The sequence below is a fragment of the Leucobacter sp. L43 genome, from assembly GCF_016597785.1.
Lineage (GTDB): Bacteria > Actinomycetota > Actinomycetes > Actinomycetales > Microbacteriaceae > Leucobacter > Leucobacter alluvii.
In genome coordinates, this window is the sequence record NZ_JAENJG010000002.1 from 111,891 (window position 1) to 168,713 (window position 56,823).

Below are 56,823 nucleotides of genomic sequence, written 5' to 3' on the forward strand. Positions count from 1 at the left end.
GCATCATCGGGGTCGACGGACAGACCGAGCAGACCTGGCGCGCCTACCTGCGCGGCGTGCTCGTCATCTCCGCCGTCGGCGTGCTCATCGTGTACGCGCTGCAGCGGCTGCAGCCGTGGCTGCCCTACGCCCTCGGTCTCCCCGCGCCGTCGGAGCACCTCTCGTTCAACACGGCGGCGTCGTTCGTCACCAACACGAACTGGCAGTCGTACTCGCCCGAGCAGACGCTGGGATACGCCGTGCAGATCGCGGGCCTCGCCGTGCAGAACTTCGTCTCGGCCGCCGTCGGCATGGCGGTCGCGATCGCGCTCGTGCGCGGTTTCGCCGCGCGCCGCTCCGGCACGATCGGGAACTTCTGGGTCGACCTCACCCGCGGCACGGTCCGCGTGCTGCTGCCCCTGGCGACGCTCGCCGCCGTCGTGCTCGCGCTGGGCGGCGTCGTGCAGAACTTCGCCGGATTCACCGATGTGACGACGCTCACCGGGGCGACGCAGAGCATTCCCGGCGGCCCCGTCGCCTCCCAGGAGGCGATCAAGCTCCTCGGAACGAACGGCGGCGGATTCTTCAACGCCAACTCGGCCCATCCGTTCGAGAACCCGACGCCGTGGACCAGTCTGGTGCAGATCGTGCTCATGCTGCTGATCCCGTTCAGCATGCCGCGAGCATTCGGGCGCATGGTCGGCGATACTCGCCAGGGCGTCGCGATCGTGAGCGTGATGGGTGTGCTGTACCTCGCATCCTTCACCATCCTCACACTGCTCGAGAGCGCGGGTCGCGGAACGGCGCCCGAGCTCGCCGGGGGCGCCCTCGAGGGCAAGGAGTGGCGCTTCGGCATCGTGGGGTCGACGCTGTTCGCGACGACCAGCACGGGAACGTCGACGGGGGCCGTGAACTCGATGCACGACTCGTACACCTCGCTCGGCGGGATGCTGCCGATGCTGAACATGATGCTCGGCGAGGTGTCGCCAGGCGGCGTCGGATCGGGGCTCTACGCCATTCTCGTGCTCGCCATCATCACCGTCTTCATCGCCGGCCTGCTCATCGGCCGCACGCCGGAGTACCTCGGCAAGAAGATCGGCACTCGCGAGATCAAGCTCGGGGCCATGTACATCCTCGTCACGCCGACACTGGTGCTCGCAGGCACAGCACTGAGCTTCGCGCTGCCGGGGGTGCGCGACGACGTCGTCTCGACGTCGATCTGGAATCCCGGGACGCACGGCCTCTCCGAAGTGCTCTACGCATTCACCTCCGCGGCGAACAACAACGGCTCGGCCTTCGCCGGACTCACCGCGAACACGCCCTGGATGAACAGCGCCCTCGGCGTCGCGATGCTGCTCGGCCGCTTCGTGCCGATCGTGCTCGTGCTCGCGCTCGCCGGTTCGCTGGCGGCGCAGGATCGTGTGCCGACCACTGCCGGCACACTGCCCACCCACCGGCCGCTGTTCATCGGCATGCTCACCGCGGTGACCGTGCTCGTCACCGCGCTCACCTTCTTTCCCGTTCTCGCGCTGGGTCCCCTGGCTGAAGGGCTGATGTCATGATCGCCATGCTCCGCGCCGCACTTCCCGGCGCTCTCCGAAAACTCGACCCCCGCCAGCAGTGGCGCAACCCGGTGATGTTCATCGTGTGGGTCGGGGCGGTGCTCACCACGGTGCTCGCCGTGGCGGAGCCGCTCCTCGGCGGACCGCAGGACTCGGGCGGTTCCCCGGTGCCAGGCGTCTTCACCTGGGCGATCGCCCTCTGGCTGTGGGTGACGGTGCTTTTCGCCAATCTCGCCGAATCCGTCGCCGAGGGGCGCGGGAAGGCGCAGGCAGATTCGCTGCGTCAGACCCGGTCGACCACCACTGCCCAGCGCATCGCGCACTACGACGCCACCGGCGACGCGGCGGCGCAGCGCGCCGAGCTGGAGCCGGTCGCCTCTTCGGATCTTCGTCTCGGCGACCACGTCGTCGTGCAGGCCGGCGAGCTGATCCCGGGTGACGGCGACATCGTCTGGGGGATCGCCTCGGTCGACGAATCGGCGATCACCGGCGAATCGGCCCCCGTGGTGCGCGAGTCCGGCGGCGACCGATCGGCGGTCACCGGCGGCACGCGAGTGCTCTCCGATCGCGTCGTCGTGCGCATCACGTCGATGCCGGGCGAGACCTTCGTCGACCGCATGATCGCGCTGGTCGAGGGCGCAGCCCGTCAGAAGACGCCGAACGAGGTCGCCCTGAACATCCTCCTCGCGAGTCTCTCGATCATCTTCGTGGTCGTGGCGCTCACCCTGAACCCGATCGCGAGCTACGCCGCGGCGCCGGTCAGCGTGACCGTGCTCGTCGCACTGCTGGTGTGCCTGATTCCGACGACGATCGGCGCCCTGCTGAGCGCCATCGGGATCGCGGGGATGGATCGCCTCGTGCAGCGCAACGTGCTCGCCATGTCGGGGCGCGCGGTCGAGGCGGCGGGCGACGTGACGACGCTGCTGCTCGACAAGACGGGGACGATCACCTACGGCAACCGCCGAGCCAGCGCGTTCCTGCGACTCGACGGAGTGCGAGAGCACGAGCTCATCGACGCGGCCGCACTGTCGTCGCTCGCTGATCCCACACCCGAGGGGGTCTCGATCGTGGAACTCGCCGACGCGGAAGGCGGACGCTTCGACCGGTCGCCGTCGGGCGAGATCGTGCCCTTCACCGCACAGACCCGCATGTCGGGGCTGGACCTCCCCGACGGCACGCGGATCCGCAAGGGTGCCGGGTCGGCGATCCTCGCCTGGGTCGAGGCGGCCGGGGAATCGGGGGAGTCGAACGGTGCGGGGGCCCCGAACGGCGTTCCCGAGCCGGTGCGGGTAGAACTCGAGCAGCGCGTCGCCGAGGTCTCTCAGAGCGGCGGCACGCCGCTGGTCGTCGCCGAGCAGCGCCCCGGCGGCCCGGCGCGGATCCTGGGCGTCGTCCACCTGAAGGACGTCGTCAAGGAGGGCCTCCCCGCGAAGTTCGAGGAACTCAGGGCGATGGGGATCCGGACCGTCATGATCACCGGTGACAATCCGCTCACCGCAGCCGCCATCGCCCGCGAGGCCGGCGTCGACGACTTCCTCGCGGAGGCTACCCCAGAAGACAAGCTCGCCTACATCCGCAAGGAGCAGGAGGGCGGCAACCTGGTCGCGATGACCGGCGACGGCACGAACGACGCGCCGGCGCTCGCTCAAGCCGATGTCGGGGTCGCGATGAACACGGGCACCTCAGCGGCGAAAGAGGCCGGCAACATGGTCGACCTCGACTCCGACCCGTCGAAACTCATCGACATCGTGCGCATCGGCAAGCAACTCCTCATCACTCGCGGCGCGCTCACGACATTCTCGATCGCGAACGACGTCGCCAAGTACTTCGCCATCATCCCGGCGATGTTCATGGGCGTCTTCCCGCAACTCGCAGTGCTCAACATCATGGGGCTGCACTCGCCGGCCTCGGCGGTGCTCTCGGCGATCATCTTCAACGCCATCGTGATCGTGTTCCTCATCCCGCTCGCACTGCGCGGAGTCCGCTTCCGCGCCGGAAACGCCTCGCAGATCCTCGGACGAAATCTCGCGATCTACGGCCTCGGCGGGCTCATCACCCCGTTCGCGGGCATCTGGCTCATCGATCAGGTCGTCCGCCTGATCCCCGGGTTCTGACATGCGACGACTCCGCTCCCATCCCACCGCTCCGCACCTCACAGAAAGGCGACTCGCATGCACGCACGCACTCGTCTCCCCGGTCGTCCGCTGATCCGCACGCTCGGCGTCGCGCTCCGCGCAATGGCCCTCTGCACACTCGCCCTCGGCATCGCGTACCCGCTGCTCATGACGGGCGTCGCGCACCTGGTCGCACCCGCGCAAGCCGCAGGGTCGCTCGTCACCGGACCGAGCGGCGTCGTCGTCGGATCATCGCTCCTCGGACAGCCGTTCGCCGACGACGACGGCGCGCCGTCGGCCGAGTACTTCCAGCCCCGACCTTCGGCAGCGGGCGACGGATACGACGGCGCCGCGTCCTCCGGGTCGAACCTCGGCCCGGAACACGCCGACCTCATCGCCGCGATCGAAGAGCGACGCACCGAGATCGCCGACTTCAACGGCGTCTCCGAAGCTGCGGTTCCCGCCGACGCCGTCACCGCGTCGGCCTCCGGCCTCGACCCGCACATCAGCCCCGCGTACGCGCAGATCCAGGTGGACCGGGTCGCCGCAGCACGAGGCCTCGATGCGGCCGACGTGCGATCGATCGTCGCGGAGCACACGAGTTCGGCGGATCTCGGATTCCTCGGACAGCCACGAGTCAATATCCTGGAGCTCAACGTGGCGCTCGACGCCGCGCACCCCGCACCGGTAACCGAATCGCAGCTCGATGAGCAGCAGGACGCGAAGCCCAGCGGGTCGTCCGGCGAATCCGAGGAGTGACGATGACGAAACGGGGGCGTCTCCGCGTGCTGCTCGGCGCCGCCCCCGGTGTCGGCAAGACGTTCGCCATGCTCGAGGAGGCCAGGCGAATCCGGGCCGACGGCGTCGACGTGGCGATCGCTTTCGTCGAGACGCACGGGCGCGCGGCGACCGCAGCCATGGCCGACGGACTTCCAGAGGTGGCGCGCACGACCGTGACGCACCGCGGGGTCGCCCTGGAGGAGATGGATCTCGATGCCGTGCTCGAACGGCATCCGACCGTCGCCCTGGTCGATGAGCTCGCGCACACGAACGCGCCCGGCGGCGCGCACGAGAAGCGCTGGCAGGACGTCGACGTGCTGCTCGCAGCCGGAATCGACGTCATCTCGACACTCAACATCCAACACATCGAATCGTTGAACGACGTGGTGGAGCAGATCACCGGTGCCCCGCAGCGCGAGACCGTGCCCGACCGCTTTCTCCGCGGCGCGGACCAGATCGAGGTCGTCGATCTCGCCCCGCAGGCCCTGCGCGACCGGCTCGCGAGCGGCACCGTCTACCCGGCCGAACGCATCGACGCGGCGCTCTCCAACTACTTCCGCATCGGCAACCTCACCGCACTGCGCGAGCTCGCGCTGCTGTGGCTGGCCGATGAAGTCGACCAGGCGCTCAAGGGATACCGTGCCGAGCACGGCATCAGCAGCACCTGGGAGGCGCGCGAGCGGGTCGTCGTCGCGCTCACGGGAGGGCCCGAGGGGGAGACCCTGCTCCGACGCGGGGCCAGGATCGCCGCGCGCTCGGCCGGCGGCGAGCTGCTCGCGGTGCATGTCTCGAGCCAGGACGGGCTGCGCACGGAGCACCCCGCCGCGCTCACCCAGCAGCGGGCCCTCGTCGAGAAACTCGGCGGCACCTACCACCAGGTGATCGGCGAGGATGTGCCGACAGCGCTCGTCGAGTTCGCGCGCTCCGTGAACGCGACCCAGCTCGTGCTCGGCGCGAGCCGGCGTGGTCGTGCCGCTGCGGCGCTGACGGGGCCGGGGATCGGTGCCACCGTGGTGCGAGAATCGGGCGACATCGACGTGCACATGGTGAACCACGCCGAAGGCGTGCGCCGCCTCGCCCTGCCGCGCCGCACCGGAGCGCTCACCGCGCGGCGCAGACTGCTCGGCTTCGCACTCGCGATCGTCGGCGGCCCGCTGCTCACGTGGCTGCTCGCCTCGGTGCGCAGCGACGACTCGATCACGAGCGACGTGCTCAGCTATCAGCTGCTCGTCGTGCTCGTGGCGCTCGTCGGAGGCATCTGGCCGGCGCTCTTCGCGGCGGTGCTCTCCGGCCTCACGCTCGACTTCTTCTTCATCGAGCCCCTGTACGCCGTGCACATCCACGAGCCGCTCCACCTGCTCGCGGTCGCGCTGTACGTGGTCATCGCGGTGCTCGTGAGCGTGATCGTCGACCGCGCGGCGAGGTACACGCGTGCGGCGCGCAGGTCGGCCGCCGAAGCGGAGCTCATCCAGACCATCGCCGGCAGCGTGCTGCGCGGCGACGACGCGCTGCAGGCCCTGGTCGATCGCACGCGGGAGGCGTTCGGGCTCCGCGCCGCACGTCTCGTCGATGCGACGGGCGCCGAGCTCGCCGCATCCGGACAGCCGACGACGCCCTCCCGCGACGGCATCGAGATCCCCGTCGGAGCCGACGCGACGCTCGAGCTCAGCGGCGCCGAGTTGGCCGCCTCCGAGCGCCGTCTGCTCACCGTCGTCGCATCGCAGCTCTCGGCGGCGCTCGAACATCGCCGGCTCGAGCGCACGGCGCGCGAGATCGAGCCGATCGCGGCGTCCGACCGCGTGCGCGGCGCCCTGCTCTCAGCGCTCAGCCATGACCTGCGCCGCCCGCTCGCCGCCGCGACCGCCGCCATCGGAGGGCTCCGAGCGGCCGGCATCTCCCTGAGCGCCGACGACCGCCGGGAACTCCTCGACACCGCGGCCGAGAGTCTCGACGGGCTCGGCGCCCTCGTCACCGACCTGCTCGACGTCACGCGCATCCAAGCCGGGGCGCTGTCGATCCGCGTCGCCTCGACCGACCCGGAATCCGTGATCGCCCCCGCGCTCGACGAACTCGGGATGGGGCCGAACGAGGTGTCGCTCGCGCTGCAGCACGGGGACGCCTCGGTGCAGGCCGATCCCGTGCTGCTGCAGCGCGTTCTGGTGAATCTGCTCGCGAACGCGTCGCGCTACAGCCCCGCGGGAGAGCGCGTGCTCGTCAACACGAGCACCTTCGCCGATCGCCTCGAGATCCGCATCATCGACCACGGGCCGGGCATCGCAGCGGAGAAGTACGACGACATCTTCGTACCGTTCCAACGCCTCGGCGATACCGACAACTCGACTGGGCTGGGACTCGGGCTCGCCCTGTCGCGCGGGTTCGTCGACTCGATGCACGGCACGCTGCTGCCCGAAGACACGCCGGGCGGGGGCCTCACCATGGTGGTCTCGCTCCCAGTGACGCCCGCCGTGCCAGTGTCCGATTCCGCACCGACTGGAGACCTCAGCTGATGAAGATCCTCATCGCCGACGACGATCCGCAGATCTTGCGCGCGCTGCGCATCACGCTCACCGCGAAGGGATACGACGTGTTCGTCGCCGCAGACGGCGCCCAGGCGATCGCGGCGGCGATCGACCATCGCCCAGACCTCTTCCTGCTCGACCTCGGCATGCCCATGCTCAACGGCATCGAAGTGATCGAGGCGATCCGGGGATGGTCGCAGGCGCCGATTCTCGTGGTGTCAGGTCGGGCGGGCGCCGCCGACAAGGTCGACGCGCTCGACGCCGGCGCCGACGACTACGTGACGAAGCCGTTCGCCATCGAGGAACTGCTGGCTCGCATCCGAGCGCTCTCGCGACGCGTGGTGCGCGATGCAGCGGTGCCCGTGGTGCGGCTCGGCGACGTCACGGTCGACCTCGCGGCGAGAAGCGTCACCCGCTCTTCGCCGGAGGGGGAGCAGCAGATCAGACTCACCCCGACCGAGTGGCAGGTTCTGGAGCTGCTGATCCGCAACCCGGGCCGTCTCGTGACGCGGCAGACGCTGCTCACCTCCATCTGGGGTTCCGAGCACATCGAAGACACGGGGTATCTCAGGCTCTACCTGTCGCAGCTGCGGAAGAAGATCGAGGCTGATCCAGCCAACCCCGTCCACCTCATCACGGAGGCCGGCATGGGCTACCGCTTGGAGCACGTCACCTCCTGAGCCTTAATCGCCCACTCGCGCCTGTCGCGCGCACGTGTCGCGCCCGTGACGCGCCTGCGCCGCGCCGCGCCATGAGCTCGGGCGAGATCTGCAACGTCCCCGTCCCCGTCCCCGTCCCCGCGGTCGGGGTCACTTGCGGAGTGTGTCGAGCGCCCTTCGCGGTGCGACACGCTCCGCAAGTGACCCCGACCGAAAAGAAGCGGTAGTGAGTGTTGCCGAGTAGCGGTACCTAGTGTTACTCTCTAGCTGTAGTCAGTAACACAGAGTAGCTAGGGGCGGCGCATGGCCACGCAGATGACCGAGATGCTGAAGGGCACCCTCGAGGGGATCGTGCTCGCGATACTCGCGGAGCGCTCGGCGTACGGATACGAGATCACCGCATCGCTGCGAGAACGCGGCTTCGATGACATCGCCGAGGGCACGATCTACGCCCTGCTCGTGCGCATCGAGCAGAAGGGGCTCGTCTCGGTCGAGAAGGTGCCCTCGGAGAAAGGCCCACCGCGCAAGGTGTACTCGCTCGGCGAGGCGGGGCGGGCACGGCTCGCGGAGTTCTGGGAGTCCTGGGACTTTCTCGCCGCGCACATCGACGGACTGCGCGCTCCGGCGAACCCCGGAACGCAACCCACCCCTGCGCCTGGCGCGAATTCGGCGCCCGGCACGAACCCTGATTTCCGCACGAATGGAGTACACGCATGACCGCGAAATGGATCGAGACGCTCACGGGCTCTCTCGAAGAGAAGAAGCAGTACAAGGCCGCGACAGCACGCATCGAGGCGCTGCCCGCGCCGTACTCGGATGTCGCCCGAGCGTTGCAGCGCTACTTCCTGTACTACGGCATGATCAGCGACGGATCGGTGCTCACCGCAATGGTCGCGGACCACGCGGACCTGTGGGAACGCGCAGCGCTCGACGGCGCCTCGGTGCGCGACATCATCGGCGACGATCCGGTGGAGTTCGCCGAGACGTTCGCCGCCGCGTACTCCGACAAGCAGTGGATCGACAAGGAGCGGGCGCGCCTGCGCACTGCGGTCGCCGCAGCCGAGTCCACGGGCGATCGTCGGGAGCGATCATGAACCCGACTCTGCAGCGATCCGCGGCGTTGAGCGTGCGCGGGATCGCGAAGTCCTTCGGCACCACTCCCGTGCTGCGCGGCGTCGACTTCGATGTCGAAGCCGGCACGGTCTTCGCCCTGCTCGGATTGAACGGGGCGGGGAAGACCACGCTGATCCGCATTCTCGCCACCCTGCTGCAGCCGGACTCCGGCACCGCGACCGTGCTCGAGCGCGATGTGGCGGGTGAGCCGGAGTCCGTGCGGCGGGCGATCAGCCTCACGGGTCAGTTCGCCGCGGTCGATGAGGTGCTGACCGGCCGCGAGAATCTGCATCTCGTCGCTCGGCTCCGCCACGTGGACCGGCCGGCGCAGGTCGCCGACGAGATGTTGCGCAGGTTCTCGCTCGACGAGGCCGGGGACCGGCGGGCGGGGGAGTACTCGGGCGGGATGCGACGGCGACTCGACATCGCCATGAGCCTGGTCGGCGATCCTCCGATCCTCTTCCTCGACGAGCCGACCACGGGCCTCGACCCGCAGTCGCGCATCGAGGTGTGGAACCTCGTCCGTGAGCTTGTGGCGGCGGGCACCACGGTGCTGCTGACGACGCAGCACCTCGACGAGGCGGAGCATCTCGCCGATCGCATCGCGATCCTGCACGAGGGGCGTATTGCGCGTCAGGGCACCCTGGCCGAGCTCAGAGCGCTCCTGCCGAGACGGCAGCCCGTGCTCATCGAGCCGGAGCCGACGCTCGAAGACATCTTCCTCGCGCTCGTCTCGAACGCGTCCGAGCCGGTTGCCGGAGCGGGGGCGGACTCATGACCGCGCACGCGCTCGCCGATGCCGGCGCGCTCACCGGGCGTTCGCTGCGGCATGTTCTGCGCAGCCCGGACACGATCATCACGACGGTCGTGACGCCCGTCGCCCTCATGCTGCTGTTCGTCTACGTGCTCGGCGGAGCGATCCGCATCGACGGCGCAGGGGCGTACATCGACTACATGCTGCCGGGGATCCTGCTCATCACGGTCGCCTCCGGGGTCGCATACACCGCATACCGGCTCTTCCTCGATCGGCAGAGCGGCATCTTCGAGCGTTTCAGGTCGATGCCGATCGCCCGTTCGAGCGCGCTCTGGGCGCACGTGCTGACCTCGATGCTCGCGAATCTCGTATCGGTGGCCGTGGTGGTGGGCGTCGCACTGCTCATGGGGTTTCGCACGAGCGCCTCATTCGGTGCGTGGCTCGGCGCCGTCGGCATCATCGCGCTCTTCACGCTCGCACTCACCTGGATCGCTGTCGTCGCAGGGCTCACCGCGCGATCGGTCGACGGCGCGAGCGCGTTCAGCTACCCGCTGATCTTTCTGCCGTTCGTCAGTTCGGCGTTCGTGCCGACCGATTCGATGCCGGGGCCGGTGGCCTGGTTCGCGCAGCATCAGCCCGTGACGGCGATCGTGGATACGCTGCGGGCGCTGTTCGCGGGGGAGCCGATCGGAGCCGAGATCTGGGTGGCGCTCGCGTGGCTGCTCGCGATCCTCGTGCTCGCAGCCGGAGCGGCGACGCTCCTCAGTCGTCGCCGCTCGTAGGCGCGGGCGGTGCGCCCCGCCGCCGCGCCCGCCGCCCCGCCGCCCCGCCCGCCGCTCTCCGCAAGCGGGGTCAGTTCGGGAGGGTGTCGGGCGCTGCAAGAGCTGCGACACCCTCCCGAAGTGACCCCGTTCGTGCGCGGGTCACGGCTTCGGCGCGCTCGCCGGCTCCCAGATGTAGATGCCCTCGCGCTGCTCCTCCTCGTCGCCTGGCCTCAGCGAGATGCCCTTGCGGTCGCGCAGCAGCAGCGTGGCGATGAGGCCGATCACGGTCATGCCGACCAGGTAGAGCGTGACCGAGGTCGACGTTCCCGTGGTCTGCTGCAGCCAGGCGGCGATGGTCGGAGCGAACGCGCCGCCGAGAATCGCGCCGATCGCGTACGAGATCGAGACGCCCGAGAACCGCACGGAGGCGGGGAACATCTCGGAGTACCAGGCCGACTGGGGGCCGTAGGTGAAGCCGAGTCCGACCGTCAGCAGCATGAGCCCCGACGCGAGCAGTACCGGGTTCGCGGTGTTCACGAGCGGGAACAGCGCGAAGAGCGCGGCGCCCTGCAGGATCCAGCCGAAGATGTACGTGGTGCGACGGCCGATGCGGTCGCAGATCCACCCCGCGATGAATGTCGAGATGAGCCACGTGACCGATGAGGCGGTCACGGCCCAGAGCACGTCGCCGCGGTCGAGGCCGACGGGGCCCTCGGGGTTCGTCGCGTAGTTCTGCACGTATCCGCCGGTCGTCATGTACCCCACCGCGTTGTTGCCGGCGAAGACGAGTGCGGCGAGGATCACGAGCGGCGTGAAGCGCGCGAACAGTTTGACGATGGGGGCGCCGGTCTGCTCCTTGCGTTCGGCGATCTCGGTGAACACGGGGCTCTCCTCGACCCGGCGTCGCACCCAGTAGCCGACGAGGATCAGGACGATGGAGAACAGGAAGGGGATGCGCCAGCCCCAGTCGAGGAAGGCGTCCCCGGGGAAGATGATGTTCATGATCGCGAGCATCGCGCTCGCGAGAAGCAGGCCGATCGGCACGCCGATCTGCGGCATGGCGCCGTAGAGCCCGCGACGGTCGCGCGGAGCGTGCTCGACGGCCATGAGCACGGCACCGCCCCACTCGCCGCCGGCGGAGACGCCCTGCAGGATCCGGAGCAGGATGAGGAGGATCGGCGCCGCGATGCCGATCTGACTGTAGGTCGGGAGGAGGCCGATGAGCACGGTGGCGGCGCCCATGAGGATCAGTGTGACGACGAGCACGATGCGGCGGCCGAAGCGGTCGCCGAAGTGGCCGGCGAGGAACGCGCCGAGGGGGCGGAACAGGAAGCTGATGCCGACGGTGAGGAAGGCGAGGATCGTGCCGACGCCCGGGCCGGCCGGTTCGAAGAAGAGCTGGCTGAAGACGAGACCTGCCGCTGAGGCGTAGATGAAGTAGTCGTACCACTCCACGGTGGTGCCGACGACGGTGGCGAAGGCGACCCGACGCCGATCGCTGGATGTGGCGATCGTACCGGTCGGGGTCAGCGATCCTGATGCGGATGCTGGTGACATGCGGACACTCCTTTGTGACGGGATTCGGCGAGGTGACACACCTGAACAGCAATAATATACGATTTCAAATACGCTTCCGCAAACCGGCCGGTCACCGGAGCGCGTCGACCGATTTCCCATTGCGCCGACTTTGTCTTAGCATTCTCAGGTTGTTTCCAGTCCGGTCCGCGGGCGGAACCCGAATCAGTGAGGCACTCCACCACGCAATGAACTCCGAATCACATCACGCAGCGTCCGGGCCCTCACGGCCGATCTCACCTGAGACAGCTGCCGGCTCGGTGCCGCTCGCGCACAAGAAGCTCCGACCGCGCCACGTCACCATGATCACGCTGGGCGGCATCATCGGCGCGAGCCTCTTCGTCGGTTCGGGAAACGTGATCCGCACCGTCGGCCCGGCCGCCGTGCTCTCGTACCTCATCGGCGGCCTCCTCGTGTTCCTCGCGATGCGCATGCTCGGTGAGATGGCGGCGGCCCGGCCGGCGATCGGCTCGTTCATGGAGTACGCGCGCGTCGGTCTGGGCGACTGGGCCGCCTACCTCGTCGGCTGGCTGTACTGGTACTTCTGGGTGGGCGTGCTCGCCTACGAGGCCGTGCTCGGCGGCGAGACCCTGCACGGGTGGTTCCCGGCACTGCCGTCGTGGGTCGGGTCGCTGCTCCTGCTCGCGATCTTCGTCGGCACCAACCTGATCTCCGTGCGCACCTTCGGCGAGGTCGAGTTCTGGCTCGCGAGCGTCAAGGTGCTCGCGATCGTCGTCTTCCTCGGCGCCGGTGCGCTCTTCGCCTTCGGACTCTGGCCGAACGCGACCTACTCGATTCCGAACCTCTGGGAGCACGGCGGCTTCGCCCCCAATGGCTTCGGCGTCGCCTTCACCGGCGTCGCGCTCGTCATCTTCTCGTACTTCGGCACCGAGATCGCGGTCATGGCCTCTGCGGAGTCGGAGGATCCGGCCAAGGGCATCCGTCAGGCGACCAGCACCGTGATCTGGCGCATCCTGCTCTTCTTCGTGGGCGCGGTGCTCGTCATCACCACGATCGTTCCCTGGGACGAGCTGCCGGAGCCGGTCGACGTGGCCTCGGCGCCCTTCACGTATGTCTTCGAGCTCTTCGGGCTTCCGGGGGCGGCGATCGTGATGCAGCTCGTCATCTTCACCGCGGTGATCTCCGTGCTGAACTCGGGGCTCTACTCGGCCTCGCGCATGTTCTCCTCCCTTGCGGAGCAGGGCTTCGCGCCCCGATTCGTCGCGAAGAAGGCGAAGAACGGCGTGCCGGTCGCCGCGCTGCTCGCCTCGACCATCGGCGGAGTCGTCGCGACGATCGTGAACTTCGCGGCTCCCGATTCCGGCGTCTTCGCGTTCATCATGAACTCGGCCGGACTCGTCGCCCTCTTCGTCTACGTCTTCATCGCACTCACGCAGATGCGCATGCGACAGAAGATGACCCCGGAGGAAGTCGCGGGGCTCAAGCTCAAGATGTGGCTGCACCCGTGGCTGAATCTGCTGCTCATCGCGGCCATCGTCGCCGTGCTGATCATCATGCTCACGACGGAGGAGGGGCGCACGCAGGTGTGGACGAGTCTCATCGCGACCGGCGTGCTGGTCGTGTGCTGGCCCTTCGTGCGGCGGGTGCGGGCGAAGCGCGCGCGTGCGCAGGCATCGGCGGCGCTCGAGGCCTAACCGTCTCTCGCCGTTGGCGTGTTCAGCGAACAGTGCCACACTGGGGGGCGTGGCGGATACTCAGAATGGCCGGGTCGCGGTCTACCTCGACTTCGATAACATCGTGCTCTCGTGGTACGACCGAGTGCACGGGCGCAATTCGTTCGCGAGGGATCGCCAGCGCATCGCAGAGAACCCGTCCGAGCCCGAGATCGCCGAGCGCCTGCGCGCCGCTGTGGTCGATGTGGGCGCGATCATCGACTACGCGTCGTCGTTCGGCACGCTCGTGCTCACGCGGGCGTACGCCGACTGGTCGGCGCCGATGAACGCGGAGTACCGCACGCAGCTCGTCTCGCGCGCGGTCGATCTGGTGCAGCTCTTCCCGGCCGCCGCCTATGCGAAGAACGGCGCCGATATCCGACTGGCGGTCGACACCGTGGAAGACATGTTCCGGCTCGACGACCTGACCCACGTGGTCATCGTCGCGGGCGACTCCGATTACGTGCCGCTCGCCCAGCGCTGCAAGCGGCTCGGCCGGTACGTCGTCGGCATCGGCGTCGCAGGGTCCACCGCGAAGGCGCTGACAGCCGCGTGCGACGAGTTCGCCTCGTACGACGCCCTCCCCGGCATCGAGACCGTGCCGCACGCGCCCGCAGCTCAGCGCGCGCAGCGCGATGACCAGCCCAAGCGGTCGCGCGGCCGCGGCGGCCGGGGTGCCGCGGCGAGCGAGCCAGCAGCCGAGGCCGAGACCGGGGGCACCGTGGAGCAGGACCTCGCGGCTGCGCTCGAGGCCGCTGCGGAGGCGGCCACCGAAGTCGAACCGGGAGACACGATCGACACGATCGAGTCGGGGGAGGACGCGGAGATCGCGGTCACCGGCCTGCTGATCCGCGCGCTCTGGCTGAGCCAGGATAAGGACGACTCCGGCTGGCTGTACAGTTCGGCGGTCAAGCAGCAGATGCGCCGCATGGATCCGTCGTTCAACGAGAAGGCGCTCGGGTTCCGATCCTTCTCCGACTTCTTGAAGTCGCGCTCCGATGTCGCGGAGCTCGAGGAGACCGGGCACGAGCGACTCGTGCGCCTGCGAGACCAGAGCGCGTAGCGCGACGGGATCCAGCGGGCTCCGCGCCTCGGATCAGGCCGCTCGGGCGCTGCCCAGCAGATATCGCCGCACACCGGCGGCCGCCGACCGGCCAGCCCGATTCGCTCCGATCGTGCTCGCGGACGGGCCGTATCCGACGAGCTGCACGCGGGCGTCGGCGACCGCAGTCGTGCCGCGCCCGCCGCGATCGAGCTGGATGCCGCCGGCCGCGCTCCGCAGATGCAGCGGCGCGAGGTGCGCGATGGCCGGGCGGAACCCGGTCGCCCACAGAATGATGTCAACGCGTTCGAACGTGCCGTCGGCCCACCGCACCCCGTCGCGCTCGACGCTCGCGAACATCGGCCGCCGCCCGCGATACGCCCCGAGGCGCTCGGCCTCGCGTTCCTGCTCGCGCAGCATGAGGCCGGTGACACTCACGACGCTCTGCGGAGGCAGGCCGGCTGCGACGCGCTGCTCGACGAGCGCCACGGAGGCGGCTCCGGCCTCCGGGGTGAAATCGTCGGTGCGCCACACGGGCTCGCTCCTGGTCGCCCAGATCGTGTCGGTGAGCGGAGCGATCGCTCCCAGGAACTGCACCGCCGAAGCGCCGCCGCCGACCACGAGCGTCCGCTTGCCGATGAAGTGCTGGGGTCCTGGATATCCGACCGTGTGGAACTGCTCGCCGGCGAACGCCTCCATGCCAGGGTAGCGCGGCACGAACGGCTGCGACCACGTGCCCGTGGCGTTGACGAGGGTGCGCGAGCGCAGGCTCCGGTCGCCGGTGGTGACGACGAGCGTCTCGGGATCCTGCGCGTCGTTCTGCACGCGGTCGACGTGCGCGGGCCGGATCACCGGCAGTGCGTGCTCCCGCTCGTACTCGGTGAAGTAAGCGGGAATGGCGGCGTTCGCCCGGTCCTCGGTGCGCGGGGGCGGTAGCGAACCGGGAAGCTCGGCGACGCCGTGCACGTCTCGCATCGTGAGCGCATCCCAGCGATGCTGCCACGCACCACCCGGCTCGCGGTCGGCGTCGAGCACCAGGTGCCGGATGCCGAGCCGCTGCAGGTGGAACGAGGCCGACAGTCCGGCCTGCCCGGCACCGATGACGATGCTGTCGAGGAGGCCGGTGTCGTTCACAGCAGGTGCAACCGGCGGTGAGCGGAACCCATTCCCGGCGGGGTCAGGCGGAGCGCTGCGTCCGCAGTTCCGCGAGCTCGCGGCCTGAACGAGTCGCGTCTGCTTCGGCCTGCTCCTTGAGCGACGCCGCCAGATCCGCGAAGGCGTCGAGTGCGGGGTTCACGCCGACGAGGGTGAACGGCCGCTCGACGATGCGCAGATCGAGGCCCCACACATCCTCGAGCACTCGGCGCAGCCACGGGGTGGAGTGATCCCAGCCCTCCTTCGGGGTGCCGGGCCCGTAGTTGCCGCCGAGCACGGTGACGAGTGTCGCCGGCTTGCCCTGCAGGGCGGTGCCTTCGGGGTTGATGCGCGGGTCGGTGTACGCGACGTCGAACCAGGTCTTGAAGTGCTGCGAGACGCCGAAGTTGTAGAGCGGTACCGTGAAGAGGAGCGCGTCGGCCGTGATGAGTTCATCTGCGAGCGTCGTGGCGAATGCCATCGCGTCGCGCTGCGCTGGGCTCCGTTCGCTCTCGGGAACGAACCCGCCCGTGACGGCGGCCTGCCACACCTCGGCGGAGATGGGCTCGGCGGCGAGGTCGCGGCGCACCACGTCCGTCTCGGGATGAGAGTCGACCCACTCCTGCTCGACGCGGTCGCCGAGCGCGCGGCTCGCGGAGGTTGCGGGGAGGATGCTCGCATCCAGGCGGAAGAATGTCATGCGGACTCCGATTCATTGATTATGAGTCGCTCATATTTTCAGAGTGACTTCGGTGAGTGTAGCACCGTAGAATGTGGGTATGGAAGCCCCGCAGCACGATCGGCACGAGTGCGACGCCGCCGTCAGCCTCGCGTTCTCGATCCTCGGGAAGCGTTGGAACGGCATGATCATCGACGCCCTCGGCGACGGTCCACTCGCCTTCGCGGAGGTGCGCCGGGCGGTCTCCGGTATCAGCGACGCGGTGCTCTCCGACCGCCTCGCGGAGCTCGCCGAGGCGAAGCTCGTCTCCCGGACCGTCGCTCCCGGCCCGCCCGTTTCGGTGTCGTATGCGCTCACCGTCGGCGGCGAGCAGCTCGTGCCGGTGCTCGCCGACCTGGGGAAGTGGGCGTCCGCGAACCTGACCCCAGCCCCTCGCCGGGACTGACAGGGGCGTCGCGACGCGTCAGTTCGGGAAGGCTGGGCGCTGCTCGCCCGCCGACCGCGGGATCAGCAGCGACAGCACCAGCGCGATCACGCCGGCGGCGATCGCCAGCCAGAAGCAGACGTCGAATGCGGCGCGGCTCGGGATCGACTGCCCGTTGAACTCGATCGTCATCGAGGCGAGCACCCCGCCCATGACCGCGGACGCGCTCGATGTGCCGACCGACCGGAACAGCGCGTTGAGCCCGTTCGACGCTCCCGTCTCATGCGCGGGCACCGACCGCATGATGATCATCGGCATCGCTGCGAAGCTGAACCCGATGCCCACGCCGATGAAGAGGTTCGCCGCGAAGATGTGCCACACCTCGCTCGACCAGAGCAGCACGAACACGTACGCGAGCACGATCGCGGCCGTGCCGGCGGTGAACAGCGGCCTGGGGCCGACGGTGCGCTCGAGCCAGCCGGAGAGGGGGGACAGGATCATCATCACGATCCCGGCCGGCATCACGATGAGCGCGGCCTGCATCATGTCGAGACCGAAGCCGGATCCCGACGCGACGGGCAGCTCGAGCAGCTGGGGGAACGCGACGTTGGAGGAGAACAGGGCGAACCCCATGCCGATCGCCGCGACATTCGTGAAGAGCACGGCGGGGCGAGCGGCGACGCGGAGATCGAGCAGCGGATCCTTCGCTCGCAACTGGTACCAGCCCCAGAGCAGCAGCACGACGACGCCGCCGATGATGGTCGTGAGCGTCAGGGGCGAGGTCCAGCCCCACTGCGCCCCGCGCGAAACGAAGAGCAGAATCCCCGAGAGGCCGACTGCGAGGCCGAAGGCTCCGAGGATGTCGAGACGACCGCCGGAACGCAGCACGTCGCCCGGAACGCACCAGGCGATCATCGGGACCCCGAGCACTCCGAGCCCGGCCGCAAGCCAGAAGAGCGCGTGCCAGTCGGCGTTGATCGCGAGGTAGGCGGCGAGCGGCATGCCGACGGCGCCGCCGACTCCCATGGTCGCGCTCATCAGAGCCACTGCGGTGCTCAGTCGCTCGGGCGGCAGCACGTCGCGCATGATCGCGATGCCGAGCGGAATCACTCCCGTCACCGCGCCCTGCAATGCGCGACCGATGATCACGCCGACGATCGAGCCGGCGACCGCGGCGATCACCGATCCGACCACGAGCAGGGCGAGCAGCACGAGGACGACCCGCTTCTTGCCGAAGAGGTCGCCGAGCCGTCCCGAGATCGGCGTCGCGATGGCGGCGACGAGCAGCGTGATGGTGACCACCCATGACGTGTCTTCGCGGGAGGCATCCAGCAGCCTCGGGAGTTCGGCTTGGAGCGGAACGACGAGGGTGAACATGAACGAGGAGCAGAGCCCCGCGTACGCGAGCGCTGCGACCGTGGCCCAGCGCGGCGGGGTGCGGGAGAGGCGGCTTCTGCCTCCCCGATCCGCATTCCTCACGCACACACCCTATCGGTGCGGGCGGGACCCTCCCTGCCGGCGTCAGCGGGCGAGCCGCGACGGCGCCATGCCCGCGAGCACCCCGAGGAGGGAGTCGGGCACGAGTGCCGTGTCGGCGCGCCCCTCGCGCACGATCGCCGCGATGCGCGACCCGAGTTCCGAGGTCGAGGCTCCCATGTCGGCACCGGCCAGGCTCGGCAGCGACCCGAGCACCTCGACGGTCGCAGCCTCGACCGCACGTGCCGCTTCGCCCTCGCCGAGATGGCCGAGCATGAGTGCGAGCGAGAGGATCGCGCCGGCCGGGTTCGCCCACCCCTTGCCCGCGATGTCGGGCGCCGATCCGTGGATGGCCTCGAACATGCTCGGGGCGCTGCCGTCGAGGTTGAGGTTCGCGCTGGTGGCGACCCCGAGCCCGCCCTGGATCACGGCGCCCAGGTCGGTGATGATGTCCCCGAAGAGGTTGTCGGTGACGACCACGTCGAAGCGCTCCGGGGTGAGCGGCAGGTGGAAGCACATCGCGTCGACGTGCACGTAGTCGACCTCCACCTCGGGGTAGCGGGCGCCCACCTCGGCGACCACCTGCTGCCAGAGCTGCCCGGCAGCCACGAGGATGTTGGTCTTGTGGCAGAGCGTCAGCTTCTTGCGGCGCCCGAGTGCGAGGCGGAACGCGAAGTCGACGACGCGTTCGATGCCGGCGTGGGTGTTGAGCGACTCCTGCATGGCGACCGCGTTGGGCGTGCCGGCGTGCACGGTCGAACCGCGGCCGACGTAGGCGCCCTCGGTGTTCTCGCGCACGATCACCATCTCGCAGCGCTCCGGGGTGAGCTCGGCGATCGGGGTCGGAACGCCCGGGTACAGCCGCACCGGGCGCACGTTCGCCGCCTGCTGGAAGCGCTGGCGCATCTCGAGGATGAAGCCGCGCTCGAGGATGCCGGGGGTGACTCTCGGGTCTCCCATGGAGCCGAAGAGGATCGCCTGCTTGTCGCGGAGCTGCGCCTCGACGGCGTCGAACAGCTCCCCGGTCTCGAGGTAGTGGTTCGCTCCAGCCGCGAAGGTGCTGCGGTCGGTCGAGAAGCCGAATCGTTCCTCCGCGGCGTCGAGCACCTCGAGCGCGCACCCGACGACCTCCGGACCGATTCCGTCTCCGGGGAGTACCGCGATGGCGTAGCTGTTCGTCATGTCGATCCTTTCGAGAACGTGCGGCCGCTCGCGCCTTGGAGATGGGCCTCTGGTGAACTATATTAAATGGTAAGACCACTCGGCGCGAAGGGTTCGCGTGCACGGCCGCACGTGAACGGATCCGCCGCCCGCTGCAGAGGAACCACCATGCCCGAGGCACTCGAACTCATCGCACCCGCAGGAGCACTGCCCATCGGCGGCGAATGGCGCGCGATCGCCGAGCGCTCCGACATCGTCTTCCCGTTCGACGGCAGCGTCGTGGGTCAGGCACCGGTCAGCGGCGAACAGGATTCGCGCGACGCGCTCGACGCTGCTGAGGCGGCGCGAGCGGCCGTCGCAGCGCTGACCACGGCGCAGCGGAAGGCGATCCTCACCGACCTCACGAGCCGCGTGCGCGCGAGCGCCCAGCACCTCGAAGACCTGCTCGTGCTCGAGACCGGCAAGCCCCGCGTCGACTGCCGCACGGAGGTGAACCGCACCATCGTCACCCTCGAGGCGACCGCCGAAGAGGTATCGCACATCCATGGCGAGACCGTGCCGCTCGACCTGCAGGAGCTCGGCCGCGGCATGATCGGCTACTACACCCGCAAACCCGCCGGCATCGTCATCGGCATCGCCGGCTTCAACTACCCGCTGCTGCTCGCCACCCACAAGCTCGCGCCGGCCATCGCGGCCGGCTGCCCCGTCATCATCAAACCGGCCCCGAACACGCCGCTCGCGACGATCGAACTGCTCGCCATCACGCGCGAGATCCTCGACGCGCACGGCGTGACGCCGGCGGCGGTGCAGCTCGTGAACGGCGACCCGATCGTCGGTGAGACGCTCGTCCGCGACCCCCGCGCCTCCGTCGTCTCGTTCACCGGCTCGGCGAAGATCGGCCACCTCATCGCGCAGCAGGCCGCACCCCGCAAGGCCGTGCTCGAACTCGGATCCAACACCGGATTCATCGTCGCAGCCGACGCCGACCTCGAAGCCGCCGTCGACGCCGTGCTGCGCGGCGGCTTCTACGCCAACGGGCAGGCCTGCATCTCGGTGCAGCGCGTCGTGCTCGAGCGCGGGATCGCCGAGCGCTTCTCCGCTCGTCTCGTCGAACGCATGGGCGAACTCGTCGTGGGCGACCCCCGCGACCTCGCGACGAACGTCGCGCCCGTCATCAACGCCGCCTCGGGTGAGCGCATCCGCGCCATGATCGACCGGGCCCTCGCCGCGGGAGCGGAACTGCTCACCGACGGCCCTGGCGACGGCGAAGCCGCCCACGTGCGACCCGTCGTGCTCGGCAACGTACCGTCCGACGTCGACGTGTGGTGCGAAGAGATCTTCGGCCCGGTCGTCTGCCTCACCGTCGTCGACTCGGTCGACGCCGCGATCGACCTCGTCAACGACTCCCGCTACGGGTTGCAGGCCGCCATCTACACCGCCTCGCTCGCGAGCGCCTTCGACGCCATCGAGCGGCTCGAGGTCGGTGGGGTCGTCGTCAACGAGATCCCCGGCTTCCGCTCCGACATCATGCCGTACGGCGGCGTGAAGGACTCCGGCATCGGCCGAGAGGGCCCCCGCTTCGCGATCGAAGAGTTCACCGTGACCCGCATGGCGATGATCCGCCCGCAGGCGCGCAGCTGAGATCCCATCACGATCCTGCCGCATCCCGAACTACATCCCGCACTGACCCTGGAGACACCAGCATGAGCCACACGCAGATCGACTACTCGCAGCTCTTCCGCCTCGACGGACGCACCGTGGTCGTGATCGGCGCGGGCAGCGGCATCGGCCGCGAATCGGCGCAGGCGCTCGCCGCGCAGGGCGCGCACGTCGTCGTCGCCGACTACTCGCTCGAGGGAGCCGAGGCGACCGCCGCGCTCATCACGCAGCGCGGCGGCATCGCCGAGGCGTACGAGGTCAACGTGCTGGACGACGACGCCGTCGTCGCCGCGGCCGAGCGCTTCGGCGATGCGTCGGCGCTCGTCTTCACCGCCGCCACCAACGTGCGCAAGCGCATGGAGGACTACACGCTCGACGAGTTCGACCGCGTCGTCAACCTGAACCTGCGCGCCTCGTTCCAGCTGATCCGCCACTTCGGCACACGGTTCGCCGCCAACGGCGGAGGGTCGATCATCGGCTTCGCGTCGATCCGCGCTCAGGTCGTCGAACCCGGCCAGGGCGTGTACGCCGCGACGAAGGCCGGTCTCGTGCAGCTCGCGAAGACCGCCGCCGCCGAGTACGGCGCTCAGGGCGTGCGCGTGAACGTGGTGGCTCCCGGGGTCGTTGAGACCCCGCTCACCGCGCAGATCAAGGCGAACGACGAGTGGTACGGGGCGTACGCGCAGAAGAGCGCGCTCGGCCGCTGGTCGCGACCGGAGGAGCTCGCCGGCGCCGTCGTGTACCTGGCCTCAGACGCGTCCTCGTTCGTCACCGGATCCACCCTCTTCGTCGACGGCGGCTGGACCGCGATCGACGGCCGCTTCACGCCGCCGGCTTCGTAGGGCGCTCCCGGCTCGGCTCGTGTTCGGCGGGTGCAGCCGGGCAGCGGGTGCGCCCGGTGATCAGGCGACCTGCGACCAGTCGACCTCTGCGTCACTGCCGCGCACGCCTTCGAACCAGAGCGCGACTCGCATGAGGCGATCGTCGGTTCCGATCTTCGACGCGATCTGGAGGCCGACGGTGCGACCGTCCGGCTGCACGCCAGCGCCGATCGATACCGCAGGCTGACCCGACATGTTGTAGGGCACGGTGAACGAGATGTGTCCCATCGTTTCGAGCGGGTCGAGGATCGGCATCGGGTCCTCCGCGGCGAACGCCGCGACCGGGGTCACGGGCGAGAGCACGAGGTCGAACGGCTGCGTCGCGGCTCTCGTGAGGCGGGCCATCTCGTCGATCATGTTGCGGTTGCGCACCGTTTGAGCGGCGGAGAACGTTGCTCCAGCGGCGCACCACTCGGCGATGAAGGGAAGGACCACGGCCCGCTCGGCGTCGGTGAGGGCCTCGAAGTCGGCGTATGAACGGCTGCGCCAGAAGTCGGCGATGCCGTCGAGCACCGCTGCGGGGATGAACGGCTCGAGCGGTACGACGGTCGCGCCCGCCTCCTCGAATCGGGCCGCGGCGCGCTCGATGATCGCACGCGTCTCGGGCTCGACCGGCAGGCCCGAGCCGGCGTCGAGCTGCAGGGCGACGCGGAGACCGGCGGGGGAGAGCGGCTCGGTCGACCAGTCCATCTCGGCGTACGCGCGCGTCAGATAGTCACGGGGATCGGGCTGCGCGACGATCGACATGAGCCGGATCGCGTCGGCAGCCGTGCGCGTCAGCGGACCGGCGGCGCGTCCGGCGTAGGGCACGTCGAGCGGGATGAGGCCCTCGCTCGGCTTGAGCGCGGTGAGCCCCTGCCAGGAGCCGGGCAGGCGGATGGATCCGCCGATGTCGGTGCCGATGTGGAACGGGCCGTATCCCGCCGCAGCCGCCGTGCCGGCTCCTGCGCTCGAACCGCCGGAGGTGTGCGCCGGGTTCAGCGCTCCGCGGGTGATCCCGTGCAGGCTCGAAACGCCGGACGAGAGCATGCCCCAGTCGGGCATGGTCGTCGAACCCACGATGACGGCGCCCGCTTCGAGCAGTCGATCCGTGGTCGGAGCGTTGTGAGCTGCGACCGGCGGGTTCGGGATCGCCGTCCCGGCGGGTTTCGGCTGCCCGGCGCGCGCGATGTTCTCCTTGACCGTCGCCGGCACCCCGTCGAACGGGCCGAGCTGCGTCCCGGTGCGCCAGCGCTCGGTTGAAGCGGCGGCGTCGGCGCGCACCTGCGCGGCGTCGAACAGGTAGAGCGCGTTGAGCTCCGGCTCGCGCGCTTCGACGCGGGCGATGACGTCTTCGGCGACCTCGCTGGGGGTGAGCGATCCGTCGGCGTAGCGCTCGCTGAGAGCGGCGGCGTCGAGAGCGGCGGGGCGGTGCGAGGTCATCCTGGGCCTTTCGTCGAGGTGGTGCGGGTCGAAGACGTCCGCGCTAGGCGCTCTGGGCGAGCTCCTGACGCAGCGTGAGGGAGGAATCGATGAGGCGCTTCGTGTAGGGGTGCTGCGGGGTGCGATACACCGTCTCCGTGTCACCGGCTTCGACGATCTCGCCCGACTGCATCACGATCACCGAGTCGCACAGGTACCGCACGACGTTGAGGTCGTGCGACACGAACACGAGGGTGAGGCCGTACTCGTCGACGAGGTCGGCGAGCAGGTTGAGCACCTGGGCGCGCACCGAGACGTCGAGGGCGCTCACCGGCTCATCTGCGACGACCACCTGGGGGCGGCAGATCAGCGCGCGGGCGATCGAGATGCGCTGACGCTGACCGCCCGAGAACTGGTGGGGGAAGCGCTCCGCGGAAGACGCGGGCAGACCCACGGCTTCGAGCATCTCCGCGACCATGCGCTTGCGGTCGGCGGCGGTCTCACCGCGCCCGGGCACGAGCAGCGGCTCGGAGATGATCTGCTCGACGGTCATGCGCGGATCGAGCGAACCCATCGGGTCCTGGAACACGATCTGCAGGTTCTGCCGCAGCGCGCGGAGCTGCGGCTCCTTCGCACCCTTCACCTCGTTGCCCGCGACGACGGCGCTGCCCGAGGTCGGCTGGTCGAGCCCGGCGAGAATGCGCAGCAGCGTCGACTTGCCGGATCCCGACTCACCGACGACCCCGAGACGGCCGCCCTCCGGCACCTCGAAGGAGATGCCCTTGAGCGCGTGCACCTCGGGGGCAGGCTTGAGGATGCTCGTGCGTCCGCGCGTGTAGGTGCGCACCAGATCGGTGACGCGCATCACCGGTTCGGCGTGCGCGGGCGCGGTGCCGGCAGCAGCAGTGCCAGCCGCAGCAGCGCCGGCGACCGCCGCGGATGCCTCCGGGCGCGCGACGATCTGCTCGTCGGCGGTCGGCGGCACGTACTCCTGCGCGGTCGCGACGGTGAAGAGGCGGCCCCTCGCATCGACGGCGTCGAGGTCGGACGCCGCGAGCAGCCCCCGCGTGTACGGGTGGGTCGGGCGGGTGAAGACGTCTTCGGTCGTGCCCTCCTCGACGACGGCGCCGTTGTTCATGACGAGCACGCGCGTGCACATGTTCGCGACCACGGCGAGGTCGTGCGTGATGAAGAGCAGGCCAGTGCCGCGTTCGCGCACGAGTTCGAGAATGAGGTCGAGCACCTGCCGCTGCACGGTGACGTCGAGCGCCGTCGTCGGCTCATCGCAGAGCAGCAGCGACGGATCGTTTGCGAGCGCCATGGCCAGCATCACGCGCTGGCGCTGCCCGCCGGAGAGCTGATGCGGGTAGGCCCGCGCGGCCTGAGCGGGATCGGGGAGGTGCACGGCGTCGAGCATCTCGACCGCACGGCGGTTCGCCTCGGCCTTGTTCGGCGCGAGCTTGTGCTGCAGGATGATCTCCGCGACCTGGGCTCCCGCGCGCATCAGCGGATTCAGCGCCGTGAGGGGCTCCTGGAACACCATCGCCATGTTGTTGCCGCGCAGCTTCATGAGATCGGATTCCGGGGCCTGGAGCAGGTTGCCGGAGTATCCGTCGATCTCGACGGACCCGTCGGCGGTGACGCCGTTCGGGAGCAGGCCGAGCAGCGCGGTCGTGGTCATCGATTTGCCCGATCCGGATTCCCCGATGAGGCCGATGCGCTCGCCATGAGCCATGTGCAGGGAGAAATCGGAGACGAGCGTGCGATAGGGGGTGCGCACGTTGAGGTCGTCTACGCGCACCAGCAGGTCTGCGCCGGTGCGCGGGACGTTGGATTCGGTGCGCATCAGCCGCGGCTCCCGTTCAGTTTCGGATCGAAGCGGTCGCGCAGGCCGTCACCCAGCAGGTTGAAGCCCATGACCGCGATGGCGATGGCGATGCCGGGCCAGACGGCGAGCATCGGTTCGGTGCCGAGGAACTGCTGCGACTCCTGCAGCATGCGTCCCCACGACGGGGTGGGCGGTGGCGTTCCGAGCCCCAGGAAGCTGAGGCCCGCCTCCGCGAGCACCGCCAGTGCGAACGACACGGAGGACTGCACGACCACCATGCCGATGATGTTGGGCAGCACGTGGCGCAAGGCGATCCTGAATCGCGACTGACTGGCGGCTCGTGCAGCGAGCACGTACTCCGTGGTCATCACCTGCAGGGTGCCCGAGCGCGCGACGCGGGCGAACCCGGGAATGGTCGCGATGCCGATCGCCACCATGGCGGTGAGCGTCGATGCGCCGAAGACGGCGCTGAACATGATCGCGAGCAGCAGCGCCGGGAACGCGAGTGCGATGTCGGAGGCGCGCATGATGACCTCTTCGATCCATCCGCCCCTGATGCCTGCGAGAATGCCGAGCGGCGTGCCGATCACGATCGCGATGCCGACCGAGATGACGCCGACGAACAGCGTGATGCGCGCGCCGTAGAGCATGGCGGAGAAGACGTCGCGACCGTACTTGTCGGTGCCCATCAGGTGCGCGAGGCTCGAGCCCTGCAACCGGTCGGCGGGCATCGCCTGGGTCGGATCGTACGGCGTCCAGAAGAAGGACACGATCGCCGCGAGTGCGACGAGCCCGATCAGGATCAACCCGATCAGCAGCGTCGCCGACAGCTTGCGCTTGCCCGACCTCGAGACGACGCTCGTGCTGGCATTGCCGGGGGCGCTGATCGCGGTGGTGCGCGGCGCCTGAGAGGGTGGGGTGGGAACCTGTTGCGTGCTCATGGCTAGGCGCTCCTTCGCAGACGCGGATCGATGAGCGTGTAGAGCACATCGACGACGAGGTTGAGAATCAGGGTGATGGCGACGAGCACCATGACGACGGACTGCACGGTGAGCATGTCGCGGTTGCCGACGGCGTCGAGCAGCATCGAGCCGAGCCCGGGGATGACGAACACGCGCTCGATGACCACGGCGCCGATGATGAGGGCCGCGATCTGCACGCCGGTGACCGTGATGACGGGGATCGCCGCGTTGCGCAGGCCGTGCTTGAGCAGCGCGCCGTTCTTGCTGAGCCCCTTGGCGCGAGCGGTGCGGAGGTAGTCCTCGCTCATCACCTCGAGCACGGCGGAGCGCACGTATCGCGTGAGGATCGCGCCCTGCACCGAGGCGAGTGCGACGACGGGCAGGATCAGCCGGCGTATGAAGTCGCCGAAGTCGACGGCCGGCGCCGTCCAGCCGTTCGCGGGAAGCCAGCCGAGGCCGACAGCGAAGACGATGACCAGCAGGATGCCGGCGAGGAAGCCGGGAACCGCGACGCCGATCTGCGAGCCGAGGCCGATCGCGACGCCCGAGAAGTTGCGATGCTTGACGGCCGCCCAGGTGCCGAGCGGGATCGCGACGAGCAGCGCGACCACCATCGCCGTGAGCACGAGGATGAGGCTGACCTGCACGCGGTCGAGCACCATCGGGCTGATATCGGTGCGCGTCACGTACGAGGTGCCGAAGTCGCCCGTGAGCAGCCCGCCGAACCACTCGAAGTACTGCACGATCAGCGGTCGATCCGTGCCGAACTGCTCGCGCGTCTGCTCGAGCAACTCGGGGGTGGCGTTCACGCCGAGTGCGATCTGCGCCGGGTCGCCCGGGATCAGTCGCATGAAGAGGAACACGACGACCGTGGCGACGACGTACGTCACCGCGAATCTCGCGAGATTGATCAGGATCCGTATGGCCATGCGGGTTCGGGTTCCTCGGTTCAGTGGCGGGTTGGTGTGGTGCGCCCGCGAGAGCGCAGTTGTGGTCTCAGGCGTACGCCTCGTGCGACCTCAACTGCGCTCTCGCGCACTGGAGGGGCGAGAGCGGCGGTTCGCACCGCCGCTCCGCTTACTTCCAGCTCAGGTTCGTCAGGTCGAGCGCCTCGATGATGGCGTTCTCCGGCATGCCCTGGAGATCCGCCTTCGCGACGGTGATGTTCGGGAACAGGAAGAGCACGCCGGAAGCGGCGTCCTCGACGATCTGCTCGGCGACCTGCTTAATGCCGTCGACGTACCCGTCCTCATCGGCGGCGTCCGCTTCCTCGGCGATCGGGGCGATCTTCGAGTTGTCGTAGCCGATGTAGTAGTTCGGGTCGTTGAAGACGGTCAGAATGTCGCGGGCCTCGACGGCGAGCACCGTGGTCATCTGGTAGTCGTGCTTCGTGAAGACCTCGTCGAGCCAGACCGCCGGGAACTCGGCGGACTCGATGGTCGCGTTGATGCCGACGTCCTTCAGCTGCGAGACGACGATCTCCGAGACGGCCTGCGCGTAGGGGCGCGTCGGCACGGTGAAGGTGATGTCGAGGTTCTCCTGGCCGGCTTCCTGCAGCAGCTCCTTGGCCTTCGCGGGATCGTACGGGTACGCGTCGTTCAGATCTTCGTAGTACGGATCCGTCGGGGCCGCGTACGTGGCGACGAGCGAGCCGTAGCCGTTCCATGCGGTGTCGAGGATCGCCTGCTTGTCGAGGGCGTAGAGCACTGCCTGGCGCACGCGCACGTCGTCGAACGGGGCGGCCTTGTTGTTCATGGAGAGCGAGACCTCGCCGCTCGACGTGCCGGTGGTGACGACGAACTGGTCATCGGACTCGAAGCTCGAGAGCAGCTCGGGGGCCTGCAGGTTCGCGATCGCGTCGACGTCGCCGGTCTGCAGCGCGTTCGTGGTGGCGGTCGCATCGGCGAAGTACTTCAGCGTGACCTGCTCGACGCCAGGGGCCTCGCCCCAGTAGTCGTCGCGCGTGTCGAAGACGAGGCTCTCGTTCGGGGTCCACGACTCGACGGCGTACGGGCCGGTGCCGACGGGGGTGTTCGCGAGATCGTCGACGGCGTCTTCCGAGAAGATCGCGCCGACCGGCGTCGCGAGGCTGAAGAGCCACGCGTTCGAGGGCTTGCTCAGCGTGACCGCGACCTCGGTGGGGGAGACGACCTCGACGCTCTCGACGACGTCCATCTTCGCCTTGAGGCTCGACACCCAGTCGGTCTTGACGCGGTCGAAGCTGAACTTCACGTCGTCTGCCGTGAACTCGTCGCCGTTCGAGAAGGTCACGCCTTCCTGCAGGGTGAATGTGTACGTCTTGCGGTCATCGCTGACCGTCCACTCACTCGCGAGCAGCGGCTGGATCTCGCCCGACTGGTCGAGCTCGACGAGGCCCTCGTAGACGTTCGACATGAGTGCCTGCGGAATCGCAGAGCCGGCGGTCGTCGTGAAGTCGAGGTTCGTGGGGGTGCCGGTCAGGGCGATGGTCGCGGTGGTGGGGGTCTCCCCGTCGCTTCCCGAGCTGTTGCCGGCGCCCGCGGAGCAGCCCGCGAGACCGAGGATGGCCGCGGTCGCGATTGCAGCCGTGGTGAGAATCGCATTCTTACGTCGCATCATTGCTTTCCTGTGACTGAGGCCTCGCTGGGCGAAGCCGGGATGGAGGGTGGAGTCGGGCGACGATGCCCAGTCGCCGGTCCGCATGCACAGCGTATTCGCGAAACCGGAGACGGTGTTCCAACAAATCCCGAGAGATTTCGAACCAGGATACATGGTAAGGCCACTTACGTGGGCGCTATCATCGGAGCACGCAGCCGACTCCACAGTGCTGCGCCCCTCGATCAGGAAGAGACTCAGGTGTCCACCACCCACAGCTTCGAGCCCGCGGTGCCCGTGCACACCTATCAGCGCATCGTCGATCAGATCGAGCAGGCGATCATCTCCGGAGGCATCCCGGTGGGATCGCAGCTCGCGAGCGAGCGGGATCTCATGGTGCAGTTCGGCGTGAGCCGGCCGACCGTGCGCGAGGCGCTGCGCATTCTGCAGAGCATGGGGCTGATCGAGTCGCGCCCGGGCACCCGCGGCGGGCCCGTCGTGCTCGCGCCGTCGTCGAAAACCCTGTCTCGCTCGCTGCGCGCCCTCGTGGGCACCGATGCGCTCGACGTCTCAGCGCTCGTCGAGTACCGCGTCGTGCTCGAGGGCACCACGAGTCGCCTGGCTGCCGTGCGGCACGACGCCGAGCAGCTGGAGCGCATGCGCGCCGCGATCGAGCAGATGGAGCGCTACGCCGAGGCGAACTCGGACTCGTTCGCCGCCGCCGACATCGAGTTCCACGAGGCCATCTGGGAGGCCAGCGGCAACGAGGTGCTGCGCCTCACCGGTGAGGCGGTGTCCGGCGTGCTGCGCGCCATCATCCAGCGCGACGTCGAGAACGAGCACCACGACAACCGGTTGAAGCTCGAGTCCGCTGCGATCGACCGGAGCCTCTTCGCTGCGATCGAGCAGCGGGACGGCGCCCGCGCGAGCGGGATCGCGCGACGGGCGGTCGCCGATCGATTCGGGCTGCTCGTCGAGAGCGATCTGGATCGCCGCGCGCTCGCGGCCCTCGCGGAGTAGAGCGGGCCGCGGGACGGGACGCCTCACGGGAGGCGCCCGCCCCGCCGAACCCGAGGCGCGCCGGGCGAACGCGCCGGCGCCACTCCCTCAGTGGGAGCGGCGGGCCGAGACGCACGCGAGCGCGAGGCTCATGGCTGCCGCGATGAGCGAGAAGACGACGACCGCCTGCGAGAGGCCGAACTGCTCGGCCATCGCACCGAGAGCGATGACCGGCACCGCGCTCCCGAGGTAGGTGACGGTGTACACCGCGCTGACGGTGGAGGCGTGCCGCAGCGGGTGCACTGCAGCCGTGGCCGCGGTGAACGCCGCCTGGAACGCGATGCCCTGCCCCACACCGGCGAGTGCGCTCGCGATGACGAGGAACCACACCGCTCCCACTCCGCCGGCGGCGGCGATCCCGATGAGCGCCACGGCGAGCGCGCTGAGCCCGACCGGCAGTCGCCACGTGCCAGAGAGCGGGACCAGCTGCACGAGTGCTGACGAGGCGAGCGTGACCGCGGCGAGCACTCCGATGACGACGCGCGAATCCGTGCCGGCGATCGTTGCGAAATGCGAGGGCGCCAGGGAGAGGCAGAAGCCGAACACCATGAAGCTCAGGAACCCGGTCGCGGCCGCGATGCGGAACGCGCGGGCGGCAGCGGGATCGTTGCGCCCATTCGCCCCCGGCGCGTCGGGTCGCGGATCGGGCGCGTCGGCGAGTGCGATGCCCGCGAGTCGCGGGGTGCACTCGTCGTGGGGCGCGACGGCGATGATCACGGGGACGAGTGCGGCGAGTACGACTGCGACGACCAGGTACGGCGTCTGCAGGGGCACGCCGACGAGAGAGAGCAGGCCGCCCGCCACGGGGCCGGCGGCGACGCCGCCTGAGGTCGCGAGCAGTGTCAGGCGCCCGACGAGGGCGGGGCGTCCGGGAAGCAGCACGCGCAGGGCACCGGAGCCGGTGCCCGTCGCGCACGCCACCGCGATGCCCTGCACGGCGCGGGCGACGCAGAACCAGCCGAGCGTCGGCGCGAAGGCAAGGGCCGCGGTGGCGAGCGCGGCGGCCGCGAGTGCCGCGATGAGCACGGTGCGGCGATTGACCCGGTCGGCGATGCGGCGGAACAGGGTCAGACCTACGATCAGCGAGAGCACGTAGCTCGAGAACGCGATCGAGATGCCGAGGGACCCGGTATTCAGCTGCGCCTCGAGCAGTGGGAACAGCGGCGTGCTGAGATTCGCGCTCACGAGCAGGGCGAAGAGCGCCAGCGAGGTGAGTGCGACGCGGGCCCGAGGGCGGTGCAGTGCAGGAGGAGCCGGGAAGTACGGGGCCTGGGTCGGGGGCGGGGCGCTCGGGGTGCTGAGCGGGGGTCTCGCGGTCGCTGATGCGGTCGCACGCATGGCGGGCTCCTTCTTCGGGCGCAAGGGTGGCGCGTCCGGTGGTTCAGCCCACGGGGTGGTGCGGGCGTTGATCCGAGTGCGGCGGGGGTGTCCGCCTGCACATGAATGAGTTCATCGTACCCCGTCGATCTGCGCAAGCGAGCTCTCGCTAATTGGGCGATATGATCAATATGTCACCGGTGAACCGATCAGAAAGTGGTCAAAATGAGCGAACTTGACGCGACGGATCGGAGAATCCTCGTCCTGCTTGATCAGGATGCGCGGATGCCGACCGCGATGATCGCCTCGAAACTCGGCCTCGCGCGCGGCACCGTTCAAGCGCGGCTCGAGAAGCTGAAGGATGCTGGGGCGCTGCGCCTGCACAGTTCCCGCGTCACGCCAGCGGCTCTCGGGAGGCCGGTCGGCGCGAGCGTGCAGGTCGAACTCGACCAGCATCAGATCGGCGCCGCGGTCGAAGCGCTCGCGAACATCCCCGAGGTGCTGGAGTGCTTCGCGCCCGCCGGCAGCACAGATCTCCTGCTGCGGGTCGTCGCGCGGCATCCCGACGACCTGTACCGCGTCAGCGAGGAGATCCGTCTCTGCCCGGGCATCACCCGCACGTCGACGAGCCTGTTCCTGCGCGAGGTGATCCCTTACCGCGTCACGGGCCTGCTGGGTGAGCGCGCCCTGCGAGCCGGCGGCTCGGAGGGGCCGGCGCCCACGAAGCGCCGACCCATCGGAGCATAGACTGGGCGCATGCCCATCACGTCGGCGATGCTGCGCATCGCGGAGCATCATCCCGAGCGCCTCGCGATCGCGGGCGACGGGCAGCTGCTCACGTACGGGGAGCTGGTCGAGCGCTCGCGTCGTACGGCAGCGGTCATCGACGCTCTGCAGAACGCACTCGGCGAGACGGGGACTCCGCCGTCGCCCGCGCCCGAGACCGGCGGCATCCCGATCAGCGCGATCAGCGTCGACTCGGCGTTCGCCGCGGCTCGATTCGTGGCGGCGCTCGCCGGGTACCGCGCGGTGTCGGCGACGATCGATCCGCGCTGGCCGCTCGAGCACCGGGTCGGCGTGGTGCTCGCGACGGGCATCAGCGTGATCGTCTCCGACTCCGCGGACCTGGCGGCAGCGCTCGCGGCGCAGGGATGGGGCGGCACGATCCTGACCCTCGCAGCGTTCGAGGAGCGCGAGCGGGCCGTCGATCCGGCTCCGCCGCCCGAGGTGCGCGACGGGCGTGAAGCGTTCCTCCTCCTCTTCTCCTCGGGAACGACGAGCCGCCCGAAAGCGTTCCTCAAGACGAGGCAGCAGTACCGGGAGAACGTCGCGGTGTCGAGCGCGCACCTCGAACCGCTGCCAGGCGTCGCGACACTCGCCCCTGGCCCGGTCTCGTACAGCCTGACGCTCTACGCCGTCATCGAGTGCCTCGCCACGGGCGGCAGCGTGCACGTCGCAGACGCGTTCGATCCCTTCGGCGTGGCGGCGCGCGTGCGCGACGAGGCCATCACCCGGGTGGTCGCCGTGCCTGCGGTGGTGCAGACGCTGACCGACGCCGCCCGACGCGAACCCGACGCGTTCGATCGGCTCGAGCTCGTCGTGACGGGTGGGGCGAACCTTCCGGCTGCGATTCGCGACGGGTTGGCCCGCGCGCTGCCGCAGACGCGCCTCATCAGCTACTACGGTGCCGCCGAGATCGGGTTCATCGGCGACAGTCGCGACGGCGACGGCACCGCGATCACGATCTACCCCGGCATCGACGCGAGCGTGCGGGACGAGTCGGGTCGCGAGGTGCCGGAGGGGAGTGCCGGCACGCTCTGGATCCGTGCCGCCGCCTGCTCCGACGGCTACCTCGCAGGCACGACCGATGACGTGCTCCGCGGCGCCGACGGGTGGGCGACCGTGCACGACCAGGCCCGACTCGTCGCCGGCAGGCTGCATCTGCTCGGCCGCGCCGGCGACGTCGCGGTGACGGGCGGGCACAAGGTCTCGCTGCCCGAGGTCGATCGCGCCTTCGCGGCGGCGCCCTGCGTCGGGGCGGCGATCGCCGTGGCGCTCCCGCATGCGTCGCTCGGCAGCATCGTCGCTCTGGTCGTCGAGGCGAACGGCGAAGCGGTGCCGGATCGCGAGGCGCTCGCCGCCTGGGCCTCGGAGCGCCTGGCTCCGCAGTTCGTGCCTCGCCGCTGGTTCTCGCTGCCGCAGTTGCCCCGCACCGTGGGCGGCAAGGTGCGTCGCGGGGAGACGGCCGAGCGCATCGCCGACGGATCGGCGGTGCGCCTGTGAGCGCCGCCGCGCGGGGGCGCCGGGTCGTCGTCACGGGCATGGGGGCGGTGACGCCGAGCGGGATCGGCGTCGGAGCGCTGTGGGACGCGGTGATGGGCGGGCGCAGTGCGATCCAGCGCTTGGACGGGCCGGAGTTAGATGCGCTGCCGGTGCGCATCGGGGGCAGGATCGAGGGGTTCAGCGCTGAGGGTCTCGTACCGGCCGGACTCGTGCGTCGTCTCAGCCCCGTGCAGCTCTGGGCGATCGCCGCAGCCGACGAGGCGCTGCGGCATGCTGGAGTGATCGGGGGAGATGCTGCCGGTGCGCACGGCGAGGCGTTCTCGGCGGGCGAGGTGTTCTCCGACGACGCGGATCGCGTGGCGATCATCGCGGCGACCGGGTCCGGCCCCGTCGACGCCATGCAGGCCGCCACCCGGGCGCTCGACGCGCGCGGGCCCAGAGCGGTTCCCCTGGCGCTCGCCGTGTACGGGGCGCCCGACGCGGCCGCTGCGCTCCTCTCGCAACGGTACGGTGCGACGGGCCCCGCGCAGGGGGTGTCGGCGACCTGCGCGAGCGGGGCGATCGCGCTCGGCGAGGGGCTTCGACGCATCCGCCACGGGTATGCGGACGCGGTGCTGGTCGTCGGCATGGAGGACTGCCTGGGTCCGGTGAACCTCGCCTCGAACGCGAACCTGCGCGCGCTGGCCGCCGGTTTCGAAGACGCCCCGCAGCTGGCGAGCCGTCCCTTCGACCGCGCCCGCAACGGGTTCGTCATGTCGCAGGGGGCCGGCGCGATCCTGCTCGAATCGGCTGAGCGCGCCGCTTCGCGCGGTGCGACGCCGCTCGCCGAGCTCGCGGGCTTCGGGGCGTCGAGTGACGCCCACCACCCGACGGCCCCGCACCCGGAGGGGCGGGGAGCCGCACGCGCGGTCGCCGAGTGCCTCGACGACGCGGGCGTCGCGCCGGAGCAGGTCGATCACGTCAACGTGCACGGCACCGGCACCCCCGCGGGCGACGCCGCCGAACTCGCGGCTCTCGATCTGGCACTCGGAGCCCGTGCGCGAACGGTTCCGCTTTCGGCGACCAAGTCGACCACCGGCCACTTGCTCGGCGCTGCCGGTGTGGTCGAGGCGGTGATCTCGGTGCAGTCGCTGCGGGAGCAGCGCGTTCCCCCGACGCTCAACCTCACCGACCCCGAGTTCCCCGATTTCGATGTGGTGACGGGGCGGGCGCGGGCGGTCGAGCTCCGCACGGTGCTCTCGACCTCGTTCGGATTCGGCGGTCACAACGGGGCGATTCTGCTGCGCGAACCCGGGACCGACGCGAGCGAGAGCCATGCGCGCCCTGCAGCGCGCCGAGACCGTACAGAGGAGATGCGATGACCGATCGAGAACTCAGGCACGCCGAGCTTGCCGAGCGCTATCTGCCCGACGCACTGCTCGCACGGTTCCGCGAGCGCGCCGCCGTCGTCGACCGCGAGAACGGGTTCTTCGACGAAGACCTGGGCGACCTGCGCGAGCGCGGATACCTGCAGATCTTCGTGCCCGCGGAGTTCGGCGGGCCCGGCCTGTCGCTGCACGAGGTCTCGCGCCTGCAGCAGCGCCTCGCGGGTGCGGCGCCGGGCACCGCGCTCGGCATCAACATGCACCTCATGTGCACGGGGGTGGCAGCGGCGATGCTCGCGCGCGGGGATCGCTCGCTCTCCCACGTCTTCGCAGAGGCTGCAGCCGGCGAGATCTTCGCGTTCGGCATCAGCGAGCCGGCGAATGACTGGGTGCTGCAGGGCTCGAACACGATCGCTGATCCGCAGCCCGACGGGAGCTACCGGTTGACCGGGACGAAGATCTTCACCTCCCTCTCGCCCGTGTGGACCCGGCTCATCACTCACGGGCTCGATGCGAGCGACCCCGGTGACCCGCAGCTCGTCTTCGGGTTCGTCGAGCGCACCTCGCCCGGGATCACCGTGTCCGATTACTGGGACGTGCTCGGCATGCGCGCGTCGCAGAGTCGCTCGACGAGGCTCGAAGGCGCGGTTATGCGCGCCGATCGTGTCGCGCGCCGCATCGCGCCGGGGCGTACGCCCGACCTCCTGACGTTTGCGATCACGAGCAACTTCCAACTGCTCGTCGCCTCGGTCTACGCCGGCGTCGCGCGGCGCGCCCTCGACGTGGCGGCCGAGGCGCTGCACCGGCGCCGCTCCGCGTCACGAGACGCCCCGCTCGCCGACGTGCCGGAATGGCGCACACGGCTCGCCGATGCGTACCGCGACTTCCTCGCCGTGCCGGCACAACTCGACGCGTACACCCGCGACTTCGATGAGCTCGTCGACCACGGCGCCGGGTGGCCGCCCCGCCTCGTCGCGGCGCGGATCGCGGCGGGCGAAGCGGCGCGGCGGGCGGCCGAGACGGCGCTCGCGTGCTCCGGCGGGGCGGGCTTCGACAGCGGCAGCGAAGCGGGCAGGCTCTTGCGCGACGCGACGGCGGGGCTCTTCCACCCGCCGAGCACGGATGCCTCGCGGCCGATGTTCGCCGCCGCGCTGCTCGATCAGGCGTCGGCGTAACCGCGCCGCCGTGCCGTACGACGTGCAGCCGGCGCATCGTCCGAGCGGAAGCAGGCGACCGGCGACTCCGTTGTCGGCGGTCTCGGGCCACCTTAGCCCGGCGTCTCGGCTTTGGGAAGCGGTGGACGAGGGACGTCTGAGAAGATGAACGCATGAATCCGCACGACCCCTTGGCGCTCGAGCGCCAAGTCTGCTTCGCGCTCACCGTCGCCTCTCGTGGCATCGTCGCCGCCTACAAGCCGGTGCTCGATCCGATGGGCATCACGCATCCGCAGTATCTGGTGCTCCTCGCGCTCTGGGAGCACCGCACCCTCGATTTGCGCACGCTCGCCGAACTGCTGCATCAAGAGGCCTCCACCCTGTCGCCGCTGATCAAACGACTCGAGGCGCAGGGGCTCGCGCGACGTGAGCGGAGCTCGGCGGATGAACGGCGTCTCGAGATCACTCTCACGGAAGCGGGGGAGGCCCTGCGAGCGCACGCCGAGCAGGTGCCGGTGCGCATGGCGGAGCGGCTCGGCATGACACCGGCTGAGCTGGAGGAGCTGCACCGATCGATGCTGCGGCTCATCGACGCGAGCCAGATCTCGCTCGATGCGGGAGGCGATCCGACTCCGGCCGCCTGAGCGCATCGCGCCTCGAGATGCTACCGTTGCCGGAGAACTGCGTACATTGCACGATATGGGGGCAGGATGCAGAAACGGAAGACGAGCACGATGAGGCGTGTGCTCGGAGTGCTCGCCGCATGCGCGATCGGCGCCGGAGTGCTCGTCGGAGGCCAGCTCACTGCGCCCCCCGCTCAGGCCCTCGATCTTCCCACCTGGGACGATGTGCAGGAGGCGAAGCAGAACCAGTCGTCCGCCGCGAAGAAGGTCAAGGAGATCGAGTCGCTCATCGCCGAGGGCGAGAAAGAACTCGACCGACTGCGCAACCTGCATGCGACGACGATCGACGAATTGCATGCGGCAGAAGATGCGCTGGCCGTCGCCTCTGAGAAGGCGGCGAACCTCGAGGTGCAGGCGGAAGCGAGCCGCAAGGAGGCCGACGAGGCCGCCGACCGCGCCGGGGCGCTCGTCGCTCAGATGTACCGATCGGGCGGAGTGGACCGCAGCGTCGAGATGTTCCTCGACTCCGACGGCAGCACGGCAGACGCGCTGCTCGACCGCATGGCGTCGATGTCGAAGGCGACCGAGCGGAACACGACGCTCTCGCAGGAGGCCGAGCAGGCCGCGAACACGGCCGATACCCTCGGCCAGCAGGCGGAGGCGGCCGCGCAGGAGCGCGAGCGGCTGCGCCAGGTGCAGCAGGAGAAGGAGCTGGCCGCTGCCGAAGCCGTCGCCGGGCAAGGCGAGAAGGTCAAGGAGCAGGAAGCGCAGCAGAAGACGCTGCAGACGCAGCTCGCGGCGCTGAAGGACACCACGACGAAGACCGTCGAGGGGTACGAGGAGCGCCTCCGCATCGAGGAGGAGCAGCGGCGAGCCGAGGCCGAGCGTCTGCGCAAGGAAGCTGAAGCGGCGCGGAAAGCCGCTGAGGAGGAGGCCGCCCGTCGTGCTGCGGAGGGCGGCGGCAACCCCGGCGGCGGCGGCGGAGCTCCGGCTCCCGGCGGCGGAGGCGGTGGCGGCGGCGGTGTCGCACCGCCGCCCCCCGGCGGCGGTGGCGGCGGATCGAACGGCTGGATGTACCCGACCGCCGGCTTCTACGTCTCGGAAGGGTTCCGGCCCCCGGGCCGACCCGATCACACGGGCATCGATCTCGCGACCGGCTGCGGCACCCCGATCTTCGCGGCTGCAGAGGGCACCGTCGCGATGACGTACTGGGACGGCGGCGGCGGCGGCAACATGGTCACCATCAATCACCCCAACGGATGGCAGACCCGGTACGCGCACATGATCGGATGGGCGGTCGTCGGTCAGGGCAGCTACGTGTCGGCCGGTCAGGTCGTCGGCTACGTCGGGAACACCGGCGCGAGCACCGGCTGCCACCTGCACTTCGAGATGCGGCCCAACCAGGACAACGGCTGGTACGACTTCGTGGATCCCGCCTGGTACATCGTCTTCCCCTGATCGGGGAGACGCGCAGGAGACGCGGAGAGGGGCTCGGGATCGCTGTGATCCCGAGCCCCTCTCGTCGTGCGGCGGCGCGTGCGCGCCCGGAGGTCAGTGCCCTTCGGACGTGAGGCGATCCTGCGCCTCGACGATGAGCCGCTCGGCGTCGGCTGCGGAACCCCACGCGTCGACCTTCACCCACTTGCCCGGCTCGAGATCCTTGTAGTGCTCGAAGAAGTGCTCGATCTCCTTGCGGGTGTACTCCGGGATGTCGGAGACGTCCTGGATGTGCGCCCAGCGCGGATCCTTGTGCTGCACGGCGATGACCTTGTCGTCGCCCCCCGCCTCGTCGCTCATCTTGAGCACGCCGACGGGGCGCACCTTCACGCCGACGCCCGGGAACACCGGGAAGTCGAGCAGCACGAGCACGTCCAGCGGATCCCCGTCCTCGCCGAGGGTCTCCTCGAAGAACCCGTAGTCGGTGGGGTAGACGAACCCGGTGTAGAGCACGCGGTCGAGGTACACCCGACCGGTCTCGTGGTCGACCTCGTACTTGTTGCGGCTCCCCTTGGGGATCTCGATAACAGCGTCGAATGCTGCGGCCATGCGCGCTCCTCCGTGCTTTCTGTGAGCGGCCGCGAGCGGCCGAGTGTGCATATGCGGCTCCCAGGCTACCCGACCCCGCTCGCCGGGTACCGTTGAGGCATGCTGCAGACCGCGCTCCTCGCCACACGTCTCGCCGTCAGGGATGCGCTCCGGGCGGAGTTCGGGGGAGCGGGGTCGTCGAGCTCAGGCGTGCGGGGGCGGGTGCTCGTCGCAGTGTCGGGGGGTGCCGATTCGCTCGCACTCTCGGCCGCTGCGGCGTTCTCAGCGGTCCGCGAGGGCTTCACAGTGGCCGCGGTCGTCGTCGATCACGGCCTGCAGGCCGGTTCTGCTGACGTTGCGGATCGTGCCGCCGAGCAGGTTCGCTCACTCGGGATCGACCCCGTGCTCGTGCGCCGCGCTGAGGTGTCGGCGTCGCGCGCACGACGATCCGGACCGGAGGCCTCTGCGCGTCATGCGCGCTACGCCGTGCTGGCGGAGTCCGCGCGGGAGGTCGGCGCCGTCGCGATCCTGACCGGTCACACTCGCGATGACCAGGCCGAGCAAGTGCTGCTCGGGATCGCGCGGGGCTCTGGGGCTCGGAGTCTCGCGGGCATCCCACCGCGTCGCGGCCTCGGCGACGGCATCGTCGTGCTGCGCCCGTTCGTCCGGGCCGAGCACGGGATCACCCGTTCGGTCACGGCGGCGGCGTGCCGGGAGGCGCAGCTCGAAGCGTGGCAGGATCCGCAGAACTCCGACCGCGCCTACACGCGCGTGCGCGTGCGCGCCGCCGTGCTTCCCCTGCTCGAGCGCGAACTCGGGCCCGGCGTCGCCGCGGCTCTCGCGCGCACGGCTGACCTCGCCAGGGAAGACGCGGAGGCCTTCGACGCGATGGTCGAGGAGCAGATCGAGGAGATCGTCGAGCACGCGGAGGCCGGGATCGCGGTCTCCGCAGGAGCGCTCGCGGCGAACCCTGCGGCGCTGCGTCACCGGATCATCCGGAGGGTGGCCGAAGCGGAGTTCGGCAGCGAGCTCAGTCGAGAGCACACCCTCGCGATCGCCGCCCTCGTCACGCACTGGCGCGGTCAGGGGCCGATCGAGGCTCCCGGAATCACCGTCGCCCGCGTCGCCGGCCGCGTCGAGTTCACGAGGCGCGCGGGTTCGCCCCGCGGACCGGCCGCGAGCGCCCGTGTCGCAGACGGCGCCGCAGCAATGGAAGAATAGACGCATGGATGCGAAACATCTGGGCGACCAGCTCTCCGTCGTACTGCACACCGAAGCAGAGCTGCATCAGCGGCTCGCCGAACTCGCTCGTGAGATCGAGGCCGACTACGGCGACGAGCCGCCGCTGCTCGTCGGCGTGCTGAAAGGCGCCGTCATGGTGATGGCCGACCTCGCCCGCGAGCTCCGGTTCCACGCGCAGATGGACTGGATGGCGGTCTCGTCGTACGGCGCGAGCACGAAGTCGAGCGGCGTCGTGAAGATTCTGAAGGATCTCGACGCCGACATCACCGGGCGCGATGTGCTGATCGTCGAGGACATCATCGATTCGGGCCTCACGCTCTCCTGGCTCAAGGAGAACCTCGAGAGCCGCGGCGCCAAGTCGGTGCGCATCTGCACGATGCTGCGCAAGCCGGAAGCGCTCAAGGTGCAGGTCGACGTCGCCTACGTCGGCTTCGACATCCCGGTCGAGTTCGTCGTCGGGTACGGCCTCGACTACGCCGAGGACTACCGCAACCTCCGCGACGTCGCCGTGCTCGCGCCGCACGTCTACGGCGGCGAGTAACGTCCGCAGCACTGCAGCAGGCCCGGGGCGCCGAGTGCGCCGTGAGCGGACAAGCGCCCGCGGCTCAGACCGATGTCAGTGGCATTGGCTACGCTTACCGATGCTGGATCTCCCGGCACGCTCCTTCTGAAAGGTCCAGACTTGGCAGAGAATTCGACGAAGAGCACATCGAAGAGCCGTCGGCTCCTGCGCGGGCCGCTGCTCTATCTGATCCTCGCACCGATCATCGTGCTGCTCGGGTGGTCGCTGCTGTCGGGCGGAAGCACGCAGGAGGTGTCGACGGATCGCGGTCTCGAGATGCTCGCCGACGGCGACGCGAAGCACGCGGAGATCATCGACGGGGATCAGCGCGTCAATCTCGAACTCGAGAAGGCCGATAAGAAGACCGGATCGCAGGACGTCTACTTCTACTACGTCGCGCCCCGCGGTCTCGACATCGTCGAAGCCGTGAACGACGCGGATCTCAAGGACGGGTACACCGACCAGGTGCCGCAGCCCAGCCCGATCTGGTCGTTGCTGAGCTTCCTGCTCCCCCTGCTGCTCATCGGCCTGCTCATCTGGTGGATGCTCTCCTCCATGCAGGGCGGTGGCCGCGGGGTCATGCAGTTCGGCAAGTCGAAGGCGAAACTGGTCTCGAAGGAGACGCCGCAGGTCACGTTCGCCGATGTCGCCGGTGCCGATGAGGCCGTCGAGGAGCTGCACGAGATCAAGGACTTCCTGCAAGACGCCACCCGCTTCCAAGCCGTGGGCGCCCGCATCCCCAAGGGCGTGCTGCTCTACGGCCCTCCCGGGACCGGTAAGACGCTGCTCGCCAGAGCCGTCGCCGGCGAGGCAGGCGTGCCGTTCTACTCGATCTCGGGCTCCGACTTCGTCGAGATGTTCGTCGGCGTCGGCGCGAGCCGTGTGCGAGACCTCTTCAAGGAGGCGAAGGCGAACGCTCCCGCCATCATCTTCGTCGACGAGATCGACGCAGTCGGCCAGCGCCGCGGCCAGGGCATGGGCGGCGGCCACGACGAGCGCGAGCAGACGCTCAACCAGCTGCTCGTCGAGATGGACGGCTTCGACCCGAAGACGAACGTCATCATGATCGCGGCGACGAACCGTCCCGACATGCTCGACCCCGCGCTGCTGCGCCCGGGCCGCTTCGACCGGCAGGTCGGTGTCGACGCTCCCGATATGCCCGGGCGACTCAAGATCCTGCAGGTGCACGCCAAGGGCAAGCCGCTCTCGAAGAACGTCGATCTTGAGATCGTCGCCCGCAAGACGCCGGGCTTCTCGGGCGCCGACCTGGCCAACGTGCTGAACGAGGCGGCGCTGCTGACGGCGCGTTCGAACGCGCAGCTCATCGACAACCGCGCGCTCGACGAGGCCATCGATCGGTCGATCGCCGGGCCGCAGCGTCGCACGCGCCTCATGCGAGACCATGAGAAGCTCATCACCGCGTACCACGAGGGGGGCCACGCGCTCGTCGCGGCAGGCCTGAACCACACCGACCCCGTGACCAAGATCACGATCCTGCCCCGCGGCCGTGCGCTGGGGTACACGATGGTCATCCCGCTCGAAGACAAGTACTCGGTCACGCGGAACGAGCTGCAGGATCAGCTCGCATACGCACTCGGCGGCCGGGTCGCCGAGGAGCTCGTCTTCCACGATCCGACCACCGGCGCCGGCAACGACATCGAGAAGGCGACGAGTACGGCGCGCAAGATGGTGACGGAGTACGGCATGTCTGCGACGGTCGGACCGGTGAAGCTCGGCCAGGGGCAGCCCGGCGCGTTCATGGGCGAGTTCGGGCAGAACCGCGACTACTCGGAGGGGGTCGCGATCACGATCGACGCCGAGGTGCGCGAGCTCATGGAGCAGGCGCACAACGAGGCCTACGAGGTGCTCGTGCAGAACCGCGACATCCTCGACGCGCTCGCTCGCGAACTCCTCGAGAAGGAGACGCTCGACCACATCCAGATCGCCGAGATCTTCCAGGGAGTGCAGAAGCTCGCTCCGCGCCCCACCTGGTTGTCGCACGACGACCGTCCCGTCTCCGATCGACCGCCGATCGAGGTACCCGCCGCCGTGCGCACCGACGACCGCGCGGTCGGCGATCCCGAGCCGGGCGCTGCGCCCGGCCCCGATTCTCCGGCTGATTCGCCCGTGATCGCCATCGACCCGGCACCGGGTCTGCTTCCCCCGCAGACGACCGGTGACCCGGGGCAGCCCCCGCGCAACCTCGGCGTCGGCGGGGACGATCGCGACAGCACGAAATAATCACCATGGGTGACACGGTGGATCGGGAGCGGATCGCTTCGGCGGTGCGCGAGCTCATCGGGGCTATCGGGGAGAACCCCGACAGCCCCGAGCTCGCGAGCACTCCCTTCCGTGTGGCGGACGCGTACGCCGAGTTCTTCGCGGGCGTCGGCCGCGACCCGTCGGTGCTGCTCTCCGACTCCGTCCCGGTCGGCGAAGACACCGGGGAGCTCGTCGTCGTACGCGACATCACCCTGCGTTCGATGTGCGAGCATCACCTGCTCCCGTTCCGCGGGCGAGCGCACATCGCCTACCGGCCGAACGAGCGCGTCGTCGGGTTGAGCGCCATCCCTCGCGTCGTCGAGATGCTCGCAGCGCGACCCCAGATGCAGGAGCGGCTCGGCGAGCAGATCGCGCAGACCCTCCACGACGGATTGGACCCGCACGGCGTGCTCGTCGTGCTCGAGGCGAGCCACGGATGCGTGGCCGACCGGGGCGTGCGGCAGAGCGAATCGACGATCATCACCGTGGCGTCTCGCGGGTCGCTCGCAGACGCGGCCGAGCAAGCCGCGGTCTTCGCCCTGCTGGGCCGAGCGCCTCTCGCTGGAGCAGAGAGCGGCGAGGCGTGACCGGCTCCGTCTCACGGGCGCGGCCGCGGGCGCGCGAGCGGGCACGTCCGACGGTGATGGGCGTGCTCAACGTGACCCCCGACTCGTTCAGCGACGGCGGATCGTATGCTGCGCACGATCTGGCGATCGAACGCGGCCTCGAACTCGTGGCCCAGGGCGCCGACGTGGTCGACGTGGGCGGTGAGTCGACGCGTCCGGGAGCGACGCCGGTGAGCAGCTCGGAGGAGCAGGCGCGCGTCCTCCCCGTGATCCGCGCCCTCGCCGAGGCCGGTGCCACGGTCTCGGTCGATACGCTGCACGCCGACACGGCAGCCGCTGCGGTCGCAGCGGGCGCGCGCTGGATCAACGACGTCTCGGGCGGCCTGCACGACCCCGCGATGCTCGCCGTCGCCGCCGGCGCCAGCCGTCATCGATCAGTCGGATTCATCATCGGCCACTGGCGCGGCATCCCCGACCCCGCCCACCTGCGCTCCGAGTACGGGGACGTCGTGAGCGAGGTGGCGGACGCCCTCGCGGAGCGGGTCCGTGCCGCGATCGCGGCGGGGGTGCGCCCCGAACATCTCGTGCTCGATCCCGGACTCGGCTTCGACAAGACCGGAGATCAGGGCTGGCAGCTGCTCGCCGCGCTTGGGGAGCTCAACGCCGTGGGGTTCCCCGTGCTCGTCGGAGCGTCGCGCAAGCGCATGCTGGGGGAGGCCATCGCGGAGCTCGCGACGCCCCGACGTGAACCCGGCGAGATCAACCGCTCCCACGAGCGGGATCTCGCAACGGCCGTGGTCAGCGCGCTGGCTGCCGACGCCGGGGCCTGGGGCGTGCGCGTGCACGACGTCGTCGGCACGCGCCAGGCGCTCGCCGTGCAGGCGGCCTGGAGCGGGGCTCGCCGGCGCACGGCGGAGCCGGAGCGCACGAGCGGTCCTCAGGAAGACCGGATCACCCTCACCGGCCTCGAAGTGTTCGCCCACCACGGGGTCTTCGACTTCGAGCGCGAGCAGGGCCAGCGCTTCATCATCGACGCCGACGTGCAGGTGAGCCTCGCCGGCGCTGCCGCCGACGATGCGCTCGCGCGAACCGTGCACTACGGGGAACTCGCCGACGCGATCGCCGCCGCCGTCGGCGGAGACCCGGTCGACCTGATCGAGACGGTCGCCGAGCGGGCCGCGACGGTCGCACTCGGGTTCGCCGGCGTGCGCCGCGCGCGCATCACCGTGCACAAACCGGATGCCCCGATCGCGCAGACCTTCTCAGACGTCTCGGTCACCGTCGTGCGTCATGCTGCGGAGAGGACCCCGCTGTGATCGCCCAGGTCGTTCCCGTGCTCTTCGCCTTCGGCGCGAACCTCGGGGATCGCGGAGAGACCATCCGCTCAGCGCAGCGCGCACTCGCCGCGACTCCGGGCATCGAGCGGTTCGAGGCGTCTGCGCTGCGCGAGACGATCGCGCTGACGGCGTCGGGGCCGGATCCCGATGCTCCCCGCTACGTCAACGGCGTCGCCACCGCACGGACGACACTCGACCCCCATGCGCTGCTCGATGCCGTGCAGGCGATCGAGACGACGCACGGCCGCGTTCGCGACATCCGCTGGGGCGACCGGACGCTCGACATCGACCTCGTGCTGTTCGGCGGGCGCGTGATATCGGATGACCGGCTGCAGGTGCCCCATCCCCGCGCGCACGAGCGAGATTTCGTGCTCGCCCCCTGGCTCGATCTCGACCCCGACGCGGTGCTCATGGGCCACGGCCGCGTTGCGGACCTGCTCGCGCGGATCGGCGATACCACCGTGCCCCTGAGTCATGACGACCACGCGAATGCCGGCTCGAAGGTCGTGCCGGGCAGATCGGGAGGGCTCGATGCGCAAGGTTGAGCGCAGCAACCCGCTCGTCACGCTCGCGGTCGCCGCGATGGGCGCAGCCGTCGGACTGGTGGTGCAATTCGCCCTGTCGAGCCGCGGGCACGCCCCGCTCTCCCCGCCGCTCTCGCTGCCCGCCTCCCTGGTGCTGGTCGCGGGGGTGCTGCTCGTCTTCGGCCTGCGCCTGCGTCGCCAGATCCGCAAGCAGCCCGGAGCGATCGATCCGTTCCACGCCGTCCGGCTGCTCGTGACGGCGCGAGCCGGGCAGATCGTGGGGGCGCTCTTCGGCGGGTTCGGGGCCGGGCTGCTGCTCTCGCTGACCGGTCGGAGCGTGGCCGCCACGGCTGCGGCGTGGGTGCCGATGATGCTCGTCGTCATCGCCGGTGCGGTGCTGCTCGGGTGCGCCGCGATCGTCGAGCACTGGTGCCGCGTGCCGCCGGGCGATGAGACGGACGAGGACGGCGGGCTCGATCCCGAGCGAGGACCGGCGGACCCGGCGGTGTACCGAGACCGCTGATCGGCCTGGGCCTAAGCTGGTGCCATGACTACGGGTGATGTCGAGGTAACGGAGTCCGCAGCCGGGTGGCAGACGGAGCGGGTCGACTGGAAGCGCGTCTCGCCGTCGTACGCGTGGGCGGATCTCGCGGTGAACCTGCTCTTCGTCATCGCGCTGGCCGCCGTCTTCGCGGTGATCTTCGTGTCGACCGGTGGCGACGCGCCGCTCTTCCTGCGCATCGGTCTCCCGGCGCTGATCCTGATCTTCCTGATCAACGCGATCTTCGCGTTCCGGCGCGTGCGCGCGATCGGATACGTGCTGCGCGACGACGATCTGCTCTTCCGCCGCGGCATCATGTTCGAGCGCGTCATCGCCGTGCCGTACGGACGCCTGCAATTGGTCGACGTCACTCGCGGTCCGCTGCTGCGGGCACTCGGACTGGCGACGCTCAAGTTCGTCACCGCGTCGGCCGCGACCGGAGTCAATCTGCCCGGTCTGCGCCACGAAGACGCCGAGCAGCTGCGCGACCGTCTCGTTGAGCTCGCCGAGGCGCGGAGGTCGGGCCTGTGACCGTCGACCCCGAAGTCGACGCCCAACTGCCCGGCTCCTCCGACGCCGAGGGCTGGCGGCGCATGCATCCGCTGTCGCCGCTCCTTCGCGGCGGGCTCGCGCTGCTCGTGATCGCCGGCATCATCGTCGCGAACTTCCGAGATCACTTCGTGCAGTTCTTCTTCGCGAACAACCTCGATGACGGGGATGCGTCCGTCGACGTCTCCGGTGATCGCGACCTGGTCGACCTGTACGAGTTCCTGGTCGCCGAGGGGCTGCTGCTCGCCGTGCTCGGCGGCCTCGTGCTGATCCTCCTGCTGATCGTGCTGTTCTCCTGGCTGGCGTGGCGGTTCGCCACGTACCGCATTACGGAGGCCGCCGTGGAGGTGCGGAACGGGGTGCTGTTCCGCTCGCATCGACGCGCCCCGCTCGAGCGCATCCAGAGCGTGAATCTGCAGCGATCTCTCTTGGCCCGCGCGCTCGGCCTCACGAAGATCGAGGTCGTCACCGCGGGGCAGGGGGGCAAGGTCGAGCTGTCGTTCCTCGGCCATCGAGACGCGAAAACCGTGCGCGAGCAGATTCTGCAGGTGTCAGGATCGCGTCGACGCGGCGGTGCCGCAGGTCAGCGCGCCGTCGCCGACGTGTCAGCCCCGGCGCCCGTCGGATTGGACGGAACGGTCTACTCGACTGCGGGTGACGCGCTCACTGCCCGCGCGCATGACTTCGTCGACGCCGACATCGACCCGGAGGCGCTCGAAGCGCAGACGCTGGTGAAAGTGCCCGTCGGTCGGCTCGCGGCGAGTATCGCGCTCGGGTGGGAGGCGATCATCCTCGTGGTGCTCATCGCCGGCATCATCATCGGCGGCGCCGTGCTCGAAGCCTTCCTGATCTTTGGCGTCATCCCGCTGCTGATCGTGATGGCGAGCGTCATGTTCGGGCAGTTCAACAAGGGCTTCAATTTCACGCTCTCGCGCACGGACGACGCGGTGCGCACCGGTTCCGGCCTCACGTCGACCATCACCGAGTCGATCCCGTTCGGGCGCATCCACGCGGTGGAAGCGCGGCAGCCGCTGCTCTGGCGCCCGCTCGGTTGGTGGAAGGTGCGCATCACCACGGCGGGCCACTCCGTCGCGCAGGGCGGGCAGAACGCGACCCAGAACGTCGTGCTGCCCGTCGGGCGAGAGGCCGACGTGCTCCGGGTGATCGAGACACTGCTCCCCGGCACCGGGACGGAGGCCGACGAGATCGCGACCCTGCGCGACGGACTGATCGGCCCGGCCGACGGGTATGTGCGCGGGGGCCGACGCTCGGCAGCCGTGCTGCTCTGGGGTCGTCGTCGCGCCGGCCTCCGCATCGAAGACACCGGCGGTGACGACGCGACGCTGCGCATCCGGCGCGGCGTGCTGACGCGCTCGTTCGCGATCATGCCCATCCTCCGCGCGCAATCGATCCAGCTGCGACGGCCGCTCGTGCATCGCATGCTCGGCCTCGCATCGATCTCGGCGCACACGGTGCTCGGGCCCGTGCGCATGGAGATGCGCGGGCTCGAACTCGGCGCCGCTCGCCGACTCTTCGATGAGCTCGCAGCGCTCGTGCTCCGCGTGCAGGGCGCCGAAGCCCAGCGCATCCTCGAGGCGCGCGCTCCGCTGGCCGAGCCGGTGCCCGCCGAGCCGGTGCCCGCCGAGCCGGTGCCCGCCGAGTCCGCGCTGCCGGAGCCTGTATCGCCCGAGCCCGTATCGACCGAGCCTGTATCGCCCGAGCCCGTATCGCCGGAGCCTGTATCGCCCGAGCCCGTATCGCCCGAGCCGCTCCGCGCCCCGCGCCACGGCGACGGGCTCACGAGTGGACGGGCGCACGAGGCGTGAGCGCGGGTGCAGCCGCGTCCAGGCTCGGCATCGGCGTCGTCGGCGCCGGCCGCGTCGGGCCCGTACTCGCCCGGGCGCTCGCAGGAGCCGGGCATGCGATCGTCGGCATCACGGCGCTCGGAGTCGACGGGCGGGAGCGCGCGGAGGCGATGCTGCCCGGAGTGCCGGTGCTCGACGTCGCCGAGGTCGTACGGCGCTCAGAACTCGTGCTGTTCGCCGTTCCGGGCAGCGAACTTCCCGACCTGGTCACCGGGCTCGCCGCGACCGGCGCCTGGCAGCCCGGGCAGCTCGCGATCCACACCGCGCCCGAGCACGGGTACGGTGTGTTCGCCCCGGCGCTCGCTGCCGGGGTGATTCCACTCGCCCTCCACCCGGCGATGGTGTTCACGGGGACCAGTCTCGACCTCACGCGACTCGCCGAGGCGACGGTGGCCGTCACCGCCCCTGCGCCGGTGCTGCCCATCGGGCAGGCGCTCGCCGTCGAGATGGGCGCCGAGCCCGTCATCGTCGCCGAGGAGGATCGCGCGGCCTACGCCGAAGCCGTGAGTGCGGCGAGCGAGTTCTCCCGCGCGATCGTGCGGCAGAACATCGACGCCCTCCGGGCGCTCGGGATCGAGCGCCCGGGCCAGATCGTCGCCGGGATCGTGCGTGCCGCGGTCGAGGAGGAGCTGATCGCGGGGGAGCCCGATCCCGAACTGTGACTCGCGGGCCCCGGCAACCGCCGTGGGCCAGCCGACGCCGCAGGCGGAAGCTAGGATGGGTCGGTACGCCGACACGATCCGGAGGACCCCGCCCCTATGAGCGAGCAGACCGCAGCACCCGCAGAGAGCGCCCCGGAGGCGACCGCCGAAGAGATCTTCGAGCAGAAGCGGGTGCGACTCGAGAAGCGCGACCGGCTGAACGCCGACGCGGACCTCGCGGGCGGAGCCTATCCCGTCGCACTGCCGGTGACCACCACGATTCCGGCGGTCCGCGCCCAATACGGTCACCTGGAGGAGACGCCCGATACGGCCTCCGGCGATCGCGTGGGCCTGGCGGGGCGCATCGTGTTCCAGCGCAACACGGGCAAGCTCTGCTTCGCCTCGCTGCAGGCCGGCGACGGCACGCGCATCCAGGCGATGGTGAGCCTCGCCGAGGTGGGCGAGGAATCGCTCGCACGCTACAAGGAGCTCACCGACCTCGGCGACCACCTGTTCGTGAGCGGCGAGGTCATCTCGAGCCGCCGCGGCGAGCTGTCGATCATGGTGAGCGACTGGGCCATCGCCGCGAAGGCGATCGCGCCGCTGCCGAACATGTACGCCGAGCTCAACGAGGAGACGCGCATCCGCCAGCGCTACCTCGATCTGATCCAGCGGGAGCAGGCCCGCATCAACGTCGTCACCCGTGCGCGCACCATGGCCAGCCTGCGCAGCACGTTCGCGGAGCGCGACTTCATCGAGGTCGAGACGCCGATGCTGCAGACGATGCACGGCGGCGCTTCGGCCCGTCCGTTCGTCACGAAGTCGAACGCCTTCGACACCGAGCTCTACCTGCGCATCGCACCCGAACTGTACCTCAAGCGCGCGGCCGTCGGCGGCCTCGAGCGCGTCTTCGAGATCAACCGCAACTTCCGCAACGAGGGCGCCGACTCGACGCACAGCCCCGAATTCGCGATGCTCGAGGCGTACGAGGCGTACTCCGACTACAACGGCATCGCCGATCTCACGCAGTTGCTCGTGCAGAACGCGGCCCTCGCGGCCAACGCGGGAACGGAGCGCGAGGGCACCCATGTGGTGCGCTGGGCCGACGGGACGCTGTTCGATCTCGGCGGCGACTGGGAGCGCATCTCGATGTACGGCACGCTCTCGGAGGCCGTCGGCCGCGAGATCACGCCGGAGACGAGCGTCGGCGATCTGCAGGCGCTCGCCGACGCCGAGGGCGTCGAGGTGCACCTGCCCAACCACGGCAAGCTCGTCGAAGAACTGTGGGAGCACTTCGTGAAGGACGGACTGACCCGTCCCACCTTCGTCATGGACTTCCCGGTCGAGACGAGCCCCCTCACCCGGCACCACCGCTCGATCCCCGGCCTCGTCGAGAAATGGGATCTCTACGTGCGCGGCTTCGAGCTCGCGACCGGGTACTCGGAGCTCGTCGACCCCGTGGTGCAGCGCGAGCGCTTCACGCAGCAGGCGGCGGAGGCGGCGCGCGGCGACGACGAGGCGATGCCGATCGACGAGGACTTCCTGCGCGCGCTCGAGCACGGCATGCCTCCGTCGGGCGGCATGGGCATGGGCATGGATCGACTGCTCATGGCGCTCACGGGCCTCGGGATCCGGGAGACGATCCTCTTCCCGCTCGTCAAGTAAGCACCTTCCGAGCTCCCCAGGTTTCCGCGCGGGAGCGCACGTACACTGGGGGAACTATGGACAATTGGTGGTTGAACGCGATCTGGTCGCTGACTCCGACCGTGCTGATCGGCATCTTCTTCTGGCTGGTGCTGCGGCTGATCCTGCGCGCCGATCGCACGGAGCGCCAGGCGTACCAGCGCATCGAGGCCGAGGAGCGCGCGAAAGCCGGACTGCCCGCTCGAGACGAGGCCTGAGCGCCGACGGTTCCCCGCTACAGTGGACGTACGCGCACTCGCGCAATCATGGCACTGAGGTGACGCGGAGGGAGCCAGATGGAATTCGACTGGTTCGGACTGGATTGGCCCGTCGTCTGGGCCTGGTTCGTGCTCGTCGTCGACAATCTGATTCGTCTCGTCGCCATCTTCGTCGTCCCGCGCAATCGGCGCCCCACCGCCGGCATGGCCTGGCTCATGGCGATCTTCGCCCTGCCGGTGCCCGGTCTGCTGCTCTTCCTGGTCATCGGGAGCAAGCGGCTCCCTCGTGCACGCGAGCGGAAGCAGGAGGCGATCAATCACTTCGTCGCCCAGATCGCCGACCAGGAGGAAGCCGAACTCATCACGCCGCCGGAACGGATGCTTCCGGGGCTCGACAGTGTGGTGAAGCTCGGCCGTGAGCTCGGAGCGCAGCCGATGCTGCAGGGCAATACGGCGTCGCTCTGCATCGACTACGAGGAATCGTTCGCTCGGATGGCCGAGGCCATTCGCGCCGCGAAAGCGTACGTGCACGTCGAGTTCTACATCTTGGTGCACGACGAGACCACGAACGACGTCTTCGCCGCTCTGCGCGAGGCCGTGGCCCGCGGGGTGACGGTGCGCGTGCTGCTCGACCACATCTCGGCCGTGCGGAATCCCGGCTCGAAGCGCACGGCGCAGAGTCTGACCGACATGGGCGCCCAGTGGTCGTACATGCTGCCGGTGCGGCCGTGGCGCGGCGAGTATCAGCGCCCCGACCTGCGCAACCACCGCAAGCTCATCGTCATCGACGGCTCCGTCGGCTTCATGGGATCGCAGAACCTCGTCGACTCCAGCTACAACAAGCGGTCGAATCGGCGGCGCGGTCTGCATTGGAAAGACCTCATGGTGCGGGTCGAAGGGCCCATCGTGCTCGGACTCGAAGCGGTGTTCCAAGGCGACTGGTACCTCGAAACCGGCGAGTACCTGACGAACCTCACCGACGAGGCGGTCAACGTGCAGCAGCCCGGCGACCTCGACTGCCAGATCGTGCCGAGCGGCCCGGGATACGCAGGCGAGAACAACCTGCAGGTCTTCGTCGCCCTCATGTACTCGGCGCAGCGTCGCATCAGCATCACGAGCCCGTACTTCGTTCCGGACGGCTCCATCATGAACGCCGTGCGCGCCGCGACGGCTCGCGGGGTCGAGGTCGAGCTCTTCGTCTCGGAGGTCGGCGACCAGGCGATGGTGTACCACGCCCAGCGCTCCTACTACGAGGAGCTGCTGCGCGCCGGGGTGCGCATCATGATGTTCCGCCCGCCGTACATCCTCCACTCGAAGCACTTCACCGTCGACGAGGAGGTCGCGGTCGTCGGATCGTCGAACATGGATCAGCGATCCTTCGGGCTCAACATGGAGATCTCGATGGTGGTGCACGGAGCGGAATTCGTGCGCGATCTCGACGGCGTCACCGATTACTACCGCGAGAACTCGCGCGAGCTGACCCTTGAGGAGTGGGAGAAGCAGTCACTGCCCTCTCAGCTGCTCGACGGCATCGCGCGACTCACCTCGGCGCTGCAGTAGCCTCGCCGCGAGCGGCGAGGGTCTACGCTGAACTCAGCTGCGCCGGCGGGTGCGAGCAGAGTCGTACGAGGGGAATCAGATCATGTTCGCAGTGACCACCAACGACGTACCGGGATACCGGATCACCCAGGTGCTCGGGGAGGTGATGGGGCTCACCGTGCGTTCGGCGAACTTCGGGCAGAACTTCACCGCGGGCTTCCGGGCACTGGGCGGCGGCGAGATGCCCGAGTACACGAAGGTGATCTACGAATCGCGCTGGGAAGTGATGCACCGCATGTGGGCGGAGGCCCAGTCCCGCGGGGGGAATGCGGTGGTGGCGATGCGGTTCGACTCAGGCGCGATCGGCAACTTCACCGAGTTCTGCGCGTACGGCACGGCCGTCGTCATCGAACCGCTCGCTCCGCAGGCGCCCGCGACGCCGCAGAACCCGGCGCAGTAGTCGGGGAAGCGCGACCAGACGGGCTCGGCGTCAGAACGCGTGCTGCTCAGCCGGGGTGCCGAGGCGGCGGATCGCGATCCGCGGCCCGTTCCGCGTCTCGTCGACCGGGAACGGGATCTCGTGGGCTGCCGGTGCATCCCTCGCGGCCGCCGGTGAGATCAGCCAGGCCTCGCCGTTGAGAATGCGCGGGGCTTCCGTTCCGCTCAGCGCTGTCAGGGCGGAGCGGATGAGCGCTCCGTGGGCCACGACGATCGACCCGGGGGCCTCGCGCAGGATCCGCCCGAAAGCTGATGCTCCGCGTTCCGCGAGCGCCGCGAGAGCTTCCGCGTCGGGGACGTCGAGGCCGGGCCACCGGGCGCTGGCATCGGTGACGAGCATCCCCTCGGCCGAACCGAAGTCGCGCTCGATGACGTCATCCGCGATCTCCGCCTGCGGCAGCTCGAGCCGGTCGGAGATGATGCGAGCGGTTTCGGCGGCGCGACTGAGCGGGGACGCGATGACGCGCCGCCACGGCCCTGCATCGTGCAGCAGCTCGGCGATCTCACCGGCCTGGCTGCGGCCGCGCTCGTTCAGCGGGATATCGGTGCGGCCCTGGATGCGGCGACCGATGTTCCAGTCGGTCTCGCCGTGCCGAACGATGACGATGGATGCGGCTCGAGATTCAGGGGTGCTCATACTCCCACGCTAACCGGTCGAGGTCGTGCTGCGCCCGCGACGGGGGAACCGGCTGACGGTTCGGAGACCACTCGCCCGTGCGTCTCGGTCGTCGGGCTGCGGAAGGCGGTCGCCCGTTCGATCTCCACGCGCACACGGGTGCCAGCAGCGCAACGCACGCCGTGCGCACGCGAGCGGATCGAGAGCCCCTGCCAGTCGATCACGAGGTCGTCGCCGCCTCGGCCGAAGAGCGACGAGGTGACGGTCGCGGGGCCCGATGGGTCTGGAATCGCGCGCACGTGCTCGGGCGAGACGGCGAGTTCCACTGCAGCGCCACCGTTTCGCCCCTGGCCGTCGAGTCGTGTCCCGTCCACACGCTCGAACGGCAGCGCGAGCGGGTGCTGATCAGCGCGGAACCCGGCGTGGTCGAGCACTCCCAGCACGATCGCCGCATCGGAGACGAACCCCGCGACGAAGGCCGACGCGGGGCGCTCGACCAACTCAGCGGGGGTCGCCACTTGCTGGACTCGGCCGCCGTCGACGACGACCACCCGATCGGCGAGCGCGAGCGCCTCGCTCCGATCGTGGGTGACGTGCAGCACGGTCAGGCCGAGCTCGCGGGTGAGCGCGCGGAGTTCGAGCCGGAGGCGATCGCGCAGCGGCTCGTCGAGTGCGGAGAGCGCCTCGTCGAGGAGCAGCACGCGCGGGCGTGCGACGATTGCTCGGGCGATCGCGACGCGCTGCCGCTGGCCGCCGGAGAGCGTGGCGGGGTTGCGCCGCTCGGCGCCGGGGAGACCCACGAGATCGAGTGCCTCTGCGACGCGGCGGCGGCGCTCCGCTCGCGAGACGCCGCCCCGGCGCAAGGGGTACTCGATGTTGCGGCCGACGTTCCAGTGCGGCCAGACCGCGTGCTGCTGGAACACCATGCCGAGCCCGCGCCGCTCGGGCTCCAGGCTCCGGCTCGGCGAAGCCACCACGGTATCGCCGATGCGCACGGTTCCGGCGGTCGGGGCGATGAAACCGGCGACCGTGCGCAGCAGGGTCGTCTTGCCGGAGCCCGACGGGCCGACGAGGGCCACGAACTCGCCGTCGCCGATGCGGAGATCGACGTCGGCGAGCCCGAGATGGCCCCCGGGGTAGGAGAGACTGACCGATTCGAGTGCGACGGAAGACACGAGCGTTCCTAACGTGGGGTGCGGGCGGTGAGGCCGAGACCGGCGAGTCCGACGAGTGCGACGATGAGCGAGAGCGCGGACGAGGCGTTGTAGGCGCCTGCCTGCTGCAAGTTGAAGATGACGACGCCGAGCGTCTGGGAGCCGGGCGAGAGCAGGAGTACGGAGAGCGTGAGCTCGCGCACAGCGGTGAGCCCGACGAGAACCGCCCCCGAGATCGCTGCGGGAACGGCCATGCGGCACGAGATGTCCCAGAGCGCCCGCAGACGGGTGGCGCCCGAGATGCGGGCTGCCTCCTCCGCAGTCGTCGGGGTCGCGGAGAGCGGGGCGTGCACGGATTGCACGACCAGGGCGAGGAACGACGTCAGATAGGCGCAGAGGATCAGCCAGGGCGTGTTGGAGAGGCCGATCTTCGGTGCGATCACGAGCCAGGCGACAGCGATGACGAGTCCGGGGATCGCCTGCGGCAGGAGCGACAGACCGAGCAGCGCGGGGTTGCTCCGAGCGCGCGTGCGGGTCACGAACGTGCCGATCCCGAGTCCCAGCACTCCGCAGATGATGGCGGCGAGTGTCGCCAGCATCAGTGAGTTGCCGATACCGGTGAGTGTGCCCGATGCCGACAGGGCCCGTTCGAAGCTCGCGAGTGTGACCGTCTCGAGCGTGAGCGGCACCCCGGGCGCTGGCAAGAGGGATTGGATGGCGAGCGTGATGAGCGGCAGCACGGTGACCGCGAGCACTGCGATGGCGGTGAGCGCGCCGACCGGCACCCTGGCACGTCCGAGCGGGAGCCGTGCCGGTGCTCCGGCTTGTGCGTCGAGCTCGACCCGTGTGCGCGTGCGCAGAAGATCGACGACGACACCGAGCAGCGCGATGACGAGCAGTACGAACCCGATGGCCGAGACCACCGCGAGGGGGTCGTCGACGGTGCCCGACTGCAGGTAGCGGTAGACGAGGGTGGAGAGCGTGACGTAGCGCTCGGGCAGACCGATGATGGAGGGGATGCCGAAATCGGCGAGATTCGACACGGCGATGAGTGTGAACGAGGAGAGCATGGCGGGTCGCAGCAGCAGCGTCGTGACCTCCCAGAGCGCGCGGGGCGCGGAGGAGCCGGAGATGCGCGCCGCCTGCTCCAGGTCCGCGGGAATGCGCCGCAGTGCAGCTGTCACGATCATCATCGCGATCGGGTAGCTGTGGAGGGTGAGGAGGAAGATCACGCCGTCGCCGCCGTAGAGATTCCAGAGCGGTGCGCCGAACCGCTGCGTCCAGAACGTGTTCACCGCTGCCGAGGGGCCGAGCAGGCTGAGCCAGGCGATCGCCCCGACGAACGGCGGCATGAGCATCGGGCTGAGTGCGAGCAGGCGGAGCGCGCGACGGCCGGGCAGGTCGGTGCGTTCGAGCAGCACGGCGAGCGCGCTGCCGATGACCACGGCGAGCACGGCTGAGACGGCGGCGGAGACGAGCGAGTTGCCGGCGGCTCCGAGCACGTCGGGATCGCCGAGGGCCGTCCATCCGCCGCCGGTCGCGGCGAGGACGACGATCGCGATGATCGGTACGAGGATGAGGGCGGCGACCGCGCACCACAGGGCGATGCGCACCGCGCCGAGGCCGTCGAGCGAGAACCGGGACCTCGCCGCATCGGTGGCGCGATCCCGGCCGGTCCCGCGGGCGTCCCCGGCACCTCGGACGTCCCCGGCACCGCGGGCCCGACCGTGGTCGGTCGAGCCCGCGAGCGGCGGCGAGAGCGTGTTACTGGAAGAGGCCATTGAAAGTCTCGACGGCGTCGGCCTGCGACGCGCGGATCGTCTCGAGGTCGGGGGTGAGCAGTGTGATGTCGGCAGTCGCGGGCGCGCCTTCCGGGCTCTCGACGTCATCGCGGATCGGGAGGTACGACTGCGATGCTGCGATCTCCTGCCCTTCCTTGCTGATGAGGAAGTCGACGAGCAACTGGGAGGCCTCTGGCTCCGCGGTATCGGCGAAGATGCCGACCGGCTGCGACACGAAGGGCACGCCCTCCTCGGGGTAGACCGCCTCGATGGGCGAACCCGCGGCGGCGAGGTCCCGCACGAGGGAGTCGACGACGATCCCGACCGGGCTGCTGCCGTCGGCGACGGCCTGCGAGACGGGGCCGTTGCTCTCCGCGATCAGGGGCTGGTTGGCGGCGAGCCCCTCGAGCCAGGTCATGCCCAGGTCGTCGTTGTCGAGCCACACGGCGGCGTTGTACGCAGCGGCGCCCGAGACGTCGGGGTTCGGCATCGCGATCTTCCCCGCGTACTCGGGGTCGGTGAGATCCTGCCACGACTCGGGGGCCTCGGTGATGACGTTCGTGTTGATCGCGACGACGGTCGGCAGTACTCGCGTGCCGACGTAGAAGTGCTCGGGATCGACGAGATCCTGATTGATGGCCGCGGCTTCGGGGGATTCGTACTCGAGGAGCAGGTCGCGCTCGGCGTAGTCCTCGAACGTGCCGGCG

51 protein-coding genes (2 of these 51 running past the window's edge) are annotated in these 56,823 nt (G+C 69.7%); 35 read left to right on the forward strand and 16 right to left on the reverse strand.

Annotation, left to right across the window (positions count from 1 at the left end; genetic code table 11):
• The 9 genes from kdpA to JE033_RS09815 form a co-directional block, all read left to right on the forward strand.
• On the forward strand, window positions 1-1,541 hold the 3' portion of the coding sequence (gene kdpA, locus JE033_RS09775) for a potassium-transporting ATPase subunit KdpA (RefSeq protein WP_200331285.1). Its footprint begins 145 nt before the window's first position; only the last 1,541 of its 1,686 coding nucleotides appear in the window; its start codon lies beyond the left edge, outside the window; its stop codon occupies window positions 1,539-1,541.
• Window positions 1,538-3,655: a potassium-transporting ATPase subunit KdpB gene (kdpB, locus tag JE033_RS09780; protein ID WP_200331287.1), complete on the forward strand. Its 2,118-nt coding sequence runs from the start codon at window positions 1,538-1,540 to the stop codon at window positions 3,653-3,655. The genes kdpA and kdpB overlap by 4 nt, the downstream gene beginning before the upstream one ends.
• Window positions 3,656-3,712: 57 nt before the next feature.
• Window positions 3,713-4,414, forward strand: coding sequence for a potassium-transporting ATPase subunit KdpC (gene kdpC / locus JE033_RS09785; RefSeq protein WP_200331289.1), 702 nt, complete (start codon window positions 3,713-3,715; stop codon window positions 4,412-4,414).
• A 2-nt stretch (window positions 4,415-4,416) separates the two neighbouring features.
• Window positions 4,417-6,942, forward strand: a complete 2,526-nt coding sequence (locus tag JE033_RS09790; protein WP_200331291.1) for a DUF4118 domain-containing protein — start codon at window positions 4,417-4,419, stop codon at window positions 6,940-6,942.
• A complete protein-coding gene (locus tag JE033_RS09795) occupies window positions 6,942-7,634 on the forward strand; it encodes a response regulator (RefSeq protein WP_090151107.1) in 693 nt (230 codons plus the stop codon). The genes JE033_RS09790 and JE033_RS09795 overlap by 1 nt, the downstream gene beginning before the upstream one ends.
• 282 nt (window positions 7,635-7,916) lie before the next feature.
• Window positions 7,917-8,330, forward strand: coding sequence for a PadR family transcriptional regulator (locus JE033_RS09800; RefSeq protein WP_234037424.1), 414 nt, complete (start codon window positions 7,917-7,919; stop codon window positions 8,328-8,330).
• Complete coding sequence (locus tag JE033_RS09805; RefSeq protein WP_200331293.1) at window positions 8,327-8,707, forward strand: DUF1048 domain-containing protein; 381 nt, start codon at window positions 8,327-8,329, stop codon at window positions 8,705-8,707. Before JE033_RS09800 ends, JE033_RS09805 begins: the two co-directional genes overlap by 4 nt.
• On the forward strand, window positions 8,704-9,504 hold the full coding sequence (locus JE033_RS09810; RefSeq protein WP_200331295.1) for an ABC transporter ATP-binding protein: 801 nt from the start codon (window positions 8,704-8,706) through the stop codon (window positions 9,502-9,504). Before JE033_RS09805 ends, JE033_RS09810 begins: the two co-directional genes overlap by 4 nt.
• Entirely contained in the window at window positions 9,501-10,262 is a 762-nt protein-coding gene (locus tag JE033_RS09815) for an ABC transporter permease (RefSeq protein ID WP_200331297.1), read from the forward strand. Before JE033_RS09810 ends, JE033_RS09815 begins: the two co-directional genes overlap by 4 nt.
• 141 nt (window positions 10,263-10,403) lie before the next feature.
• Here JE033_RS09815 and JE033_RS09820 read toward each other — a convergent pair whose 3' ends face one another.
• Window positions 10,404-11,801 (reverse strand): MFS transporter, encoded by a 1,398-nt coding sequence (locus JE033_RS09820; RefSeq protein ID WP_090151095.1) that lies wholly within the window; start codon window positions 11,799-11,801, stop codon window positions 10,404-10,406.
• 206 nt (window positions 11,802-12,007) lie between these two features.
• Here JE033_RS09820 and JE033_RS09825 point away from each other — a divergent pair, with 206 nt between their 5' ends.
• Window positions 12,008-13,474, forward strand: a complete 1,467-nt coding sequence (locus JE033_RS09825) for an amino acid permease (RefSeq protein WP_200331299.1) — start codon at window positions 12,008-12,010, stop codon at window positions 13,472-13,474.
• A 49-nt stretch (window positions 13,475-13,523) separates the two neighbouring features.
• Complete coding sequence (locus JE033_RS09830; RefSeq protein WP_200331301.1) at window positions 13,524-14,555, forward strand: NYN domain-containing protein; 1,032 nt, start codon at window positions 13,524-13,526, stop codon at window positions 14,553-14,555.
• Window positions 14,556-14,588: 33 nt separating this feature from the next.
• Here JE033_RS09830 and JE033_RS09835 read toward each other — a convergent pair whose 3' ends face one another.
• Both JE033_RS09835 and JE033_RS09840 read right to left on the reverse strand, forming a co-directional pair.
• The gene (locus JE033_RS09835; RefSeq protein ID WP_200331303.1) at window positions 14,589-15,668 is read right to left on the reverse strand and encodes an NAD(P)/FAD-dependent oxidoreductase; all 1,080 of its coding nucleotides are present in this window, start codon (window positions 15,666-15,668) and stop codon (window positions 14,589-14,591) included.
• 43 nt (window positions 15,669-15,711) lie between these two features.
• The gene (locus JE033_RS09840; protein WP_200331305.1) at window positions 15,712-16,368 is read right to left on the reverse strand and encodes an FMN-dependent NADH-azoreductase; all 657 of its coding nucleotides are present in this window, start codon (window positions 16,366-16,368) and stop codon (window positions 15,712-15,714) included.
• 79 nt (window positions 16,369-16,447) lie between these two features.
• On the opposite strand from JE033_RS09840, the gene JE033_RS09845 reads away from it, so the two are divergent.
• Window positions 16,448-16,792: a helix-turn-helix domain-containing protein gene (locus JE033_RS09845; RefSeq protein ID WP_200331307.1), complete on the forward strand. Its 345-nt coding sequence runs from the start codon at window positions 16,448-16,450 to the stop codon at window positions 16,790-16,792.
• An 18-nt stretch (window positions 16,793-16,810) separates the two neighbouring features.
• On the opposite strand, the gene JE033_RS09850 is transcribed toward JE033_RS09845, so the two are convergent.
• Together JE033_RS09850 and JE033_RS09855 are read right to left on the reverse strand one after the other, a co-directional pair.
• On the reverse strand, window positions 16,811-18,250 hold the full coding sequence (locus JE033_RS09850; RefSeq protein ID WP_090151448.1) for an MFS transporter: 1,440 nt from the start codon (window positions 18,248-18,250) through the stop codon (window positions 16,811-16,813).
• A 42-nt stretch (window positions 18,251-18,292) separates the two neighbouring features.
• A complete protein-coding gene (locus JE033_RS09855; protein ID WP_200331309.1) occupies window positions 18,293-19,429 on the reverse strand; it encodes a 3-isopropylmalate dehydrogenase in 1,137 nt (378 codons plus the stop codon).
• Between the two features lie 147 nt (window positions 19,430-19,576).
• On the opposite strand from JE033_RS09855, the gene JE033_RS09860 reads away from it, so the two are divergent.
• Window positions 19,577-21,049: an aldehyde dehydrogenase family protein gene (locus JE033_RS09860; protein WP_090151075.1), complete on the forward strand. Its 1,473-nt coding sequence runs from the start codon at window positions 19,577-19,579 to the stop codon at window positions 21,047-21,049.
• Window positions 21,050-21,111: 62 nt separating this feature from the next.
• Window positions 21,112-21,909: an SDR family NAD(P)-dependent oxidoreductase gene (locus JE033_RS09865; protein ID WP_200331311.1), complete on the forward strand. Its 798-nt coding sequence runs from the start codon at window positions 21,112-21,114 to the stop codon at window positions 21,907-21,909.
• 60 nt (window positions 21,910-21,969) lie between these two features.
• On the opposite strand, the gene JE033_RS09870 is transcribed toward JE033_RS09865, so the two are convergent.
• The 5 genes from JE033_RS09870 to JE033_RS09890 form a co-directional block, all read right to left on the reverse strand.
• Complete coding sequence (locus tag JE033_RS09870; RefSeq protein ID WP_200331313.1) at window positions 21,970-23,370, reverse strand: amidase; 1,401 nt, start codon at window positions 23,368-23,370, stop codon at window positions 21,970-21,972.
• A 43-nt stretch (window positions 23,371-23,413) separates the two neighbouring features.
• Window positions 23,414-25,195: an ABC transporter ATP-binding protein gene (locus JE033_RS09875; protein WP_200331315.1), complete on the reverse strand. Its 1,782-nt coding sequence runs from the start codon at window positions 25,193-25,195 to the stop codon at window positions 23,414-23,416.
• Window positions 25,195-26,118: an ABC transporter permease gene (locus JE033_RS09880; RefSeq protein WP_090151064.1), complete on the reverse strand. Its 924-nt coding sequence runs from the start codon at window positions 26,116-26,118 to the stop codon at window positions 25,195-25,197. The genes JE033_RS09875 and JE033_RS09880 overlap by 1 nt, the downstream gene beginning before the upstream one ends.
• Before the next feature lie 2 nt (window positions 26,119-26,120).
• On the reverse strand, window positions 26,121-27,068 hold the full coding sequence (locus JE033_RS09885; protein WP_090151061.1) for an ABC transporter permease: 948 nt from the start codon (window positions 27,066-27,068) through the stop codon (window positions 26,121-26,123).
• A gap of 148 nt (window positions 27,069-27,216) precedes the next feature.
• Window positions 27,217-28,737, reverse strand: a complete 1,521-nt coding sequence (locus tag JE033_RS09890) for an ABC transporter substrate-binding protein (RefSeq protein WP_200331317.1) — start codon at window positions 28,735-28,737, stop codon at window positions 27,217-27,219.
• Between the two features lie 237 nt (window positions 28,738-28,974).
• Between JE033_RS09890 and JE033_RS09895 the strand changes: the two genes are divergently transcribed.
• The gene (locus JE033_RS09895; protein ID WP_090151055.1) at window positions 28,975-29,733 is read left to right on the forward strand and encodes a FadR/GntR family transcriptional regulator; all 759 of its coding nucleotides are present in this window, start codon (window positions 28,975-28,977) and stop codon (window positions 29,731-29,733) included.
• 87 nt (window positions 29,734-29,820) lie between these two features.
• Here JE033_RS09895 and JE033_RS09900 read toward each other — a convergent pair whose 3' ends face one another.
• Window positions 29,821-31,110: an MFS transporter gene (locus JE033_RS09900; protein WP_200331319.1), complete on the reverse strand. Its 1,290-nt coding sequence runs from the start codon at window positions 31,108-31,110 to the stop codon at window positions 29,821-29,823.
• Between the two features lie 204 nt (window positions 31,111-31,314).
• Here JE033_RS09900 and JE033_RS09905 point away from each other — a divergent pair, with 204 nt between their 5' ends.
• The 6 genes from JE033_RS09905 to JE033_RS09930 all read left to right on the forward strand — a co-directional run bounded on the left by JE033_RS09905 (window position 31,315) and on the right by JE033_RS09930 (window position 37,971).
• Window positions 31,315-31,836 (forward strand): Lrp/AsnC family transcriptional regulator, encoded by a 522-nt coding sequence (locus JE033_RS09905; protein ID WP_200331321.1) that lies wholly within the window; start codon window positions 31,315-31,317, stop codon window positions 31,834-31,836.
• A 9-nt stretch (window positions 31,837-31,845) separates the two neighbouring features.
• Window positions 31,846-33,372, forward strand: a complete 1,527-nt coding sequence (locus JE033_RS09910; RefSeq protein WP_200331323.1) for a class I adenylate-forming enzyme family protein — start codon at window positions 31,846-31,848, stop codon at window positions 33,370-33,372.
• 38 nt (window positions 33,373-33,410) lie between these two features.
• Window positions 33,411-34,733, forward strand: coding sequence for a beta-ketoacyl-[acyl-carrier-protein] synthase family protein (locus tag JE033_RS09915; protein ID WP_200331883.1), 1,323 nt, complete (start codon window positions 33,411-33,413; stop codon window positions 34,731-34,733).
• The gene (locus tag JE033_RS09920) at window positions 34,730-35,911 is read left to right on the forward strand and encodes an acyl-CoA dehydrogenase family protein (RefSeq protein WP_200331325.1); all 1,182 of its coding nucleotides are present in this window, start codon (window positions 34,730-34,732) and stop codon (window positions 35,909-35,911) included. The genes JE033_RS09915 and JE033_RS09920 overlap by 4 nt, the downstream gene beginning before the upstream one ends.
• Before the next feature lie 152 nt (window positions 35,912-36,063).
• Complete coding sequence (locus JE033_RS09925; RefSeq protein WP_200331327.1) at window positions 36,064-36,534, forward strand: MarR family winged helix-turn-helix transcriptional regulator; 471 nt, start codon at window positions 36,064-36,066, stop codon at window positions 36,532-36,534.
• A 90-nt stretch (window positions 36,535-36,624) separates the two neighbouring features.
• Window positions 36,625-37,971 carry a peptidoglycan DD-metalloendopeptidase family protein gene (locus tag JE033_RS09930; RefSeq protein WP_234037425.1) on the forward strand — a complete coding sequence of 449 codons (1,347 nt, stop codon included), beginning with the start codon at window positions 36,625-36,627 and terminating at the stop codon, window positions 37,969-37,971.
• A 93-nt stretch (window positions 37,972-38,064) separates the two neighbouring features.
• Here the strand turns inward: JE033_RS09930 and ppa are convergent, their stop codons facing one another.
• Window positions 38,065-38,559, reverse strand: coding sequence for an inorganic diphosphatase (ppa, locus tag JE033_RS09935; protein ID WP_090151019.1), 495 nt, complete (start codon window positions 38,557-38,559; stop codon window positions 38,065-38,067).
• A gap of 99 nt (window positions 38,560-38,658) precedes the next feature.
• On the opposite strand from ppa, the gene tilS reads away from it, so the two are divergent.
• The 14 genes from tilS to JE033_RS10005 all read left to right on the forward strand — a co-directional run bounded on the left by tilS (window position 38,659) and on the right by JE033_RS10005 (window position 52,527).
• Window positions 38,659-39,759, forward strand: coding sequence for a tRNA lysidine(34) synthetase TilS (gene tilS, locus JE033_RS09940; RefSeq protein WP_200331329.1), 1,101 nt, complete (start codon window positions 38,659-38,661; stop codon window positions 39,757-39,759).
• 4 nt (window positions 39,760-39,763) lie between these two features.
• The gene (hpt, locus tag JE033_RS09945) at window positions 39,764-40,321 is read left to right on the forward strand and encodes a hypoxanthine phosphoribosyltransferase (RefSeq protein WP_090151013.1); all 558 of its coding nucleotides are present in this window, start codon (window positions 39,764-39,766) and stop codon (window positions 40,319-40,321) included.
• 141 nt (window positions 40,322-40,462) lie between these two features.
• Complete coding sequence (gene ftsH, locus JE033_RS09950) at window positions 40,463-42,583, forward strand: ATP-dependent zinc metalloprotease FtsH (RefSeq protein ID WP_090151010.1); 2,121 nt, start codon at window positions 40,463-40,465, stop codon at window positions 42,581-42,583.
• A 5-nt stretch (window positions 42,584-42,588) separates the two neighbouring features.
• On the forward strand, window positions 42,589-43,191 hold the full coding sequence (gene folE, locus JE033_RS09955; RefSeq protein WP_090151007.1) for a GTP cyclohydrolase I FolE: 603 nt from the start codon (window positions 42,589-42,591) through the stop codon (window positions 43,189-43,191).
• Window positions 43,188-44,486, forward strand: a complete 1,299-nt coding sequence (gene folP, locus JE033_RS09960; protein WP_370567943.1) for a dihydropteroate synthase — start codon at window positions 43,188-43,190, stop codon at window positions 44,484-44,486. The genes folE and folP overlap by 4 nt, the downstream gene beginning before the upstream one ends.
• Window positions 44,483-45,052 (forward strand): 2-amino-4-hydroxy-6-hydroxymethyldihydropteridine diphosphokinase, encoded by a 570-nt coding sequence (gene folK, locus JE033_RS09965; RefSeq protein ID WP_200331332.1) that lies wholly within the window; start codon window positions 44,483-44,485, stop codon window positions 45,050-45,052. The genes folP and folK overlap by 4 nt, the downstream gene beginning before the upstream one ends.
• Entirely contained in the window at window positions 45,039-45,554 is a 516-nt protein-coding gene (locus JE033_RS09970; protein WP_200331334.1) for a DUF3180 family protein, read from the forward strand. The genes folK and JE033_RS09970 overlap by 14 nt, the downstream gene beginning before the upstream one ends.
• Before the next feature lie 24 nt (window positions 45,555-45,578).
• Window positions 45,579-46,103: a PH domain-containing protein gene (locus JE033_RS09975; protein ID WP_200331336.1), complete on the forward strand. Its 525-nt coding sequence runs from the start codon at window positions 45,579-45,581 to the stop codon at window positions 46,101-46,103.
• Window positions 46,100-47,947, forward strand: coding sequence for a PH domain-containing protein (locus JE033_RS09980; RefSeq protein WP_370567944.1), 1,848 nt, complete (start codon window positions 46,100-46,102; stop codon window positions 47,945-47,947). Before JE033_RS09975 ends, JE033_RS09980 begins: the two co-directional genes overlap by 4 nt.
• On the forward strand, window positions 47,944-48,648 hold the full coding sequence (locus JE033_RS09985; RefSeq protein WP_090150998.1) for a DUF2520 domain-containing protein: 705 nt from the start codon (window positions 47,944-47,946) through the stop codon (window positions 48,646-48,648). The genes JE033_RS09980 and JE033_RS09985 overlap by 4 nt, the downstream gene beginning before the upstream one ends.
• A gap of 96 nt (window positions 48,649-48,744) precedes the next feature.
• Complete coding sequence (lysS, locus tag JE033_RS09990; protein WP_200331338.1) at window positions 48,745-50,292, forward strand: lysine--tRNA ligase; 1,548 nt, start codon at window positions 48,745-48,747, stop codon at window positions 50,290-50,292.
• Between the two features lie 56 nt (window positions 50,293-50,348).
• Window positions 50,349-50,528, forward strand: a complete 180-nt coding sequence (locus JE033_RS09995) for a hypothetical protein (protein ID WP_090150992.1) — start codon at window positions 50,349-50,351, stop codon at window positions 50,526-50,528.
• 78 nt (window positions 50,529-50,606) lie between these two features.
• Entirely contained in the window at window positions 50,607-52,088 is a 1,482-nt protein-coding gene (cls, locus tag JE033_RS10000; protein WP_200331340.1) for a cardiolipin synthase, read from the forward strand.
• Window positions 52,089-52,170: 82 nt separating this feature from the next.
• Complete coding sequence (locus JE033_RS10005) at window positions 52,171-52,527, forward strand: YbjQ family protein (RefSeq protein WP_090151423.1); 357 nt, start codon at window positions 52,171-52,173, stop codon at window positions 52,525-52,527.
• Window positions 52,528-52,557: 30 nt separating this feature from the next.
• Here the strand turns inward: JE033_RS10005 and JE033_RS10010 are convergent, their stop codons facing one another.
• The 4 genes in view from JE033_RS10010 to JE033_RS10025 are tightly spaced (at most 8 nt apart) and all read right to left on the reverse strand, a layout consistent with a single transcriptional unit that may run on beyond the window.
• Window positions 52,558-53,202 carry a histidine phosphatase family protein gene (locus JE033_RS10010; protein WP_200331342.1) on the reverse strand — a complete coding sequence of 215 codons (645 nt, stop codon included), beginning with the start codon at window positions 53,200-53,202 and terminating at the stop codon, window positions 52,558-52,560.
• Complete coding sequence (locus JE033_RS10015; protein ID WP_200331344.1) at window positions 53,199-54,356, reverse strand: ABC transporter ATP-binding protein; 1,158 nt, start codon at window positions 54,354-54,356, stop codon at window positions 53,199-53,201. The genes JE033_RS10010 and JE033_RS10015 overlap by 4 nt, the downstream gene beginning before the upstream one ends.
• Before the next feature lie 8 nt (window positions 54,357-54,364).
• Complete coding sequence (locus JE033_RS10020) at window positions 54,365-56,116, reverse strand: iron ABC transporter permease (RefSeq protein WP_234037426.1); 1,752 nt, start codon at window positions 56,114-56,116, stop codon at window positions 54,365-54,367.
• Window positions 56,100-56,823: the 3' portion of an ABC transporter substrate-binding protein gene (locus JE033_RS10025; protein WP_200331346.1), read on the reverse strand. The gene runs 305 nt beyond the window's last position; 724 of the gene's 1,029 nt are visible here — the last part of the coding sequence; the start codon falls outside the window, past its right edge; it ends in the stop codon at window positions 56,100-56,102. The genes JE033_RS10020 and JE033_RS10025 overlap by 17 nt, the downstream gene beginning before the upstream one ends.

What these genes read in the sequence shown, in the direction of transcription:
- kdpB (WP_200331287.1), top strand. Translation starts at nt 1,538, where the DNA reads ATGATCGCCATGCTCCGCGCCGCACTTCCCGGCGCTCTCCGAAAACTC.
- kdpC (WP_200331289.1), top strand. Translation starts at nt 3,713, where the DNA reads ATGCACGCACGCACTCGTCTCCCCGGTCGTCCGCTGATCCGCACGCTC.
- JE033_RS09790 (WP_200331291.1), top strand. Translation starts at nt 4,417, where the DNA reads ATGACGAAACGGGGGCGTCTCCGCGTGCTGCTCGGCGCCGCCCCCGGT.
- JE033_RS09795 (WP_090151107.1), top strand. Translation starts at nt 6,942, where the DNA reads ATGAAGATCCTCATCGCCGACGACGATCCGCAGATCTTGCGCGCGCTG.
- JE033_RS09800 (WP_234037424.1), top strand. Translation starts at nt 7,917, where the DNA reads ATGGCCACGCAGATGACCGAGATGCTGAAGGGCACCCTCGAGGGGATC.
- JE033_RS09805 (WP_200331293.1), top strand. Translation starts at nt 8,327, where the DNA reads ATGACCGCGAAATGGATCGAGACGCTCACGGGCTCTCTCGAAGAGAAG.
- JE033_RS09810 (WP_200331295.1), top strand. Translation starts at nt 8,704, where the DNA reads ATGAACCCGACTCTGCAGCGATCCGCGGCGTTGAGCGTGCGCGGGATC.
- JE033_RS09815 (WP_200331297.1), top strand. Translation starts at nt 9,501, where the DNA reads ATGACCGCGCACGCGCTCGCCGATGCCGGCGCGCTCACCGGGCGTTCG.
- JE033_RS09820 (WP_090151095.1), bottom strand. Translation starts at nt 11,801, where the DNA reads ATGTCACCAGCATCCGCATCAGGATCGCTGACCCCGACCGGTACGATC.
- JE033_RS09825 (WP_200331299.1), top strand. Translation starts at nt 12,008, where the DNA reads ATGAACTCCGAATCACATCACGCAGCGTCCGGGCCCTCACGGCCGATC.
- JE033_RS09840 (WP_200331305.1), bottom strand. Translation starts at nt 16,368, where the DNA reads ATGACATTCTTCCGCCTGGATGCGAGCATCCTCCCCGCAACCTCCGCG.
- JE033_RS09845 (WP_200331307.1), top strand. Translation starts at nt 16,448, where the DNA reads ATGGAAGCCCCGCAGCACGATCGGCACGAGTGCGACGCCGCCGTCAGC.
- JE033_RS09855 (WP_200331309.1), bottom strand. Translation starts at nt 19,429, where the DNA reads ATGACGAACAGCTACGCCATCGCGGTACTCCCCGGAGACGGAATCGGT.
- JE033_RS09860 (WP_090151075.1), top strand. Translation starts at nt 19,577, where the DNA reads ATGCCCGAGGCACTCGAACTCATCGCACCCGCAGGAGCACTGCCCATC.
- JE033_RS09865 (WP_200331311.1), top strand. Translation starts at nt 21,112, where the DNA reads ATGAGCCACACGCAGATCGACTACTCGCAGCTCTTCCGCCTCGACGGA.
- JE033_RS09870 (WP_200331313.1), bottom strand. Translation starts at nt 23,370, where the DNA reads ATGACCTCGCACCGCCCCGCCGCTCTCGACGCCGCCGCTCTCAGCGAG.
- JE033_RS09875 (WP_200331315.1), bottom strand. Translation starts at nt 25,195, where the DNA reads ATGCGCACCGAATCCAACGTCCCGCGCACCGGCGCAGACCTGCTGGTG.
- JE033_RS09880 (WP_090151064.1), bottom strand. Translation starts at nt 26,118, where the DNA reads ATGAGCACGCAACAGGTTCCCACCCCACCCTCTCAGGCGCCGCGCACC.
- JE033_RS09885 (WP_090151061.1), bottom strand. Translation starts at nt 27,068, where the DNA reads ATGGCCATACGGATCCTGATCAATCTCGCGAGATTCGCGGTGACGTAC.
- JE033_RS09890 (WP_200331317.1), bottom strand. Translation starts at nt 28,737, where the DNA reads ATGATGCGACGTAAGAATGCGATTCTCACCACGGCTGCAATCGCGACC.
- JE033_RS09900 (WP_200331319.1), bottom strand. Translation starts at nt 31,110, where the DNA reads ATGCGTGCGACCGCATCAGCGACCGCGAGACCCCCGCTCAGCACCCCG.
- JE033_RS09905 (WP_200331321.1), top strand. Translation starts at nt 31,315, where the DNA reads ATGAGCGAACTTGACGCGACGGATCGGAGAATCCTCGTCCTGCTTGAT.
- JE033_RS09910 (WP_200331323.1), top strand. Translation starts at nt 31,846, where the DNA reads ATGCCCATCACGTCGGCGATGCTGCGCATCGCGGAGCATCATCCCGAG.
- JE033_RS09915 (WP_200331883.1), top strand. Translation starts at nt 33,411, where the DNA reads ATGGGGGCGGTGACGCCGAGCGGGATCGGCGTCGGAGCGCTGTGGGAC.
- JE033_RS09920 (WP_200331325.1), top strand. Translation starts at nt 34,730, where the DNA reads ATGACCGATCGAGAACTCAGGCACGCCGAGCTTGCCGAGCGCTATCTG.
- JE033_RS09925 (WP_200331327.1), top strand. Translation starts at nt 36,064, where the DNA reads ATGAATCCGCACGACCCCTTGGCGCTCGAGCGCCAAGTCTGCTTCGCG.
- JE033_RS09930 (WP_234037425.1), top strand. Translation starts at nt 36,625, where the DNA reads ATGAGGCGTGTGCTCGGAGTGCTCGCCGCATGCGCGATCGGCGCCGGA.
- ppa (WP_090151019.1), bottom strand. Translation starts at nt 38,559, where the DNA reads ATGGCCGCAGCATTCGACGCTGTTATCGAGATCCCCAAGGGGAGCCGC.
- tilS (WP_200331329.1), top strand. Translation starts at nt 38,659, where the DNA reads ATGCTGCAGACCGCGCTCCTCGCCACACGTCTCGCCGTCAGGGATGCG.
- hpt (WP_090151013.1), top strand. Translation starts at nt 39,764, where the DNA reads ATGGATGCGAAACATCTGGGCGACCAGCTCTCCGTCGTACTGCACACC.
- folE (WP_090151007.1), top strand. Translation starts at nt 42,589, where the DNA reads ATGGGTGACACGGTGGATCGGGAGCGGATCGCTTCGGCGGTGCGCGAG.
- JE033_RS09970 (WP_200331334.1), top strand. Translation starts at nt 45,039, where the DNA reads ATGCGCAAGGTTGAGCGCAGCAACCCGCTCGTCACGCTCGCGGTCGCC.
- JE033_RS09975 (WP_200331336.1), top strand. Translation starts at nt 45,579, where the DNA reads ATGACTACGGGTGATGTCGAGGTAACGGAGTCCGCAGCCGGGTGGCAG.
- lysS (WP_200331338.1), top strand. Translation starts at nt 48,745, where the DNA reads ATGAGCGAGCAGACCGCAGCACCCGCAGAGAGCGCCCCGGAGGCGACC.
- JE033_RS09995 (WP_090150992.1), top strand. Translation starts at nt 50,349, where the DNA reads ATGGACAATTGGTGGTTGAACGCGATCTGGTCGCTGACTCCGACCGTG.
- cls (WP_200331340.1), top strand. Translation starts at nt 50,607, where the DNA reads ATGGAATTCGACTGGTTCGGACTGGATTGGCCCGTCGTCTGGGCCTGG.
- JE033_RS10005 (WP_090151423.1), top strand. Translation starts at nt 52,171, where the DNA reads ATGTTCGCAGTGACCACCAACGACGTACCGGGATACCGGATCACCCAG.
- JE033_RS10010 (WP_200331342.1), bottom strand. Translation starts at nt 53,202, where the DNA reads ATGAGCACCCCTGAATCTCGAGCCGCATCCATCGTCATCGTTCGGCAC.
- JE033_RS10020 (WP_234037426.1), bottom strand. Translation starts at nt 56,116, where the DNA reads ATGGCCTCTTCCAGTAACACGCTCTCGCCGCCGCTCGCGGGCTCGACC.